Source organism: Halomonas sp. IOP_31, from assembly GCF_021151495.1.
GTDB lineage: Bacteria > Pseudomonadota > Gammaproteobacteria > Pseudomonadales > Halomonadaceae > Modicisalibacter > Modicisalibacter zincidurans.
This window is the reverse complement of sequence record NZ_JAIRBP010000016.1, coordinates 1-55,130: the sequence shown is the minus strand read 5'-3', so window position 1 is coordinate 55,130 and position 55,130 is coordinate 1. Positions and strand designations below refer to the sequence as shown.

Below are 55,130 nucleotides of genomic sequence, written 5' to 3'. Positions count from 1 at the left end.
GCCCGGGCCTGGCGGGGGTCGCCAAGTCGTTGACGCGGGCCGCTCTGGCGCCTCTGCTGGGGTCGACGCCGTTGCGTTCGCGCGAATTGATGCGACAGCTGACGGCGCGTCGGCGACACTGATCGAGCGCACTTTTCCCCGATTCAGCCCAACCAAGGAGACAAGCATGCAGCCCCCGCGGATCCTGCTCGGCGTCAATATCGACCATATCGCCACCCTGCGCCAGGCGCGCGGCACGCGCTATCCCGATCCGGTCCAGGCTGCGCTGCTCGCCGAACAGGCCGGCGCCGACGGGATTACCCTGCATCTGCGCGAGGACCGGCGGCATATCCAGGACGCTGATGTGCTGCGCCTGGCCGAAATGCTCAACACGCGCATGAATCTGGAAATGGCGGTCACCGAGGAGATGCTTGCGCTTGCCGAACGCGTGCGCCCGGCGCATGTTTGCCTGGTACCCGAAAAGCGTGAAGAGTTGACCACCGAGGGCGGGCTGGATGTCGTCGGTTCACGTGCCCCGATCGCCGCGGCCTGCGAACGGCTGGCCGCCGCCGGTTGCGAGGTATCGCTGTTCATCGCCCCCGAGCCGGACCAGATACGCGCCGCTTTCGAGGCTGGCGCGCCGGTCGTCGAGTTGCATACCGGCGCCTATGCCGAAGCGCATGGCGAAACCGCGCGCATCGAGCATACGCGCGTCGCGGCCGCCACCGAGCTGGCCCTCGAACTGGGCCTGACGGTCAACGCCGGGCACGGTCTCAATTATCACAACGTCGAGGCGATTGCCGCGATACCCGGCCTCACCGAGCTCAATATCGGCCATGCGATCATCGCTCGTGCGCTGTTCGTGGGGCTCAAGGAGGCCGTCGCCGAGATGAAACGCCTGGCCATCGCCGGCTACGAGGCCGGTTTCGTGGCGGCGCTGGACGATGACCATGCGCATGAGCACGGACGCTGGAGCTAGACCGGCGTGGGCCGACGACTGGCGCGCCAGTCGCGCAGACGCTGCATCGCCTGCAGCAGGGTGGTGAAGACATCGTCGACCGCCTCGATGCCCTGGGCGCGCAGGCGCGATTCCAGGGCTTCGGCGACCAACGCCAGTTGTGGCACGCCGCAGTAGCGGCAGGCGCCGTTGAGATGATGCACGGCATCGAGAAACGCCGTCGTGTCGTTGGCCGAGTAGCTATCCCTCAGCTCGGCCTCGCTGGCGTCGAGACTCTCGAGCAGTCCTTCCAGCATGCGTTCGGCCAGTTCCTGACGCCCGCCGGCGAGGGTCACGCCCAGTTCTTCATCGACCACCGGCAATTCGTCGTCGGCGCGGGGCATGGGCGCGGCATGCCGCGTCGGTGTCGACAGCACCAGGCCCAGGTAGTTGGCGAGCAAGTCCTCGAGCGCATCGGTATCCAGTGGCTTGGTGAGCACCGCCTGCATGCCGGCATCGATCAACGCCTGCGAATCGTCGGGCATCGCATGGGCGGTCAGCGCGACGAATGGACAATGATTCCAGGCGCCGCCCAGGCGACGTAGCGCCGCCATCGTCTCCAGTCCGCTCATGCCCGGCATGCGGATATCCATCAGTACCAGGTCGAAGCGTTGGCCGCTGGCCAGCGCCAGCGCTTCTTCACCGCTTTCAGCCAGCACGCCGTCAACACCGAGCTGGGCCAGCAGCTCGCCGACCAGCAGACGGTTGGTTTCGATGTCGTCCACCGCCAATACCCGGGGCTGGTGGTGGTGTTGTTCGGCGATGCCCTGCCCCTGGACGTCGTGCCCCTGGCCGGGGAACGCATGGGTCAAGAGGGCGGCAGGCGCATCGCCGAGCAGCGGCTTGAGCGCCTGGACCAGGCGGGCCCGGGTCAGGGGTTTGTAGAACAACCGGGCGCCTTGGGGCAGGGTGAGCGCTTCATCCGTGCTCTGCGGCTCGCCATTGACCAGCAGCAGCAAGCGGCAGGGCCGCTCGCCGAGCTGATGGCGCAGCTGCGCCACTTGAGCGCTCAGGCCGCCCTGGGCGAGGGCCGCGATGAGCAACTGGGTGCCCGTGGCGAGCCCCTCGCCAGTCACTGGCGCGCTGAGCACCTGGACCTCGGCGCCCCAGCCGCGCAGCAGGTGGGCGAGGGCCTGACGTGTCAGCGTATGCGGCTCTTGGATCGCGATGTGCATGGCGTCGAGATTAATGGCCGGTGGCCGTTGCACGGCGCGCGGGGCGATCCGCAAGGGCAGCGAGACGCTGAAGGTCGTACCCTTTGCCGGCTGCGTGTCAGCCTCGATGGTGCCCCCCATCTGTTCGACCAGTTGCTTGCAGATCATCAGCCCCAGGCCGGTACCGCCGACGCGGCTGGTGCTGACCGTTGCGCTCTGGGTGAACGGCTGGAATAGTTGCTGGCGCACGTCATCGGCCAGCCCCGGTCCCGTGTCGCTGATCTTCACGCTGAGCGTGGCCTTGTTGCCCAGCGACTCCTCGAGCTGAACGCGCACGATCACTTCGCCGCGCTCGGTGAATTTCACGGCATTGTGCACCAGATTGGTGAGCACCTGCTTGATGCGCAGCGGATCGCCGAGCAGGGCGCGGGGCACATCGTCGTAGACCAGGCTCAGCAGCTGAAGGTCTTTCTGCTGGGCATCGGGGGCTTGCAGGACGAGCACCTCGTCGACCAGTTCGGCCATGTCCAGTTCGACCGAGGCGAGCCGAAGCTTGCCGGCTTCGATCTTCGAGAAATCGAGGATATCGTTGATCAGCGACAACAAGTTGGTCGAGGCCATTTCGATGTGCTTGAGCCATTCGCGCTGATGGTCGTCGAGTTGGCTGCGCCCCAGCAGCCGGCAAAAGCCGATGATGCCGTTGAGCGGCGTGCGGATCTCGTGGCTCATGTTGGCGAGGAACTGCGACTTGACGCGGTTGGCTTCCAGCGCGCGGCGGCGTGCGCCATCAAGCTCGATGTTCTGGATCTCGATGGTGTCCATCGATTCGCGCAGATCGGCGGTGGCCTGTTCGACTTGTTGTCGCATGTCTTCCTGGGCGGCCTGGAGATATTCGCCGAATGCGTTGATCGCGGTGCTGGTCGTCGCCAGCTCGGGCGGGCCGCCGGGCCGCAGGCGGAACGCATAGTCGCCGGCATAAAGCCGTTGCAGGGCGTTACGTTGATCGTCCAGAGTGGCGAACAACCGCCGGTAAAGCAGGAAGCAGAGCCCGCCAAGCAACAATGCCGTTGCCAGCCAGGCGAGCATGAACTGGGTCAGTTGCCGATAGTAGGGTAGATCGACCACGCTGTCGCGGAGCGTCAAGTCGAGCCACAACGGCGCGCGGGTATTGTCGGGCGACGTCAGCGGCAACTGAAGATGCCAGCGCTCGGCATGTCGGATCAGGCCCGCCCGTGGCGAGCCTGCCGGCACGGGCGCTACCGCGCCGACCTGATTGACCGGCCGGCCGTCGTTAGCCCTCACGGTTACCCCGCGCACTTCATCGAGGCTCAGCAGGCGCAATGCCAGCCTGTCGGCTTCGGCCGGCGCCTTCTCTGCCGCTGGGTCGCGCAGCAGGGCGAGGTTGTCGCTCAGCCGCGCAGTCAACGCGGCGCGGCGTTGCTCGGCGTCCTGGTGTAGTTGCCAGGTGCCGAACAGCAGCAACAGCAGTAGCGGCGCAACCAGCAGGGTGAGACACAGACGAAGACGCAAGGACATGAGGCTTCTCGCTGACGGCATGATGCAGAATATGCCATAGCCGATCAGTCTGCCTGTCCAGTGCCGTATCGCAAGGATATAATACGAGTAATTTTATCGCCGCGGTTCGGGTCGGAGGCGACGCGGCCGCTGGCGACGGCTCAAAGGAAGCGTTGATGGAATTTCCCACCCTCGAAGACACGGTCGGCAATACGCCGCTGGTGCGCCTGCAGCGCATCACCGCCGGTCGCAACAACACCCTGCTGGCCAAGCTGGAAGGCGACAACCCGGCGGGCTCGGTCAAGGATCGTCCCGCCTTGTCGATGATTCGCGAGGCCGAGGCCCGCGGCGAGATCGAGCCCGGCGATACGCTGATCGAGGCGACTTCGGGCAATACCGGCATCGCTCTGGCCATGGCTGCGGCGATCAAGGGCTACCGGATGGTGCTGATCATGCCCGACAGCGCCTCCAGCGAGCGCAAGCAGGCGATGGCCGCCTACGGCGCCGAGCTGATCACGGTGACCAGGCGGCAGGGCATGGAAGGCGCCCGCGATCTGGCCGAGCGGATGGTCGCCGAGGGCAAGGGCAAGCCGCTCAACCAGTTCGCCAATCCCGACAATCCGCTGGCGCACTATCGCGGCACCGGCCCCGAGCTGTGGCGCCAGACCGAGGGTACGCTGACCCACTTCGTCAGCGCGATGGGCACCACCGGCACCATCATGGGCGTGTCGCGTTACTTCAAGGAGGTCGCCCCGCAGGTCCAGATCGTCGGTCTGCAGCCGTCCGACGGCGCGAGCATTGCCGGTATTCGACGCTGGCCCGAGGCCTACCTGCCGAGCATTTTCGACGCCTCGCGGGTCGATACTGTACTCGATATCGGCCAGCACGAAGCCGAGCAGCACATGCGCCGCCTGGCCCGCGAGGAAGGCATCTTCGCCGGCGTCTCGTCGGGCGGCGCGCTGGCCGGAGCGCTGCGTATCGCCGAGCGGGTCGAGAATGCGGTGATCGCGTTCATCGTCTGCGACCGAGGCGATCGCTACCTGTCGACGGGCCTGTTCGCGCCTGACGTCTAGGAGTCTGTCGGGAAAACACTGCCGCGTCCGTGCAGACGACGCATCGCGAGTTGCTGGTATTCGTCGAGCGTGACGCGCGGCGCGCCATGCATCGCTAGCCGACGATTCCGGTTCGGCGACGCTGAGACGCAACAGAACAACGACGGGAGGAACCCGAGGCGATGGTCAAGGTTCGTGAAGACCAGCCGCTGACAGGCCAGGGGCGCGTGGACATCGCGCGTTGGCTGGAGCGACTGCAGGATGACGTGACGCTGCGCGACGTCGCTGGCATGAGGGCGGCCTGCGAGCTGGCCGACCGGCTCGCCGGCGAGGCCGAGAAGCCGCACAAGGCCTGGCTCGAGGATGGTTCGAGCTTCCGCACCGGGCTGGAGATGGCCGATATCCTCGGCGAGCTGCGCCTCGAGCAGGAAGTGCTCGAGGCGGCCGTGCTGTATCGCGCGGTGCGCGAGGGACTGATCGCCCTCGAGGCGGTCGAGAAACGCTTCGGCGCGGACGTCGCCAGGCTGATCGACGGCGTGCTCAACATGGCCGCGATCAGCCAGCAGCAGACGCCCAGCCAGGGGCTCTCGCAGCACAATCAGCAGGAAAACCTGCGCAAGATGCTGGTGACCATGATCGACGACGTGCGCGTCGCGCTGATCAAGATCGCCGAACGTACCTGCGCGCTGCGCCAGGTCAAGGATGCACCGCGCGACAAGCAGCTGCGCGTGGCCCGCGAGGTGTTCGACATCTACGCGCCGCTGGCACACCGGCTGGGCGTTGGCCATCTCAAGTGGGAACTCGAGGACCTGTCGTTCCGCTACCTGCACGAAGTGGACTACAAGGCGATCGCCAAGCTGCTCGCCGAGAAGCGCGTCGATCGCGACCATTACATCCAGGACGTGGTCGGCACGCTCAAGTCGCTGCTCGACCAGCATGGCATCGCCCGCTACGACGTCACCGGCCGGGCCAAGCACATCTATTCGATCTGGCGCAAGATGCAGCGCAAGCACATCGACTTCTCGGAGGTGTACGACGTGCGCGCGGTACGCATCCTGGTGCCCGAGGTCGCTGATTGCTACACCGCGCTGGGCATCGTCCATTCATGCTGGCATCACGTGCCCAACGAGTTCGACGACTACATCGCCAATCCCAAGAAGAACGGCTACCAGTCGCTGCACACCGCGCTGATCGGCCCGCAGAACAAGGTGCTGGAGATCCAGATACGCACCTTCGCCATGCACGAGGAGGCCGAGCTCGGCGTCTGCGCGCACTGGCGCTACAAGGGCCACGACGTCGCCGGCAAGAGCCGCAGCTACGAAGAGAAGATCGCCTGGCTGCGTCAGGTACTCGAATGGCAGGACGAGGTCGGCGATATCGGCGACCTGCGCGAGGGGCTGTCGAGCGACGTGGCGCCGGATCGCATCTACGTGTTCACTCCCGACGGGCATGTCATCGACCTGCCACGAGTGGCCACGCCGATCGACTTCGCCTACCGCGTGCACACCGAGATCGGCCACCGCTGTCGCGGCGCCAAGGTCAACGGGCGGATCGTGCCGCTGACCTATCGGCTCAAGACCGGCCAACAGGTCGAGATCCTCAACGCCACCAAGGGTGGCCCGAGCCGCGACTGGCTCAACCCCAATCTGGGCTTCGTCAAGACCTCGCGGGCGCGCGCCAAGATCCAGTCATGGTTCAAGCACCAGGCGCGCGATCAGAATCTCGACGAGGGCCGCGCACTGTTCGAGAAGGAGTTTCGGCGGCTCGATCTCGAGGGCTTCGACCTGGCGACGCTGGCCAGCGCGGTCAACTATCAGACCCCGGACGACATGTACGCGGCGATCGGCGCCGGCGACCTGCGCATCGGTCAGGTATTGCATCAGGCCCAGCAACTGTTCGGCGACACCGACGACGAGGAGCAGCTCGACCGGCTGCTGGCCAAGCCCAGGCGCTCGGCCAAGGCGCCGGGCGAGGGTATCACCGTGCTCGGCGTCGGCAACCTCAAGACCAGCATGGCCAACTGCTGCCGTCCGGTGCCCGGCGAGCAGATCATCGGTTACATCACCCAGGGGCGCGGGGTGACCATCCACCGCCAGGATTGCCCCAACATCCTGCAGTTGCGCAGCGAGGAGCCGGGGCGCATCGTCGATGTCGAGTGGGGTGACCAGGCGCGTACCCAGTATCCGGTGGTGATGCAGATCGAGGCCTGGGATCGTTCCGGCCTGCTGCGCGACGTGACCCACGTGCTGAGCAACGACAAGGTCAACGTGATGGGCGTCAACACCGCCACCGACAGGGACGACAACATCGCGCGCATGACCATCAACCTGGAGGTCGACGGCCTCGAATCGCTGGGGCGGATCTTCGCGCGCATCCAGCAACTGCCCAACGTCATCGACGTCAAGCGCCTGCGCAGCGGCGTTCAAGGAGCCCAGCGATGAGTTCGACCCATGCCCGGCCGCGCCATTCGCTCGACGACCTGCTCGAGCTGGCGGCACGGGTCGGCTTCGACTGGCCGGATACCCGGGGGGCGATCGCCAAGGTCCGCGAGGAGCTCGCCGAGGTCGAGGCGGCGCTGGCCGCGAACGACGCCGATCAGGCCCGCGAGGAGGTCGGCGACCTGCTGTTCGCCGCGGCCAACCTGGCCCGCCGACTCAAGGCCGACCCCGAGCAGGCCTTGCGCGCCACCAACGACAAGTTCGAGCGGCGTTTCCGGCATGTCGAATGGCGGCTGGCCGAAGACGGCCACGCCCCGGGCAGTGCCTCGCTGGAGGAGATGGACCGGCACTGGGAAGACGCCAAACGCCGCGAAAAGAACCCGACCGAGGAGAGCCTCAATGAGTGACGATCTGCACGAATCGCTGCGCGACAACGTTCGCGTGCTGGGCGACTGCCTGGGGCATACCATTGCCGACGACCTGGGACCCGGCTTCGTCGACAAGATCGAGGCCATCCGCGGCCTGGCCAAGGCCGGCCGCCAGGGCGAAGGCGGCTCGCAGCGCGAGCTGATCGAGTACCTGCGGGCGTTGCCCGAGCACGACCTGCTGCCGGTGACCCGCGCCTTCAACCAGTTTCTCAACCTGGCCAACATCGCCGAGCAGCACTATCGCGCGCGGTTTCGTCGCGTCGAGGATTACAAGCCGGGCTTCCAGCCGGTACTCGACGAGCTGTTCGGCCGCGCCAACCGCGCCGGCTACGGCCCACGCCAGCTGGTCGAGACGCTCGCCGGCATGCGGGTCGAACTGGTGCTGACCGCGCACCCCACCGAGGTCATCCGGCGCACGCTGATCCAGAAATACGACGCCATCGACGACTGCCTGACCGCGATGGAAGGCGCCATCGATTACCCCGAGAAGGCCTCGCGGATACAAAGCCGCCTGCAGGAGTTGATCAGCCAGGCCTGGCATACCGACGAGATCCGTCACGAACGGCCCACGCCGGTGGACGAGGCCAAGTGGGGCTTCGCGGTGATCGAGAACTCGCTGTGGCAGGCGGTGCCCGATTTCCATCGTGATCTCGACAACCTGCTGCTCGAGTCCGCCGGCGAGCGCCTGCCGCTGGACGCCGCGCCGCTGCGCTTCGCTTCCTGGATGGGCGGCGATCGCGACGGCAACCCCAACGTCACCGCCAAGGTCACCCGCGAGGTACTGCTGCTGGGACGCTGGATGGCCGCCGACCTGTACCTGCGCGATCTCGAACAGTTGCGGGCCGAGCTGTCGATGTGGAAGGCCAACAGCGCACTCAAGGCCGAAGTCGGCAACGAGGCCGAACCCTACCGGGCACTGCTCAAGCGGCTCACCGCCCGAGTCGAGGCGACCCGCGACTGGGCTCAGGCGTGCCTCGACGGCGCGCCCTACGACAGCGGGCCGATCATCGAGACCCGCGACCAGCTCTATGCGCCGCTGTTGACCTGCTACCGCTCGCTGTGCGACGTCGGTCTCGACACCATCGCCAACGGCGTGCTGCTGGACACCCTGCGCCGCGTGGCGGTGTTCGGCGTGTCGTTGACCAAGCTCGATATTCGCCAGGAATCGACGCGCCACTCCCAGGTCTTCGACGAGCTGAGCGATTACCTTGGCCTGGGGCGTTATCAGGAGTGGGACGAGGCCCGCCGCCAGACGTTCCTGCTCGAGGAGCTGATGTCGCCGCGCCCGCTGATTCCGCGCCGCTGGGACTGCTCCAGCGAGGCCCGCGAGGTGATCGACACCTTCCGGGTGATCGCCAACGAACACCGTGAAGCGCTGGGCACCTATATCATCTCGATGGCCGGTCACCCCTCCGACGTGCTGAGCGTGGCGCTGCTGATGAAAGAGGTCGGCGGCGACGTGCGTCTGCCGATCGCGCCGTTGTTCGAGACCCTCGACGACTTGAATCGCGCCGGCGAGGTGATCGACCAGCTGCTGTCGCTGCGTGATTACCGCACGCTTGCCGGCGACAGCCAGGAAGTCATGATCGGCTATTCGGATTCGGCCAAGGACGCCGGTCAGCTGGCCGCCGCCTGGGCCCAGTACCGCGCCCAGGAAACGCTAGTCACGGTCTGTCAGCGTCACGGCGTCGACCTGACGCTGTTCCACGGCCGTGGCGGCACCGTGGGGCGTGGCGGCGGTCCGGCCCACGCGGCGATCCTGTCGCAGCCGCCCGGCTCGGTGAACGGCAGCCTGCGCGTCACCGAACAGGGCGAGATGATCCGCTTCAAGTTCGGCCAGCCTGACATCGCGTTGCGTTCGATGGAGATCTACGCCTGCGCGGTGCTCGAGGCGACGCTGTTGCCGCCGCCCGCCCCGCAACCGGAATGGCGCGAGGAGATGGACCGGCTGGCGGGCATCGCCTACGGCGCCTACGTCGGTGTGGTGCGCGAGGACCCCGACTTCGTGCCGTATTTCCGCGCGGTCACCCCCGAAGGTGCGCTGGGCCGTCTGCCGCTGGGCTCACGGCCGGCCAAGCGCCGTCAGGAAGGGGGCGTCGAATCGCTGCGGGCGATCCCGTGGATCTTCGCCTGGACCCAGACCCGGCTGATGCTGCCGGCCTGGCTGGGCAGCGGCGAGGCCTTCGCGACCCGGCTCGAGGAGCCCGACGGCCTGGCGCGGCTGCGTGAAATGCGCGACAACTGGCCGTTCTTCGGTACCTATCTGGACATGCTCGAGATGCTGCTCGCCAAGGCCGACCTGAACATCGCCGAATACTACGAGCATCGGCTGGTCGACGAGCCGGCCCTGCAGGCGCTGGGCTCCTCGCTGCGCGACCGGCTGAGGCGTCTGCATGGCGTGCTGCTGTCGGTGCTCGACCAGGACGAATTGCTCGAGGGCACCCCGTTGATCCGCCAGGCGATCGAAGTGCGCAACCCCTACATCGACCCGCTGCACGGCTTGCAGGCCGAGCTGCTGCAGCGTAATCGCGACGCCGACGGGGCGATCAGTCCGGCGCTGTCGCGGGCGTTGATGGTGACCATGGCGGGGATCGCCGCCGGCCTGCGCAATACCGGTTAAGATGGCTACGAGCTACGAGCTACGAGCTACGAGCTACGAGCCAATCAGCCCGGCGTATGGCGATAGAGTTCCGTGAGCACCGGCACGGCGAGGCCGTGGCGTGTCGCGGCATCCAGCAACGGCGCGAGAATCGCTTCGCGCTCGGTGGGCCGGCCGGCGAGCACGTCCTGCAGCATCGAGGCGCGGTTGCCGGCGGTCGACTCGATCACTCGCCAGACCATCGCCGCCCAGCCCGGCTCGGGTGGGGCGATTTCTTCCGCGGCCATGATCGTCGCCACTTCGGCAATCACCGCGTCGACCCGGGGCCGAAAGGCCGGCTCGCGCAGGCGCCCGTTGGCGATTCGATGCCTCGCCGTCAGCGGGTTGATCGCGGCGTTGACGGCGAGCTTGTGCCACAGCCGGCGGTGAATGTCGCCACACGCTGCGCTGGCCAGCCCGGCTCTAGCGAGCACGCCGGCGATCTGCGCCGCCAGGCCGGGATGTTCGCCATCGAGATGGCCGATAAAGGTATGGCCGTGTCCGGCGTGGACCACGCCATCCCTGCCGTCGGCATACGCGCCCTCGCTGGTGGTGGCGCAAAGCACCGGCCCCGGCCAGCGCCGGGTTAGCGGCTGCTGAATCTGAAACCCGTTCTGCCACAGTACCAGCGGGGTGGCGGGGGCGATGTGCGGCGCCAGTTCGCGCAGCGCCGGCTCGACGGCATGGCTCTTGGTGGTGATGTGCAGCATCGCCGGCGTCGACGGTGCCTGATCGAGGCGCAGCCGGGCGATGGAATGAGCGCTCTGCGCGCCCGCGGGATCGGTCAGCAACAATGGCGCCCGGCTTGCCTGGCGAGCGAGCAGTGCCAGTTCGACGTGATTCGCCAGCCGACAGGCCAGCAGTCGGCCCAGCGAGCCGGCGCCGAGGATCAGCCAGGGGCCGCTGGCAGCGACTGTTTTCATGACTGCTCCGGCGTGCGCCGCTTGCTGCGGGCGCCCGACTTGCGCGTGGCACGGCGCTTGGCGGTTGACTGGCCGCTATCCGCTTTGGAGTGCCGGGTGGCGGTGGCTTGGCGACGCTTCGGCGCGGCGCTGGCGAAGCCCTCGGCGCTGCCCAGTGCCTGACGCATGCGCTGGGCGTCGGCGGCGGTCAGCAACTGACGCACGTCGCCGACCAGCGCGTCGAGAAACGGCGCGGGCTGATCGCTGCCCTCGGCGATCGCCCGCAGCCGCTGCTCCCACAGCGCGGTACGCTCGGGGCGCGTGGCGGCCTCGGGCAGCGCGGCGATCAATGCCTGGCCGGTGCGGGTGACGCGCAGTGCGCCGCCCTGGCGCACCAGATAGCCGCGGGTCAGCAGCGTCTCGATGATTCCGGCGCGGGTCGCCTCGGTACCCAGCCCGTCGGTGTCGCGCAGGGTGCGCTTGACCGCCGGATCGTCGACGTAGCGGGCGATGTGCATCATCGCCTTGATCAGGCTGGCGTCGGTGAACGGTTCGGGCGGGCGGGTCTGCTTGTCGTCGATGCCCGCAGCGTCGACCGTGGCCGGCTCGCCCTCGGTCAGCGGCGGCAGCGGCGGCGCCTCGTCACGGGTGGTGAACAGCGGCTTCCAGCCGGCTACGCGGATCTCGCGGCCCTGGGCGCGAAAGCGCTCTCCGAGCACGCTGAACGTCGCCTTGATCTCGCGGGTCTCGAGCGCTGGATAGAACTGGGCCAGCACGTTGCGGGCGATCAAGCGGAAGACGTTCGCCTCGGCACTCGACAATCGGCTTGGATCGGCCGGCTTGCCGGTAGGCGCCAGTGCGTGGTGAGCGCCGACCTGCTTGTCGTTGAAGGCCTTGGAGCGGCGGCCGAAGTCGGCGCCGGCCAGCCACTCGCGCAGCGTGTCGTCGCTGCGGCAGGCGCCGCTCAGAACCCGTTTGGCCTCGGCCCAGTGTGCCTCGGGCAGGTACCGACAGTCGGAGCGCGGATAGGTGATCAACTGGTGGCGCTCGTAGAGCGCCTGGCAGGTATCCAGCACCTGCTTGGCGGATAGCCGATGGCGGCGGGCGGCGTCGACCTGCAGCGCCGATAGCGAGTAGGGCAGCGGGGCCGCCTGGCGCTTGTCCTGGCGTTCCAGGCTGTCGAGGCGACCCTGCGTCCCCGGCAATTTCGCCAGCAGCGCCTCGGCCGGCGCTCGCTCGAGCAGCCGCCCCTGGTCGTCGAGCGGATGATGCTCGCCGGGCTGCCACCAGCCGCGCACGCTGCCCGCGGCGACCCGGAAGTCCGCCCACAGCACATGGAAGGGGCGCGGCTCGAAGGCGGCGATCTCACGATCGCGGCGCGCCACCAGGCCGAGCACCGGGGTCTGCACCCGACCCACCGAGAGTACGCCGTCATGGCCGGCCTGACGCCCGGTCAGCGTCCAGGCGCGGGTCAGATTGATGCCGTACAGCCAGTCGGCGCGCGAGCGCGCTTCGGCGGCGCGGAAAAGCGCCTGATAGGCCTGGTTGTCCTCGAGACCGGCCAGCGCGCGCTGTACCGCCGGGCGGTTGAGATCGCTGATCAGCAGGCGCTGCACGCGGCCGCGCCAGCCGAGATGCTCGATCACCTCCTGGACCAGCAACTGCCCCTCGCGGTCGGGGTCGCCGGCATGGATGATCTCGCTGGCCTGCTTGAACAGGCCGCGCAGCACCTTGAGCTGGCCGCGCGCCTTGGGCCGCGGCGTCAGGCGCCATTGCTCGGGGACGATCGGCAAGTGATCGAGCCGCCACTGCTTGAAGCGTGCGTCGTAGGCGTCGGGGGCGGCCTGTTCGAGCAGGTGGCCGAAACACCAGCTGACGACGTCGTCGCCGACGCGCAGCGCGCCTTCCATGCGCTGCAAGCTGCCGGGCAGGGCATCGGCGATGGCGCGGGCCAGACTGGGTTTCTCGGCAATGATCAGGCGCATGGCAAGGCTTCCGACGGGGCGTTGTCGATATGTATCTCTATACAGCCAAGCGCATTGTGCCATGAGCCGCGACGACGCATCACGGCTTGCTCGCGCCGAGCGCACGCTTGGCCTGTACCAGCGCGCGGTACCAGTCGCGGCGCGGCGGGCTGACCGCCGGCGGGCGCTGGCTGAGGAAGCTGACATTGCGTGGATCGCTGCGCGAATGGCTGGCCTGGAAGTTGCTCAGCATGTTCAGCGTGGTCTCGCGGGCGCCGTACTGGGCGATCAGAAAGCGTTTGGCGGCGGGATCGAGATCGACCCGGTAATGACGGACCAGGGCGAGCGCCAGCGATTCCGCAGTGCGCGACAGATCGACGTCGATCTCCTTGACCATCGCCGCGCCCAGCGCCGCCTTGGCGGCAGCCGACAGGTTGGGCTCGAGCTGGCCGAAATCGGCGGCGTTGGAGCCGTTGATGGCGCGCTGCACCTCGGGGCGCGACAACTGGATGTGCGGCTCCAGCGCCAGGGCGATCTCGATGGCCAGGCGCTTCGCGGCGTCGATGTCCACGGCGATGCGCGAGTCGCGCTCGAGCTGACTGCGGCGGGCACGCTGCGGTTGCTCGATGCCGGTGGCGCTGAGATGCCTGGCGAGATGCTTGCAGACCTCGGCCTTGGCGGCATCGTCGAGGGCAATGACCTGTTCGCGCAGGCGCAGGCCGCGGCGTCCGGGGCCCAGCCGTAGGCGCGTCTGTTCGTCGCCGAGGCGGGCGCTGATCTGCTCCCAGCGCTCGGCGCGCTTGAGCAGCACGGCGTGGCTGCGGCCGACCGCCTCGTAGGCATTGAAGGCGGCCTTGTAGAGGCGCAGGGCGTTGGTCAGCAGCTCGGCCTTGTGGCGCAGCTGGCTGCGCCGCCCGGGCGGGCCGTCAGCGATCGTCGGGGCCAGGTGCTGGGTCTGCTCGGCCAGCGCATCCATGGCCTGCAGCGAGCGTTCGAGCAACACGTCGGCGCGCAGTCCGGCGGCGGCATCCTCGATTAGCGTGCCCGATTGCTCGGCCAGATAGGCGGTCAACGCCTTGAGCCGCGACAGACCGGTGGCCTGGGCGATGCGATAGCGGGCGCGGGCCTCCTCGAGCGCGTCGAGGGCCTGGGCCAGACGCCAGCGGCCCCGGTACTCGAAAGTCAGCATGGGTATCTTGCGGCCGCTGATCAGCTCGAAGGCGAGAATCAGCATCTCCTCGACATCCTGCAGCGTCATCAGCAATTCGTCGTCGCGCTCGATGGCTGCCAGGACGCGCTCGATGAAATTGGTGTCGCGCGGCACGCCGTCGCGCAGGTCCGGGGCGTGGCCTTCGAAGCGCTGACGCAGCAGCGCCGTGGCATCCGGCGCGAGGTCGGCGATCGCGGCGAACTGCGGCTCGAGCGTCTCGCCGTAGCGCGCGACCAGATCCTGAATGCGCGCATGCAGGCCGACCCGTCGGTAGATGTCGATCTGGGCGATCACCCGCGCGCTGTCGCGATCGTCGAGCAGCTCGATGGCCGCCAGTTCGACGCCCTCCGGCGAGAGATCCTGCTTGCGCAGCAGCATCGCCGCGGCTTCGCGACGCCGGGCGTCACCCTCCAGGCTCTCGACGATCAGGTTGCGGGTGACCAGCAGCAGTTCGGGCAGGCTCTTGATGACCCGTTCGATCTTGTGCGCGGTGCGTTCGGCGCGGCGGCCGCCGGTGAGGTTATGGACAACGTTGGCGATGATCCCCGCGGCGCCGGTGATCACCGTGTAGGAGATGAAGAAGATGTAATTCTCGGCGGTCGGCGCCTTGCCGTAGCCGAGCAGGTATCCGCCCCAGGCGCCGAGCAGTGTGACCGGTCCCGCAGTCCACAGGATCTGCAGCAGATTGACCGTCCAGGGAACCTTTTCCACGGCGGCGGTGATGCGCCGTATCTCGTCGCGACCCTCGCGTTCCAGGCGCACCTGCGGGGTCTCGGCAACGGTTCGGGAGGCTCGGCGAAACGGCAGGCGCAAGGGGGCGCTTCCTCATGGCTGGACGGCAGGCGCCAACCCTAGCACCGCCTACCGGGGCGCGCCATAGACGCCGGCCGGACGATGGGTTGCCGGTGCCGAGCCATGTTAGACTGAGGTCGATTTTCCAAGGAGAAAGCCATGCTGGCGATGTGGGTGGAACAGCTGCTGGGATATGCCGGGGGCGCGCTGGCTGCCATCCGTGATCATGAGCATTACCCGTCGCTGATGGTCTGGGCGCGCGAGGAGGGCGTGAAGTATGTGGGCGACGACTTGGGGATGGCCCAGTCGCTGGCCCCCGAGCTATGGAACCAGACTCCGCTGGAACGTCAGAATTTCGCCTGCGAGCCGCTGGCACGGCCGGGCGCCAATGAGCCCTGCTGGTGCGATTCGGGGCGCAAGACCAAGGAGTGCTGTGGTGCGGTAACGCTGCCCGGGGCCATCCCTTCGTACCTGATGTGGATGCTCTCGCTGCGCGATTGGAAGGGCGAAACGCTCAAGGCGGCGCTCGACAGCGGCCGGGCACCGGCCCAGGCACTGCTCGAGGCCGGCCTGATCGCCGCCGAGGGCGGCCAGCGCGGGCGTGCCCAGCAGGTACTCGAGGCGCTGTTCGACGCGGCCGACTGGGATCAACTGCCGGAGCAGACCGAGCCGGCCTTCGAGTTGCTCATCGATATCTATCAGGAGCGCGGTTTCCATCGCAAGAAGACCGCGTTGCTCGACGAGATTCTCAAGCGCGGCCCGCTGTTCCTGCGCGGCGTGGCGCTGGAGCGGCTGTGTCTGATGCATCTCGACAGCGACGACCTGGCCAGCGCTCGCGAGGCCTTCGTGAGTGCCCAGCAGACGCTGCCCGACTCGCCGACCCTGGCCTACATCGAGGCCATGCTGTTGCTTCACGAGGGGCATCCTGATGAGGCGCGCGAGCGGGCGCGGTTCTGGTTCCGCCGGCTGGCGCGCCAGGGCGATCTGGACCCCGATCAGTTGCAATTTCTCGCCGAGCTGGCCGACAACCCCGGCGCCACCCTGGCCGAGCAGATGCTCAATTCCGAGGAGGGGCTGGCCGAACCGCTGACCAACCTGCAGGCATTGCTCGAGGCATTGCCCACCGCGCCGCTGCTGCACTTCGAGATCAACGCCGACGGCAACCTGGCGTATCACTCGGCGGCTCGCGAAGACACCCTGCATGCCGCCTGGCAGGCCGAGTTCAAGGTGCAGATCGACGAGGACGCGGCGCTGGGCTTTACCGACGAACCGTGGCCGCACGCCGGCGACTGGCTCGGTGCGCTGTGTTCCCACCCTGAATGGCTGGATTCGCCGCGGGTGGTGCAGATGCTGAGCATGGCATTGGCCAGCCGCTTCGGCAGCTTGCCATGGATGGCCGAAAGCTTCTTCGCGCCGCTGGCGGCGCGTTTCGAACGCTGGCTCGATCAGCTCGAGGCGGTGGGTGGACGCTTCGCCTGGGACGATGCCGACAATGCCGTGCTGCTGCGCACCGGACTGGCGCTGGTGGTGGGCATGGAGCGCGGCGCTCGCCAGCGCTCGCGTCATCTCGCCGAGCGGTTGCTGGTGCTCGACGATCACGACAGCCTGGGCCTGCGTGAACTGGTACTCGATCAATTGCTGCGCGAAGGGCGTGACGAGGAAGCGGTGAGGCTCAGCGATCAGTCGCCGGCCGAGGGAGAATCGCCGCTGCTTGGCGTGTTGATGGGGCGCGTACTGGCGCTGTATCGCCTCGAGCGTTTCGACGAGGCCCGCGATTCGCTGAGCGCCGTGCAGGATACCAACAGCCACGTCATCGCCCTGATGTGCGCCGAAAGACCCAGGCCGGTGTCGCTGGCCGTCGAGATACCCGAGCCCGGCACCCGCGCGGAGGCGTGGCAGTATCGAGCGCTGATGCGCGATCAGTGGCTGGCCACCCGCGGTGCGCTCAATTGGCTGGACGAGCAACGCCGCTGTGTCACGGGCTCCCGCTCGCGCTGATCAGTCGGCCGTCGGCTGAGACATTCGGCCGCTGTCGAGCGCGCCGGGCTGGCGGCCGAGCCGCCAGGCCAGCCAGATCGCCGGCAGGCCGAGCAAGGCTGCCCACAGGAAGAAGACGCTGTACCCCTGGTCGGCGACGATCACCCCCGAGAAGCCGCCGATGAACTTGCCCGGCAAGGTCATCAACGACGAGAACAGCGCATATTGCGTCGCCGTGTAGGCCCGTGACGTCAGGCTCGACAGGAAGGCGATGAACACCGTGCTGGCCAGGCCGTTGGCCAGATTGTCGCCGATGATCGTCACCACCAGCATGGGCAGTTGAGCGCCGGACAGCGCCAGGGCGACGAACAGCAGATTGGTCGCCGCGGCGAGCGCCGCGCCGATCACCAGCATGGTGGCGACGCCGTAGCGCACCACCAGCACCCCGCCGAGCACGCCGCCGGCGATGCTCATGGCGATGCCGAAGACCTTGGTGACATTGGCGATCTGCGACAGCGAAAACCCCAGATCGATGTACAGCGGATTGGCCATCGCCGCCATCGACAGGTCGCTGATTCGGTAGATCCCCACCAGCAGCAGCAACCACAGTGCCTGACGGCCGTAGCGGCTGAAGAAGTCGGTGAACGGGCAGACGATGGCGCCGATCAGCCAGGCGCCGAGGCGACGCTGCCAGCGCGGTCGATGCTCGGCCCTGCGCAGGAAGGCCCGCACGCGCGGCTCGTGAACGAGCTGCACGGCAAGCGCGGTGCGCGGTGGCTCGGGGCGCAGCAGTACGGTCAGCATGCCGACGCCGACCAGCGCGGCCATGCTTAGATAGGCGGCATGCCAGGACGCCATGTCGGCGATGTACAGCGCGCCGGCGCCGGCGGCGAGCAGCCCGCCGCGATAGCCGATGATGTAGGTCGAGGCCATCGCCGCCTGGACCGTCTCGCTGGCCGATTCGATGCGAAAGGCATCGATCACGATGTCCTGGGTGGCCGAGCCGAAGGCGACCAGCAGGGCAAGCAGGGCGACGACCGTCAGGCTGTTGCGCGGATCGACGCTGGCCAGCCCCACCAGACCGGTAGCGATGACCGCCTGAGCGAGCAGCATCCAGCCGCGCCGCTGGCCCAGCCAGCGCGTCATCAGCGGCAGCGGCAGACGATCGACCACCGGCGCCCAGAACAGCTTGATCGAATAGAGCATGCCGATCCACGAGAAGAAGCCGATCGCCGCGACCTCCACCTCGACGTCGCGCAGCCAGGCGGTCAGCGTCGAGAACACCAGCAGGAACGGCAGGCCGGCGGAAAAGCCCAGAAACAGCATGGCGACGACCGGGGGCTGGCGATAGACGGTCAGCGCGTCGCGCCAGCTGCGGCGTTGGGTGGTACGGGGCATGCAAGGGCTCTCCTGCCGGTAACGGGGCGATCGGGCATCGCAAGGGCATCAAAGCCTGCCAGCATCGATGCTAGACTGGCTGAATCGGTCAAACGTCCTAGGCCAGCGGATAACTTACGGGGTTTCCGCAGCTTGGATCAATCGCCGATCGCTGTACGGCGGCGGCTCAGGAATAGCGGCTCTGCGCGAGGATGCCTGATGAGTGAATCGAACGACAACCCGGCCATGGCCAATCCCGATGCCGTGCCCCGCTGGTATCTGATCCAGTGCAAGGGCGGCGAGTCCTTTCGTGCCGCCGAGCATCTGGACAATCAGGGCTATGAAATATTTCACCCGGTGCTCCAGGTCCAGAAGAAGCGCCGTGGCAAGTTGTGCTGGCTCGACGAACCGCTGTTTCCCTATTATCTGTTCATCCGCCTCGATCGGCTGGACAGCAACTGGCGGCCGATCCGCTCGACCCGCGGCGTGCTCAAGCTGGTGGGCTTCGGTGACGAGCCGTTACCGGTCGAGGACGAGCTGGTCTCGACCTTGCAGGACAGCGCCGGCCAGCAGCCCGAAGCGCATACCGCCAACGTCTATTTTCGTGCCGGCGAAACGGTCGAGATCAGCGACGGCCCGTTCCGTGCCCTGCAGGCGGTATTCGAGAGTCAAAAGGGCGAGGAGCGGGCGATCGTGCTGCTCAACCTGCTGCATGGCCAGCAGCGTCTGGAGATGCCGATCGGTCATCTGCGGCGTCAATAAATCGCAGAACTTGCGGAGGCTGTCGAAATAATTGGTTCATCGCATTTTGCCGGGAAATGCGGCACAGATCATCGCGAACAAGCTCCCTCCCACAGCCCCCTGCCGGTTAGCTTGTCCTTGTGGGAGCGAATTCATTCGCGATGGCGGCGGGCACTGTACCTTCCCGGCCATGCCGGGCGCCTGCGGCGCCAATCGGGAACAAGTTCCCTCCCACAAAAATCCCCGGCCCCATGCTCCAAATGGCCATCCAGGCCGGGTCGCGTGGGAGGCAATTTATTCCCAATAGCGAGGCCTTGACGTTTCACGCTGATCTGCGAAGAACCAAATAATTCAAGTCTCATCAGGAACCTGCGACGTTGTACCGCGCTGAAGGCGAATACGTGTCGAGCCAGCCGAGCACGGCGTCGGCGTCCAGGGCCGTCGAGATCAGAAAGCCCTGGGCCTGGTCGCAGCCGGCTGCGGCCAGCAGGTCCAGGTGCCGGCGGCTTTCCACCCCTTCGGCGATGACCAGCAGGCCGAAGCGGTGAGCCAGGGCAATGGTCGCATCGACGATCAGCGCATCATCGGGCTGGTTGGGCAAGTCGAGCACGAAGGACTTGTCGATCTTGAGCACGTCCAATGGCAAGCGGCGTAGTTGCGTCAGCGAGGAATAGCCGGTACCGAAATCGTCGATGGCGACCTGGATGCCCGATTCGCGCAACTCGCCCAGCAAGCGTGCCGCCAGGGCCGGCTCGCGCATCATCGATTGCTCGGTGACCTCGAGCATCAGCAGCCGTGGATCGACCCCCCGCTCGGCCAGCCAGCCGGCAATTCGTCGGCTCAACTGGGCATCCTCCAGGTCGACCGCCGAGAGGTTGGCGGCGACATGCTGCGGGCGCCCCTTAGCCGCCCATCCGGCCATCTGGCCGATCACCTGCTCGAGCATCCAGTCGCCGAGTAGCGCCATATGGCCGGAGGCGACCGCCAGCGGCAGGAATGTATCGGCCTGCAGCAGCCCGAGCTGCGGATGCTGCCATTGCAGCAGGGCCTCGAAGCCGGCAATGCGGCCGTCGGCGATATGAATCTTGGGCTGATAGACGACGCGCAGCTGGTCGTCGCGCACGGCCAGCACCATGTCGCGTAGCAGTTGCCGTTCACGGTCGTCGCGCAGATCGAGTTCCTCCTGATAGACGCGGTAGCCGTCATGGCCCTGGCGAGCCAGCGACAGGGCGATGCCCGAGCGGCGCAGCAGGCGGCGAGCTTCCTGGCCATGCTCGGGGTAACTGAGCGCCGACAGCGAGAGCGAGGGGATCAGCGACGTGCCTTCCAGTTCGAGCGGCTGGCAAAGTGCCTGGCGCAGGTGTTCGTGCAGCTCCGTCGGGTTGGCGGGACAAGCCGCCAGCATCAAGAATTCATCGCCGCCGAGCCGGTAGACCTGGCCTCGATGGAACTGCAATTGCAGCAGCCGCTGCGCCAGCGCGACCAGCAGCTGATCGCCGACGCCGTTGCCGAGATGCTGGTTGATGGTCTTGAGATTGTTGATGCTCATGCGCAGCAGCACGAAGTTCTCGCTGTGCTCGATGAGTCGGCCGATTTCTCCGAGCGCGGCCTGGCGGGTGCCGATTCCGGTCAGTGGATCGACATCCATGGCCTGCAGACCCGCCTTGCGAGCCTGCAACCAGGCTTGCAGCGTGCGCAGATGCGTGGGGTGGCGACCGCTGGGCAACGCGGTTGATTGCGGATTATCGCCGCCGGACAACAGTCGATCCGCCATCCTGGCGATGGTCAGCGCCAGCTTGAGCAGCCCCAGGCCCAGGCGACGACGCAGGCCGATGCCGAACGCATTTGCCACCCCGCGAACGAGACGATGGGAGGAGCGGCGATCTGTGCGGTTCATGGGGTGTCTCGTCTGACCGGATGGGGCAAGGCAGTCTCTCTAAGGTACCCGATGGCGGAAAAAGTTTCTCGGCTCGGTGTCGAGGCACGCCGACGAGCTTATGATCAGCCGGAGGCGCGGGTTAGCTGGCCAGCAGCTCGAGCATCTCGCGCATCGTCGAAACAGCCTGGGCGAACAGTATCTCCAGAAAGCGCCCTAAATCCTGCATCAGTACCGCGATCAGCACCAGTCCCACGGTCAGCGTCATGGGAAAGCCAATCGAAAAGATCGTCAGCTGCGGTGCGGCGCGGTTGAGAATCCCCAGTGACAGATTGATGATCAGCAGCGCCGCGACCACTGGCAGGGCGAGCAGTAGCCCTGCGGTAAAGATGGTGCTGGTGTAGCGAGCGATGAACTCGAAAGCGTCGGGATTGAGTGCCTGTATGCCGATCGGCAGCGTGCGAAAGGATTCGGCGAGAATCTCGATGACCACCAGATGGGCATTGAATGCCAGCAGCATGAGCAGCGTGATCATGTACAGAAATCGCGACAGAACCATGGTATTGGTACCGGTATCCGGCGAGAAGAAGGTGGCGAAGGCCAGACCCATTTGCAGGCCGATATACTCGCCGGCGGCCATCACCACGGCCAGTGCGATGCGCATGATCAGACCGATCGCCACGCCGATCAGGGTCTGCTCGATCATGATGCCGAGCCCTTCCCAGGAGATGATCGGTACGTCGGGGAGAGGCGGCAGCGTCGGCGCGATGACATAGGCGAGTACAGCGGCCAGGGCGATCTTGGACTGCCGGGGTATGCTGCTATGCCCCCACAGCGGTGCCGCCATGAGGAAGGCGGATAGGCGCATGAAGGGCCAGAGGAAGGCGACGATCCAGCCTTGCAGCTGGTCGAAAGTGACCTCGATCATCCGCTGTCGACCTACCCGAGCATGTACGGGATGTTCTTGAACAGTTCAGTGGTGAACTGAACGATCAGTTGGATCAGCCAGGGGCCGGCCAGTACCAGGGCGGCAAAGACCCCGAGAATCTTGGGAATGAAAGACAGGGTCGTCTCGTTGATCTGCGTGGCGGCCTGGAACAGGCTGACCAGCAGACCGACGGCCAGCGCCGTCAGCAGCAGTGGCGCGGCCAGGTAAAGGGTCACTTTCATGCCCTGGTAAGCCATGCTCATCACCATTTCCGGTGTCATATCAAGGCCTCCTGAAGGCTTGCGGCGGCGGCTCGTGTCGAGAGGGAGAGCCGGGAAAACAGGATAGGGCGGTTCAAAAGTAGAAGCTTTCGGCCAACGAGCCGATCAGCAGTTGCCAGCCGTCGACCAGCACGAACAGCATCAGCTTGAACGGCAGCGAGATGGTTGCCGGCGGTACCATTATCATCCCCAGCGACATCAGCACGCTGGCAACCACCAGGTCGATGATCAAAAACGGGATGAAGATCGTAAAGCCGATCTGAAAGGCGGTCTTGAGTTCGCTGGTCACGAACGAGGGCAGCAGCACGCTCATCGGCACGTCCTCGGGGCCCTGGAACGTGCCGGCATCGGCCAGCCGCGCGAACAGGGCGATGTCCGGCTCGCGGGTCTGGGCCAGCATGAACTCGCGAAACGGCTGGCTGGCCTGCTCGAGGAACACGTCGAAGTTGATCTGCTGGTCGGAGAATGGCTGCCAGGCCTGGTCGTAGACCTGCTGAAGCACCGGCGACATGATGAAAAACGTCAGGAACAGCGCGATACCCAGCAGTACCTGATTGGGCGGCGCCGACGCGGTGCCCATGGCGGTGCGCAACAGGCCGAGCACGATGATGATCCGGGTGAAGCTGGTCATCATCAGCAGAAGGGCCGGCAAAAAGGCCATCGAGCTGAGCAGCAGGAAGGTCTGCAGGCTCAGCGACCACTGCTGGCCGCCGCCTGCGAGAGTCTGGCTGGTCAGCCCGGGCACCGACTGGGCCAGCGCCTGCGGCGAGACGAGGGCCAGCGTGGCCAATAGCAGCAGGACGACGAGCCGCCAGCTGGCGAGGGCATCTCGCGCTCGAGCGGGCTCCTGGATTGGACGCAGAAAATTCATCATTCGTCCTCTCCACGCCCGGAGCGGCTGTCGCGCCGTCCCAGCGTGCCACGCGCATTGGCGCGCAGCGCCGTGGCGAAGCGTGCGGCGAAGCTCCGTGCTTCGGCAGAGGCGCTTTCAGCGCGTTCGGGTTCGCTGGGTGCCGGCAGTTCGTGCAGCGTCGTGACCTGACCGCCGCCCACACCCAGCACCAGCCACGTGCCCTCGACCTCGACGATGACCACCCGCTCGCGTTGGCCGATGGCGGTGCTGGTCACGACCTTGAGATGACGATCGCCTCGCCCGCGTGCGGCGTTGATGCGCCGCAACAGATAGCTGCAGGCGAAGATCACGGCGATCACCAGCCCCAGCGCGAGCGCCGTCTTGCCGAGCACGGCGAGGCCCATCAGGTCGCCTTGTGCGCTGCCGATGGACTCGGCCGCATCCTGGGTTGCGGAAGTCTGATTCATCGGTTGAGCTTTTGAACCCGCTCGGAGGGGGTGATGATTTCGGTAATGCGGATGCCATACTTGTCGTCGACCACCACGACTTCGCCCTGGGCGATCAGGTAACCGTTGATCAGGATGTCCATCGGCTCGCCGGCGAGGCCGTCGAGCTCGATGACCGAGCCCTGGGCGAGTTCCAGCAGCTGCTTGATGGTCAGGCGGGTGCGACCCAGTTCCACGGTCAGCTTGACCGGGATGTCCATGATCATCTCGAGATCGCGCATCGAGCCGTTGGCACCGCTCGCACCGTCGAGCGGCTTGAACACCGCGTCGCCGGCGGCCTGGGCATTGCCGGGTAGCGGCTGGGGCTGTTCCTCGACCTGATGTTCGGCTTCTTCCTGCTCGGCGAACGCCGCCGCCCAGGGGTCGTCGGCGGCAGCGTCGCCTTCGGCAGTCTGTTCGGCCATGGCGCTTGCCCAATCGTCGTCGGAGTGCGGCTGGTCGGGGTTCTTCGGGTCAGTCATTGTCGGATTCCTTGGCGCCGGCGGCGGTCAGGCCGGGAGCAAAAAACTTGGCATTGGATGCCGCATGATCGATCAGACGGCGCACGCGTAGCGCGCGCTGGCCATGCTGGCTGCCGTATTCACACTGCATGACCGGTACGCCGTCGACCCGGGTGGCGACGATGTCCGGCAACTCGATGGGCAGCACGTCGCCTTCCTTGAGCGACATCACGCGGCCCAGAGTGGTCGTGACGTCGGCGAAGTCGGCGGTCAGTTCCACCTGGGATTCCTTGATCTCGCCGGCCATGCGCTGGCCCCAATGGCGGTCCTCCTCGGCGTTGCTGTCGGTCAACGGTCCCGACAGCAGGTCGCGGATTGGCTCGATCATCGAATAGGGCATGCAGATCTGAAAATCGCTGGACAGGTTGCCGACTTCCAGATGGAAGCTGCTGTTGACCACGATTTCATTGGGCGAGCTGGTGATGTTGGCGAAGCGCACCTGCATTTCGGAGCGGATGTAATCGATCTCCAGCGGATAGACCGACTTCCAGGCGTCGTGATAGGCATCGATCGCCAGCCGCAACAGGCGCTGGATGATGCGTTGCTCGGTATGCGTGAACTCGCGACCCTCCGACTTGGTCAGAAAGCGCCCGTCGCCGCCGAACAGATTATCGACCACCATGAACACCAGGTTGGGCGGAAAGACCACCATGGCGGTGCCGCGCAACGGCTTCATGCCGATCAGATTGATGTTGGTGGGGACTGGAATATGGCGCGCGAAATCGCTGTAGCTCTGGTAGCGCACGCTATCGACGGTGATGTCGGCACTGCGCCGCAGCAGATTGAACAGACTCATGCGGAACTGGCGGGCGAAGCGCTCGTTGATGATGTCCAGCGCATGCAGACGCTCGCGAATGACCCGATGCTGGGTGGCCGGGTCATAGGGCCGCACGCGCGAGCCAGCCGTCGAATCCTGGGCCGGGGTCTCTTCCTCGCCGCTGACGCCCTTGAGCAGGGCGTCGATCTCATCCTGCGAGAGCAGATCGTCTTGAGCCATGATGTCCTATTGCACAATGAAGTCAGTGTAGAGTACGTCATCGACGACCAGCGTCGGCTGCGGCTCGCTGAAGGGCTGGTCGAACAGCGCCAGGATCTGCCGTGACAGCTTCTCCTTGCCCTGCGGCGTGATCAGATCGTCGGCGTTCTGGCTGGACAACAGCATCAGCAGCCGGCTTCTCACCTGCGGCATATGCATCTTTACCAGCTCACTGCTCTGCTCGTCACCGACCTTGAGGGAAAGGCCGATATACAGCAAGCGCTGCGAATAGTCGTCGCTCTGGATATTGACCGTGAACGGCTGTACCGGCACGAAGATCGGCGGTTTTGCCTCGGCGGGCGGTGCGGCTTGGGTTACCTCATCCTCGCTGGCGACTGAGCGGGAATCGAGCAGCAAGTAGACCCCCACCGAGCCAGCCACGGATAACAGGATGATCAGCAGTCCCGCCAGCCACCAGGGCTTGCTCTTCTTGCCTTCGGTCTTCGTCTTGGCCATTGCTTACGCCGTCGTTGATCGTGATGGGGAAAGTATGCCGGCAGCGGGGCTTTCGGAGTGGCCGAAAAAGGCTGCCGATTTACGGCTATCTCGGGGTTTTGCGAAACGTGCCGTGACCCGGGGCGACGGCTGATGCATTCAGGCCTACTGGCCGCCGACGAGGTTAGTGAAGGCCTGGGATTGCCGGGTTCGCCCGGCCCGCCCTTCAGGCGTAGAGATCCACGCCGCTGATGGCAAGGCCGCCGGCAAGGCCGAGCGCTGCGTCATCGAGGGCATCATTCGTGACGCTATGGGTGCCGGAGCCCATGGACCCGGCGACGCGATGCGCATCGGTGCCGTCCTGGCCCTGTTGCTGGCCTGGCTGCTGGTCGCCGACCATCGCTTCGCCGAGTTGGATGCCGGCTTCGCCGAGCGCTTCACGCAATTGCGGGATGGCCTGTTCCACGGCGGCCCGAACCTGCGGATTGGCCGACATGAACTGGGCCTGGGCCAGCTGATCATCGACCTTGAGGCTGATCGACAGCGGGCCTAACTCGGCTGGATTCAGGTGCAGCTGCACGCGCTGGCCGCCGCGCTGCTGTAGATTGACGAGCTGCTGGCCGAGGCTCTGCTGCCATTCGGCCGAAGCCAACGGGGCGCTCAGGGTGGGCGTCTGGACGACACTGGCGCTGAGCGTGGCGGTGGAGGGTGTCGCACCCGACCCCGCGCCGGCATGCAGGGGCATGGCGGAGGTTTCCGCGTTGCCGGTGCGAGCGGCGCTCAGGCTCTCGCTGATGCTCGACAGCCAGGCGCCGCCTCCGCCCTGGCCCTGGGCGCCTGCACCGCCAGGCGACGCGGCGACCTGGGTCTGCAATTGCTGCGTCCAGTTCAGCGTGGCACCGCCGTTGCTGAGCGCTCCCATGCTGGCCGAGTTGGCAGCGCCGGCAGTAGCGGAAGCCCCCGCGGCGGCTTTATCGTCGGTCACTGTCCCGCCGGTACCGAGCGACACCGGCTGGCCGTTTTTCAGGTCGGTAGCGTCAAGCGCCGCCTTCAGCGCGTTGCCGCCGGCCTGACTCAACAGGTTACGCTCGAGCCCGCCTTGCTGGCTCACCTGCTGGACCTGGGCAATGGCCTGGCCCAGCGGGTTGAGCGGGGTGTTGTCGCGGAAGCGGGCGAGGGTGTCGAGGCGTTCCTGAATCCCCGCCAGCTCGTCGCTGGCGAACCCCGAGATCAGCCCGTTGCCGGTACCGCCGGGGTTGGCATCCGCGGTCGCCGCGGCGAGCACTGTCGCTTGGCTGCCTGCCAGCGCACCCTTGCTCGTGGCCAGTACGGCGCCAGCCTGGGCAGGCAGGCTCAGCAAGGCTTGTGCCCCATCGCTGGCCAGCGTCATGGCATCATCGGAGTCGTTCTGCTCGCCAGCGGCGTCGGCAAGGGATCCGGCCGAGCGATTCGTTGCGCTGTTCGTTGCACCGCGTGCACTGCCGCCCTCGACGCCGCCAGCCGGCTTGCCGGGTTGACTGGCCTGCGCGAACAGCTGGGCGAAACCGCCGGCAGACCGATCGTCCTGAGCGGGCTTGCCGCCCTGGGGCGAGGCTGGCTGACCGGAAGTGACGGCAGGCAGAGATGACATGGCCATGTGACGGGCTCCTGGCTTTTCAAGGGGAGCCTAGTGGCTCGACCCGTGTCGGGATTCGTTCTGCTGACGGCGCAGCAGCAGGCCGTTGGCCATTTCATCGTTGTGGCGCTGTTCGAGCCGCGAGACGCGCTGTTGTTCGCGCTGCTGGCGCCGATCCACCAGGGTGTCGTAGGCGGAAAGCTTGCGCTGCGCGTCCTGCCAGTGCTGCTGGCCCCGGTTGAGCTGATGCTCGCGCTCGCTCAATGCCTGGCGGGCGCGCTCGATGGCATTGTCCAGCGAGGCCAGGAACTGCTGATAATTCTGCCAGCTATCGGGGCCGATGCCCTGAGCCATGGCCCCCTGCAGGCGCTCGCGATATTCCTGGCGATAACGGAACAGCGTATCCAGCTGGGCCTGGGCATCGCGGCGCGCGCGGCGCAGTTCGGCCAGCTTGAGGCTGGCGTTGTCGCGGGAATCGCGGGTCAGCGAAATCAAAGTGTCCAGCGGTGACGCTTGAGTCATGGTGGTTTACCCGATTCTGGTCGGTCTGACTGTGGCCAGAGTACGCGCTCAGGCACTAATCAATCCGTCCAATACCTGCCGTGTTTCGTCGATATTCGCGCGTTCGTCGATGCGCTGTTGCAAGAAACGTTCGAGCGCGGGGAACATCGACACCGCCTGGTCGAGCTGCGGATCGTGCCCCGGGGTGTAGGCGCCGACGCTGATCAGGTCGCGGTTGCGCTGATAGCGCGAGACCCACTGCTTGAACTGCTGGGCGCGGCGGTGATGTTCGTCGCTGACGATGGCGGTCATCGCTCGGCTGACCGATGCCTCGATATCGATGGCCGGGTAATGGCCGCCCTCGGCGAGCTGGCGCGAGAGCACGATATGGCCATCGAGAATCGCCCGCGCCGAGTCGGCGATCGGGTCCTGCTGGTCGTCGCCCTCGGTCAGCACGGTATAGAAAGCGGTGATCGAGCCGCCGCCCCTGGGGCCGTTGCCGGCGCGCTCGACCAGGCCGGGCAGCTTGGCGAACACCGAGGGCGGATAACCCTTGGTCGCCGGCGGCTCGCCGATCGCCAGGGCGATCTCGCGCTGAGCCATGGCATAGCGGGTCAGCGAGTCCATGATCAGCAGCACGTTGCGCCCGGCATCGCGGAAATCCTCGGCGAGCCGCGTGGCATAGGAGGCGCCCTGCAAACGCTGCAGCGGTGAGGTGTCGGCGGGCGCGGCGACCACCACCGCCCGGCGGCGACCCTCTTCGCCGAGGATGTTCTCGATGAAATCCTGAACTTCGCGGCCGCGCTCGCCGATCAGCCCGACCACGATCACATCCGCCTGGGTGTAGCGGGCCATCATGCCGAGCAGCACCGACTTGCCCACCCCGGAACCGGCGAACAGCCCCATGCGCTGGCCACGTCCGACGCTGAGCAGGCCATTGATGGCGCGAATGCCGACGTCGATCTGGGCATCGATCGGCGCCCGCGCCATGGGGTTGAAGGGGGGCGTGGCCAATGGCGCGTGGCGCACGTCGTGCAATGCCCCCTTGCCATCCAGCGGCCGGCCGTTGCCGTCGACCACGCGGCCCAGCAGCAGATCGCCGAGCGGAAAGCGCCGTGCGCTGCTGTTGGCTTCGTGGCCCTCGCCCAGCGGCAGGACCCGTGAACCGGGCAGCAGCCCGCTGATCTCTTCGAGGGGCATCAGAAACAGCTTCTCGCCGGAGAAGCCGACCACTTCGGCCTCGGCGTAGCGTGCAGAGGAGCTACCCGGACCGCTCGTCTGCGACGAGAGCTCGATGCGGCAGGCACTGCCCAGCGGGATGCGCAGGCCGACCGCCTCGAGCACCAGGCCGGTGGCACGCACGATGCGCCCGCTGGTGCGATAGTTGGGTAGCGCGCTGACGCGTTGGTGAACGCCGCCGAGCGCATTGCGCCAATGGCCCTGATGGCGGTTGATTTCGCCGAGGCTGGTCATGACGGTTTCTCGCCGGCGTCGATGGCGGTGTTGCGTCGTCGCACCTGATTGGCGATGGTCTCCCAGCGCGATTCCAGGGTGGCGTCGAGATCGCCGCTGGCGCTGGTCGCGCGGCAGCCGCCGCGGCTCACCAGGTCATCGGGCTGCAACTGCCAGCCGGCGGCCTCGAATTCGTGACCGAGCTGAGCCTTGACCAGGGTCAGGTCGGCGGGATGCAGCCACAGACGCGGCCGCCCGGAGAGCGCCGGCTCGACGTGCAGGAGCTCGCGAACGACATCCAGAATCGCCTCGGGGCGTGCCTCGAGGGCTTCGCCGGCGAGTTGCCGACCGGTGGCCAGCGCCAGGTCGACCAGGTGCTCGGCCATCTCCTCGTCGAGGGCGGCCAGCGCCTCGCCAAACTGCGTGGCGAGGGGTAGCAACGGTTGTAGCGTGTCGCGGGTCTGACGCTGCATCTCGGCTTCGCCGGCTTTGCGGCCTTCGTCAAGACCGGCTTCGTAGCCGGCCTGCTGGCCCTGCTCGAAACCTTCCTGATAACCGGCCTGACAGGCCTCCTTGCGGGCCTGCTCGCGCATCGCGTCGAGCTCGGCCTGGCGCTGGGCGGCCTGCTGGCGCACTCGCTCGCGGCGTTCGCGCTGGCTGCGCAACTGGTGGTCGGGGCTGCCCAGCTCATCCATCCGCCAACGCTGCCAGGCGCCGTCGTCGCGTTCGGGGCTGACCAGATGATCAGACATAACTGTCGTCGCCTCCGCCCAGCGCTATCTCGCCGCTGTCGGCGAGTCGGCGCACGATCTGCAGAATCGCCTTCTGTTCGGCCTCGACCTGGGACACGCGGATCGGGCCGCGAGCCTCGAGATCTTCCTGCAACATCTGCGCGGCGCGCTGCGACATGTTGGCCATGAACTTCTCGAGCAGCGCGTCCGGCGCACCCTTGAGCGCGATAACCAGCGAGTTGGTGTCGATTTCCTTGAGAATCAACTGGATACCTCGATCGTCGATGTCCATGAGGTTCTCGAACAGGAACATCTCGTCGATGATCTTCTGCGCCAGGTCCTCGCTGTGGGCGCGCACCGTCTCGATGACGATCTCTTCCTGGGCGGAGTTCATCAGGTTGAGGATCTCGGCCGCGGTCCTCACGCCGCCCATCTTGCTGCGCTTGAGGTTCTGGCCGTCGAGCATGCCGCCGAGCACTTCGGTGAGCTCCTGCAAGGCGGCCGGCTGAACGCCGCTGAAGGTGGCGATTCGCAGCACCACATCGTTGCGCAGCTTATCGTCGAACAGCTCGAGAATGCTCGCGGCCTGGTGACGCTCGAGATGCACGAGGATCGTGGCGATGATCTGCGGATGCTCGTCGCGGATCATCTCGGCGACCATCGACGGCTCCATCAGGTTCAGCGAGTCGATGCCCGAGGCGTTGCTGGTGCTCTCGAGGATGTCCTCGATCAGGCCCGAGGCGCGGTCGCTGCCCAGCGCCTTGGTCAGTACCGAGCGGATGTGCTCGCTGGAGTGCAGGTTGACGGCGGTAAACTGCTCGGCCTCGTCATGGAATTCGGCGAGCACCTGGCTCATCTCCTCGTGGGAGACCTGATCGAGCCTGGCCATCTCCATGCTGATTTCCTGGACCTCCTTGGCACCCAGAAACTTGAAGATTTCCGCCGCGCTGTCCTCATCAAGGGAAAGCAGCAGGATTGCACCGCGGCGGGCGCCGGTCATTTCGATCATTTGTCGTTCATCCAGCTTCTGACGATCATGGCTACCAGCCGCGGATCTTCCAGGGCGATCTCGCGGGCATCCTTGAGATTCTGCTCGTAGGCATTGGCGCGGCGACGGCGGCGCGGCGGTGGCTCGGCGGCTTCGCTCGGCGCATCGCCGCCATCATCGTCCTCGCTATCGCCGGCGCTCGCCGCGTTCGGGCTGCGCAGGGCGGTCGGCCGGTTCGCGGGCAGGGCGGCGCTCTGGCGCTTGATCAGCGGACGCAAGACCATGAACCACAGGAACAGCGCGGCCAGGGCGACCAGCAGATAACGGCCCAGGGTCATGGCCAGCTGCAGCATTGCCGGCGTCTGCCACCAAGGTACTTCGACAAACGTCTCGTCGCTTTCGGTGAACGGGCTGTTGACCACTTCTATGGCGTCGCCGCGCGCTTGGGAGAAGCCCATGGCTTGGCGTACCAGGCGCTCGATCTGCGCCAGCTGCTCGTCGCTGAGCGGCTGCTTGACGGTTTCGCCGGCCTCGTTGAGTCCCTCGCGGTAATCGACGACGACCGCGACCGAAAGGCGCTCGACGCCGCCACGCTCGAACTGGACGTAATCGACCTGACGATCGAGTTCGTAATTGATGGTGTCGTTGCGGTCCAGGCGGCTCAGTGGCGTATTGCTGTCGGCCTGAGCGTTGTCGGCGGTATTCTGGGCGTTGGCACCGTTGACCTGATCCTGGGCATTAGTGGTCTGGCCGTTGTCGATCGGCGATGCCGCGACGCCCGGCGGGGTATTGGAAAGTGCGCCGGGAATGCCGCTGGGCAGGCCATCGCCACCGGTGTACAACTCGCTCAACTGGCGACTGCGAACGGCGGCTTCGTTGGGCGGCTGATTGGGGGAATAGCGCTCGGCGGTCTGCTCGCGCTTGGAAAAATCGACCTGCGCCGCGACCTGCGCACGGACGTTATCGGCGCCCAGGATCGGCGCCAGGATACGCTCGATATTCTCCTGGTAGGTCTTCTCGATCTTCTGGACATAGCTTAGTTGAGTGCCGTCGAGGCCGCCCAGCTGGCTGCCGTTGCGCGACAGCAGCCGCCCGTCCTGGTCGACCACGGTGACCGCGTCGGTGGCCAGTTGCGGCACGCTGCTGGACACCATGTGCACGATGGCATTGACCTGGCCTTCGCTCAGCACCCGGCCGGGCTCCAGGGTCAGTACCACCGAGGCCTTGGCGGGTTCGCTTTCGCGTACGAACACCGACGGCTTGGCCATCGACAGCTGCACGCGGGCCTGGGCGACCGGGCCGAGCGCCTCCACCGACTGGGCCAGCTCGCCCTGCAGCGAACGTTGAAAATTGACCTGCTCGGCGAACTGGCTGATGCCGAAGGCTTGATTGTCCATCACCTCGAAGCCGACATCGCCACCCTTGGGCAAGCCCTGTTCGGCAAGCTGAAGACGCAGCAGATACACCTGGTCGGCGGGCACCAGCAGTGCGCCGCCGCCCTCGCTGAACTGATAGGGAATGCCGCGGGCGTCGAGTTCGTTGATGATGCTTCCGCCATCGGCATCGCTCAGGTTGCTGTACAGCACCCGGTACTCGGGGCTGCGCGCCCACAGCAGCAGCACGGCGATCAACGCGATCGCTGCGGCGGCGGCAATGATCAAGGGAATGCGCGGATTCTCGCGCAACTGCTTGAGCAGTCCTTGCGCGGAGGCGCCCTGGGCCGAGGCATTGGCTGCCCGGGCCTGGTTCCCACCAGGATTGCGCTGCTGCGAAGAGGCGACGTCGCTCATGAGTGCCCTCCGCCAGGCAGCGGGCGCGTCAGGGTGGCGGTGTTAGCGTCGGCCCGCGCGTATCGGGTCGGTGCAGATAGCATTTTAATATCCGGCTCCAGCATCCATCGATTCCAAGTCCCGGGTTGCGCTTGACGTGGCGGTCGGTTGCGATAGGCCAGCCGGACTGGGCGCGTTGTCAAGGGGGACGGTCGTGTGATGGAGGCCATTATCCGCAGGTGTTGTCGCCCTAAAGGCAAGAAAAGCCCCATTTTTGAAGCTCATTTGCAGCCATGATCCGCCGCCGCTGATGCTAGGCTTGCCTTCGTCCACCCATCGGTCCTTATCCAACAGGGGCAGGAGAACCGCCATGAGCGTACCCGCCATTCAAGCGGCCTTGCAGCAGATGCAGAGTCTGGCCAATCAGGCCAGCGCCACTCAATCGATCGCCAACCAGGCCGGTCGCGGCCAGCAGTTGTCGACGTCAGTGGGGCAGGGCGGCTTCGCCGACGCGCTGCAGTCGTCGATTCGCAAGATCAATCAGCTGAAGCAGGACTCCGATGCCAGCGTGAAGGCATTCCAGGCCGGCGATCCCGGGGTCGCGCTGAACGACGTGATGGTCGACATGCAAAAGGCCAGCATCGGCTTTCAGATGGGCGTTCAGGTACGTAACCGCTTGGTGACGGCCTACAAGGACGTCATGAACATGCAGGTCTGAACCGGGCCTGCGAGGCCGTTATTGATTCCTTTCTCCCGGCGGGTAGCCTGAGCGGCGCCTGTTCGGGAGCGCTTGCGTTTCCCGCCGTCACTTTTCGTCATGCGTCAGCAGGTCGCGATCGGGACGAGCCAGCAGGTAGCCCTGGGCGCGATTGCAGCCCAGCCGGCGCAGGTAGTCGAGCTGAGCCGGCGTTTCGATGCCTTCGGCGCAGACATTCCGGCCGAATCCGCGACACAATGTCAGCAGCGATTCGACGATCGCCCGGTCTTCGGAGGAATCGGGCAGCCCGGCGATGAACGATTTGTCGATCTTGACGGTGTCGAACGGGAACTGCTTGAGATGCGACAGCGACGAGAAGCCGGTGCCGAAATCGTCCAGCGCGATGGCGATCGATTGACGATGCAGCGCCTCGAGCTGCTGGCCGACCCAGTACGGCGACTGGATCAGTGCCGTTTCGGTGATCTCCAGCTCCAGCGCCGAGGTGGGCAAGCGTCGGCGTTTCAATGCCTCGACCAGGTAGTCGGCCAGTTGGGCGTCGTCCATCAGTTGGATGGCGCTGATGTTGATGCTGACGAAGAAGTTCGTGGGTAGCCGTTGCCGGTTCGATGCCAACGTGTCGAGCGCCTGATCGATGATCCAGCGACCCACCTCCACCATCAGCCCGCTCTGTTCGAGAATCGGTACGAAGACGTCGGGGCCGACGGTCTGCTGATCGGGAGCCCGCCAGCGCAGCAGCGCCTCGGCGCCGCACGGTCGGTCGAGCGCCTTGAGCGACCACTGCGGCTGAAAGTCGAGATGAAATTCGCCCCGCTCGAAAGCGCCGACGAGTCGTCTCTCGATGGCCTCGTGACGGCTGGCCTCGTCGAGCATGCCGCTCAGGTATTGGCGCACGCGGTTGCGTCCATGCTGCTTGGCGCGCACCAGGGCCGCATTGGCGCGTCTCAACAGCTCCTCGGGAGCCGTCTGGTAGAGGCTATGCGCCGTCAGGCCGACACTGACGGTCAGTTGCAGCCCCTCGATGGCATGAAAGCGATAGCTTTCGACCGCTTCGCGCAAGCGCTCGACAAGCTGCGGCGCCTCGCAGGGCTGGGCGAGCGGTACGCTGACGGCGAACTCATCGCCGCCCAGCCGGCCCAGGTGGGCGTCGACGTGGGGTGCGAGAAGACTGCTCAAGTGCTGGGCCAGCTCGCAGAGAATGGCGTCGGCCTGGGCGGTGCCGTGGGCATCGTTGATACGCTTGAAGCGGTCGATGCCGAACACGGCGACCAATTGGCTCTTCTTCTTGCACTGATCGGATGCATGGTCGCTGCGGGCCAGCGCGCGCAGGAAACCGGTGCGGTTGAGCTGATGGGTGAGGCCGTCGTGATGGGTGATCCACTCGATTTCGCGCTGTGCTTTCAGCGTTTCGCGAAGGTCGCGGGCGACGATGATCAACTGGGTCCGTTCGAGGTTGCTCGAGGGCGTGCGCTGAATCTGCGCCTGGACCGGCAACGTTTCGCCGTTGCGACAATGCAGATTGGCATTCAGGCGCACCGCACGCTGGCCATCGAGCGCCGCCAAGCGCTTGCTCAGCGCGCTGACTGCCAACGACTTGTCGAGCGTTTCGGGGGAGAGCGTCAGCAACTTATCGCGCGAATAGCCCAGTCGTTCGATGGCGCCCTGATTGCAATACGTAAAGCGCCGGGTCTGCTCATCGACGATCAGGATCAGGTCGAGGGTGGCGTCCAGTGTGGCGCGAAACTTATCGAGCTGAGCCTGCAGGGCGGCACCGTTGTGAGCCGTATTTCTGGCAGCGTAGGGCGTCTGCCAGCGATCCTCGACACTGATCGGCGTTGGTGGCAACCCAGTACCCCGTTCGCGCGGGTAGGCGCCGCTCGGAGGGTTCTGGCGCTCCCCGCGGTGAGCGCTACGCCGCTCGATCTCGATCGTGGTCAGGTGTGCCAGACCCTTTAGCATCTCGCGCTCCCGGGCATCGAAGGTGCGCGGTGTGTCGCTGACGATGCAGAAGGTGCCCAACGGCATCCGGTCGGGGCCGTAGATGAGGGTGCCGGCATAGAAGCGAATGTAGGGCTCGCCGCGGGCATAGGGATTGTCGGCGAAGCGCGGGTCAGCCTGTGCATCCTCGATGACCGTGAGCGTGCCCGATTCCAGGGTGTGGACGCAGAAGGCATATTCGATGGGCATTTCGCGAAAGCCCAGCCCGCAAGCCGACTTGAACCATTGGCGATCCGCGTCGAGCAGGCTGATATAAGCGATCGGCGCATCGAATAGGCGGCAGGCAAGATGCGTCAGACTGTCGAAGCGTACCTCGTCGGGCGTGTCGAGCAACTGCGTTGCGCGTAGCGCGGCAAGCCGGCGAGGCTTCATGAGCATGGCCTTGCGTATTCCATGATTGAAGGCTGTGCGCTGAAGTGTCATCGGTGACCTGTCTCCTTGTCTTTCCTGCTGGCTGTGTCTCCGGCACGGATCAGGCGGGTTGCCATTCCATTGGCCTTGTCCCGTCGTTGAGTGAATCAGACCTGCAGCTCGATCAGGCGGCCCTGCATCCGGGCGAGGCTCTCGGCGATGCGCAGGACTTCTTCGCTGGGGATCTGGCGAATCACATCGCCGCTTTCGCGATCCACGACGCGGGTTACCACGCGGCTGTCGTAGGACTGCAGATCGAATTCCAGGCCGTAGCTGCGCATGACCGCGTTGATCCGATGAAGCGGCTCGACCAGCTCGCTCTGGGTGGCGCTCGATTCGTCCGCCGGCGACGCCTGCGCGTTTTTCGCCACGCCAGGCGGCGCCGCGAGATGGGCAAGGACCCGCTCGAGCCTTTGTTGCGGGGTTGTCGCACCGTTGCCCGATGCGCTGATCACGCCAGCGGCAGCGCCGGTGATGGGGTCGATGTAAGGGGAGCTCATGGCCAGCCTCGCGGTGCATGCCGAAGGGGTGTGGTTGGTTATCAGCAGGCGCGATGGGCGAGCCTGTCAAATGACCTATCGGCCTGGCGGGGCGAGACTTGAACGTACCGGCACGGGCTCGATCGATGCACGGCAAGTCACTACCAGCGGTTGGGCAGCATCGCACGGGTATTACGATCCAGCGGGATCTGCACGCTCGAGGCGCCGAGCACCACGTTGTCGCGGGTACGCACCAGGCGCACATTGACGTAAGCCATGCTCTGACCCTGGCCATAGGTACCCAATAGGATCGCCTGGGCGTTATGCGAGGCGGAAAGCCGGCGGATGTCCCGCGACAGGATCAGCTCGCCGGTCTGCTCCTCGATGAACAGGCTGTTGCGCATCTTGACCTCGATTAGCATCAGCCCGGCACGGCTGAGCGACGAGGCGAACATCTCGGAAAGCGTGCGACCGAAAGTCGACGATTCGCTCAGGTCGTCGATGCTGACGAAGCTCGCCGCGACGATCGGCTTGGTTGGGTCCAGCTCGCGGGTGTCAGCGAGCAGATCGGCGGCGGTTTCGCGCACCAGCGCAAGTATGTCGACCGTGGCGTTGCTGGTGACGCTATAGCTGTCGCTGCCGTTGGAGGCGCAACCGGCGCCGAGCGCCATGACACTGGCCAGGGCGACGCGCAGCAATAGGCATTGGATCGATTTCATTGTAGGCGCTCTCTCACCAGGCATCGGTCACGGGTAACGGCTTGGGCGATTCGTACTGGCCTGCATCGTCACCGTTGATGTAATAGATATTCGACGACGAATACAGGATGCGGTCGTTCTCGCTGACCTGGGTGGTAACGATCACCTCCTGGTTGCTCACGCTCTCCCAACTGCCGCTGAAGGCGTCGACCAGAGCCGCACCGGGGATTAGCGCCAGCGCCGGCTCGCTCCAGTTATTGAGGGATAGGTCGTCGCCATCGGCACCTGCGAGGTATTGGCGACGCAGCCGCCCAGCAGCAACGCGCTGCCCAGCCCGGTGAAAAGGAGTTTGCGTACCATGAAGGGTCCCTGGCTTTAGTTTTTTATCGAGCCGGATTTTCGACTCCGGCTTGAGACGTGGCCGACGCCGTTGGCGACGTCATGAGCGCGACGCAGCACTATAAGCCTTATCGGCTGATTGAAAGCGAACTTTACAAATGCGATTCGTATGTTTTGCAACGCCTCTATGCGGCACGGGTCGGCTGTTGGCCGCTCTCATGGCTGCTTTGACCATTGACACGTGTCAGATTACAATGGAAATTGAGATTTATAGCCAATAATAGCGTCAGCGGAGCGGTGGGAGTGATCAAAAAGATCAAGCACAAAGGGTTGAAGCGTCTTTATGAGAAAGGGCAACGGCAAGGCGTCCAACCCAGCCATGTCGAGGATCTCGAAGACATCCTCGCTCTGTTGGATGCGGCGAGTGGCCCCGTGCAAATGGATTTACCCGGTATGGATTTTCATCCTTTGAAGGGGGCGCGGAATGGCTATTACTCCGTCCATGTAAACGGGAATTGGGCGGTGACTTTCACATTTGACGGTGAAGATGCCGACCAGGTTGATTACGAAGACTATCATTAACCGCTAGAAAGAGGATTTGCTATGGCCATGAAGACGCCTCCTCACCCGGGCCGGATATTGCGTCGGCGTATTCTGCCGAGCTTGGGCTTGAGCGTCACCGAATTCGCTCGACGCGTCGGCATGTCGCGCAATGCCGTCTCGCGTGTACTCAATGAACGCACGGGAATTTCTCCTGATTTTGCCGTTCGGCTGGAGTGGGGTGGGATTGGTGACGCGCGGCACTGGCTAATCATGCAGACCAACTATGAGCTGGCCAAGGCCGAGGGCAGGGACCAGAATCACATTTCGCGCTTTGCTATTGCCTGAGCCCTCTGCGATGAGAGAGATAAGTTACGGGCAGCAGTCTGGCTCGAAGGAGGTAACTAACATGAGTATCCCCAATGATGCCGGTATGCAGCGTAAGCCGACTCATCCTGGCGAAATGCTGAGAGAAGACTTTATTCCGGACTATGGCCTGAGCGTCACGCGGCTGGCTGAGTCCTTGGGTGTTTCTCGCCAGTCGGTAAATGAGCTGTTGCGTGAACGTCGCGCTGTCAGCCCCGAGATGGCTCTTCGGCTTGGTCGTCTGTTCGATAATTCCCCTGAGTTTTGGCTGAATGCGCAGCGCGCTCTTGATTTGTGGAACGCAGCCCAATCGGTTAGCGACGAGGTCGCCCGAATCAAGCCACTGTATGCTGAGTGACCAAGCCAAGCATTGTGGAATGATCCAATGTAGCTACCTCTGGATGCATGTCTTCGATGGCCTGCAAATCGGCCGGTCCTGTACTCTAATGGATGAAATCGTCGGTCTAGGTAAACACAGTGAACGATGCACAGCAGGATAGCGTTATAGCCGTCGGTCAGCGGGTAAAACAGGCATTGGCCGGCTTCCGCGAGATCGAACAGATCGTGTTGTTCGGCTCCGTGTCCCGGGGCACCGCGCGGGCGGCTAGCGATATCGACGTGGCGCTGGATGCGGGAAAGCCGCTGACGCAGGGGCAGAGAGTGGCCATGATCGAGGCCTTGGCGCTCGAGTTGGGGCGCCCTGTCGATCTGGTCGACCTGAAGGCTGCCGGGCAACCCTTGCTGAGCCAGATCGTGACTACGGGCAAACGTTTATCGGGTAGCGATACCGCGTGGGCCAAGATCATCTATCGCAACATCATCGACAACGAAGACTTCGTACCGCTGCAGCGGCGAGTCTTGCAGGCCAGGCAGCAGGCATGGATCAATCGCTGATCAATCAGAAGCTGGAATCGTTGCGGCGCTGCGTCATGCGGCTTGAGGATCGCTGCCCCAGCAATGTCGAGGCCTTGCAGAAGGATCTCGATGCGCAGGATATCCTCGCGCTGAACCTGACAAGAGCCATTCAGCTATGTGTCGATATAGCCTCGCACTGGATTGCCGAACATCACGAGCTGACTTCACCGATTACCATGGGGCAAAGTTTCGATGTGCTGGCAGAGCGTGAGGTTATCAACCATGAGCTGGCCGCCAACCTGAAGAAGTCGGTCGGTTTTCGCAATATCGTGGTGCATAACTATGAAGCCGTCGATTGGCAGATCGTATTTTCGATCTGTCGCCAGCATCTCGATCAATTTCGCCAGTTCGCTGCGGCTTTCATGGACTCTCGATAGGCTGCCAATGGCCCCAAGCGGGGCTTCGTGGGAGGGAACTTGTTCCCGATTGGCGCCGTCAGGCGCCGGCTATAGTCCCGGTATACGCTTTGCACCGCTATTGCGAATGAATCCACGTAGAGTGCGAAGAAGGCCATGACAAAGGATTTGCTATGCGCTTAGACCCTCAAGCCCTTGAGCCCTGTTTGCAATTCCTGCGCGACCAGCTTGCCGATCTGCAGGCCATTTATCTGTTCGGCAGCGAAGCGGCAGGCCAGGCGGGGCCTGACAGCGATGTCGACCTAGCCGTGCTACTGCCTGCCTCCTTGCCCGCCGTACGACGTTGGTCACTCATGGAGCACTTGGCGGAGCGGTTGGGGCGCGATGTCGATCTGGTGGACCTGCGTGCGGCGAGCACCGTCATGCGCCATCAGGTCCTGGCGCAAGGGCAGCGTTTATGGAGCGCTGGAACCGAGGCCGACCTCTTCGAGTTATCGACGTTCAGCGAATACTGGGATCTGGCAATACAGCGGCGTGAACTGCTTGCTGACATCGAGCGAAGAGGTAGTATCCATGCCCGATGATGTACTTCTCAACAAAGCGGCCACTATAGAGCGCCAGAGAAGTATTCGATATTTTACGCGGGTCGACGAACAGCGGCTGCGAGCACTGGATCAAGACCTCGGGCTCGGCTACTGATGAGCTCACATTACACGGTCGTATACGACGCCTGTGTGCTCTATCCCGCCCCGTTGCGGAGCTTGCTGATTCATCTGGCCTTGACCGACCTTTATCGGGCTCGCTGGTCACGGATGATCCACCACGAGTGGATGCGTAACCTGCTGGACCAGCGTAGCGATCTGACATGGGAGAAACTCGAGCGGGTGCGTCAGTTGATGGATCAGCATGCGCGGGGAGCCGTCGTGGAGGGTTTTGAACCCTTGATCGATAGCCTTGAACTGCCCGACCCCGATGATCGCCATGTGCTCGCTTGTGCGCTGCATTGCGGGGCTGAGGCCATCGTTACTTTCAACCTAAAGGACTTTCCCGAGGCTGCCCCCGCTGCTACCACCATGTTCACCAGCGTATCGAGACCAAACAGGTGGATTTTGCCACGCATCAGATCGGACACCCTGGGTTGAGTGACGCCCAGCCGCTTAGCGGCTTCGCCCTGGGTCCAGCCCTGACGGTTAATGTGCTGCTCAAGGGCCATCATCAGACCGGAGCGAAGCTTCATATTTTCCGCTTCGGCAGCAGTGTCCTCGATGGCGTCCCACACGCTGTCGAACGTCTCATTACTCATCGTTTCACCTCGCTTAGGCGACGGCCTGGATGCCGTTCCTCTCGATCAGCGTCAGCAAGCGTAACGCCGGACCGCCAGGACGCTTCACGCCACGCTCCCAGTCGGAGACCAGGTTCTTGCTGACGTTGAGGTAGCGGGCAAACACAGGCTGAGACAAGTGCTCACGCTCACGCAGGGCGCGGATCTCCTCAGGAGACAATGTTTTCACCGGCGTAAGGCAGGTCTTATCGAAGTCACGCATGGTCTGCTTGTCGATGGCGCCGACCTCATGTAGCGCCTCCATGGTTTCATGGATCGCGGCGAGGGCGTCACTACGGTACTGCTTAGCCATTGCCATCACCTCCGAAAATTGGCCCTTATCGATCATCGCATTCAGGTGCTCATCAGACAGCGACAGAATGTGCTGTGCTGCTTGCTTGAAGGCGGCCTTCTCTTCGTCGCTGATGTTGCTTTGTTGGCTTTTCGCGAAGCCGAAGACGAACAAGGCGCGGCTCTCCTGACGGTACAGGATGATTGTACGATATCCGCCGGACTTGCCTTGGCCAGGGCGAGCGACGCGCTGTTTGATGACTCCGCTACCAAGGTCGGCATCTATCAGGCCTTGCTCGGCCCGCTGGATGGCTTCGCATAGCGCATCATCGTCGATTCGTTGCTTACGGGCGAAGCGCTCGAACCAGGCGTTCTTGAAGATCCTCACATGCATCCTGCCATGACCAATCATAACACTGAGTGTGACTCTTTTGGGAGAGCCTAGGCAAGGCCACCGAAGAGACCGTGAATTCATGGTCTGGCATGCTGCAAATATATAAAACTTTGTATGATTTGCAATGTAGAGAGGCTACTCCCTTCCGTAGAAATGCCTGGGTGCGGCCCTGGCATCGGCTACAAGGTGCGGCCATTATGTCATATGACGCGAGGCGTCAGGCGCGCACAAGAATCGCCTCGATGGAGGGTTGATGGGCTAGAGCAAAGTGGGAGGGAACTTGTTCCCGATTGGCGCCGCCAGCGCCCGATAGGGTCTCGGCGGAATAAAGTACCGCTATCGCGTTCAACGACTCTGTAAAGGCGTATGGCTTCTGCTTGCGTACGTTTTTTTTGTACTTGTACAATTATCCGTACGTAAAACGAATCGAGGTTATCGTCAATGGATACACTGAGTTATTCAGCCTTTCGTAGCCATCTGGCCAAGACGCTGGACAAGGTCAACGACGATCACACGCCGGTCTTCATTACCCGCCAGAACGGCAAGCCAGCCATCGTCATGTCGGTGGAAGACTTCAAGTCCTACGAAGAAACCGCCTATTTGATGGCTAGCCCCAAGAATGCCGAGCGGCTGAGCCAGGCCATCGCTGAAGCCGAGGCCGGGCAGGTTCAGGAGTACGGATTGATTGAAGAATGATGCTCACATGGGCAGAAAAAGCATGGGAAGACTATCTGTACTGGCAGGCTGTACTGGTAAGTCAGGATAAGAAGACGCTGAAACGAATCAATACACTAATTAGAGATATTCAGCGGTAGCCCTTTTGCGGCCTGGGTGACCCCGAGCCACTGCGACACGGCTGGTCCGGCTACTGGTCACGGCGTATCGATCGGGAGCATCGCCTGGTCTACAAGCCCACCGAGCATGCAATCATTATCGTGCAATGCCGGTATCACTACTGAAACGGCGATTTTTCGGAATGTAGGTTTAGGCTAATTGTCTGTCTGTAACATCGCCTGGGTATAAGCCCACTGATCCTTGACGGCCTTGGAATAGATACCATGAAGCCGCTTATTGTGGGAGGGAATTTATTCCCGATAGACACCGTTAGGTGCCCGATATAGCTCCGGAAGTAATGCTTGGTACTGCTACTCGCCCGCCTGTAACATCTCTTGTGTATAAGCCCACTGATCTTTGACGGCCTTGGTATAAACATCATGAAGCTGCTGATAGTCACTCGGCATCGCTTCATCCATGCCCGTCGCCTCGAAGCGCTTCATCAGTTTGCGGGTATCGTCGATGACGATATCGAGTTCGTCGATCACCTGTTGGCATTCGCTCTGATTCATAAAGCCCCCGCATGCTGAATTGGCTGTACAGGTAGCAATCGATCAGGCGGTCTGAATCGTCTGTACCCGATCGTATAGCTGTCTGGCACTTTCAATGGCAAAGCGCTCGTGCTGATCCAGCTGCAAGAGGGCGCCAGGGCGGTCGTCAGCCGCGTCGATCATCTCTTGGATCTCCCTAGCGTAGCGTTTCATCAGGTGGTCGAGGTTCATACGAATCATGGTGACTTCGAGTTCGAACTCCTGCTGTTGCAATATTCGCCGGCTGCGCTCCTCTTCGTCGCTCGCCGTCTCGATCATATCGAGAAGGGTATCGCTGATCAGTTTTTCCGTAGCTCTCAGCTTGGGTATTACGTCGTGGACGAGTTCTCGAGCGGATATTCTGTCTTTAGTTTTCCGCATGACAGTGCCTTTGTTAGCGTCTTAATAAACACGCTTCAAAAAAGACAGGCCCTCGTAATGAGGGCCTGTTTTAAATAGGGCGGGGCCGAAGCCCCACCCTTTACTGCATGTACTGCTATGCTCGGATTAACCCAGCAGAGACAGTACGGACTGCGGAACCTGATTGGCCTGCGCGAGGACGGAGGTACCGGCCTGCTGCAGGATCTGGGCACGAGTCATGTTGGCGACTTCTGAAGCGTAGTCGGCATCTTCGATGCGTGAACGCGCGGCAGACAGGTTAGTTTCAGTGGTACTCAAGTTGGTAATCGCTGAATCGAAACGGTTCTGAATGGCACCCAGATCGGAACGCAGCGCGTCGACCTTGCTCAGTGCACCATCCAGTGATTTCAGCGGGTCAACAGTGAGTGCCTCACCCTTAGTAGCTGTACCGTCAGTAGCAATGGTCGCCATATTGTAAGTACCGTCACCGTTATCCATTACATACTCGCCGGTACCGTTACCTTCGGCGTCATTAATTTCGGTAAGATCAGCACTGGAGAGGTTAGTGGCTGTATCCAGTGTCACATCTGCCAAGACACTGTCGACAGGGTTTGAGGTGTCAAGTGTAGAGGCATCAACGGCAGTGCCAGTACTATCAAATGTCAGGCCAGATGCATCTGATGTATCAACAGTATAGTAGTTGCCATTATCAGCAAGCACGGCGTAGCCACCACCCTCTTTAGCGAAGATATTTCCTTCTGCAGAAACAGCAGCCGAGGTGCCAGCACCAGATTCAGTAAGATCAGCGAGGTCGGCTGTATCAAACTTGGCCGTTACACCAGTATCAGTATCGGAAACGGTTGCACCGAAGTTCTCAGAAAATTCAGTGCGCTGAGTTACGTCCAAGCTATCCATCTTCAACGTAGCTGAAGTGATTTGTTCAAGAGAAACATTGATGGCTTGTCCATCTTCTGACCCAACCTGAATCGATATATCTTGGTTTGCTGCCAGCACCTTGACGCCGTTGAAGCTGGTTTCCTCGGAGATACGATTGATTTCGTTGAGGCGCTGACCGATTTCATTCTGAATGGACTGCTTGTCTTCAGCAGAGTTAGTACCGTTTTGCGCCTGAACGGTCAGCTCGCGAATACGCTGCAAGTTGTCGTTGACTTGATTCAGCGCGCCTTCCGCAGTCTGCGCGACAGAGATACCGTCGTTGGCGTTACGCTGCGCCTGTGCTAGACCGGTGATCTGGCTGGTCATACGGTTGGCGATGGCCTGACCGGCGGCATCATCCTTGGCGCTGTTGATGCGCAGGCCTGAAGACAGACGCTCCATGGCGGTGGTCAGGTCGCCTTTGGAAGAGCTCAGGTTCTGCTGAGCGATCATCGACGTGATGTTGGTATTGATTACGGACATTGGTGTTTCCTTTTTCTTTAGGGGCTCGAGCGGTGTGCCGGAGTCCCGGCGACCGGATCTCCGGTCTTTCCACCGCAACGGCACCGTGGCCGTTATTCTGTTTATCGACGCTACCGGCATTTGCTTTAGGACTATCTGCAAATTTTTCCAGGGTAGCGGCATCAGTGGGCGGTAGAGCATCTGTCCGACGGCTGAGCCAGCAGGCCCAGCGACTACCGCTGCCGTGGAATATATCGGCGGGCCTGGCTGGTGCTTGAGTCAGGGAAGAAGGCGATGCTGCTCCAGCGTGGGGTGTTTTGCGCATTGACGAGGTAATGCAATTGCATTACCTTTTATGTGTCGTCATCACCCGCCGATCTTGGGAGGTTGCCCATGAATGCGACGCACGAAGTGGATTCCACCCTGACTGAACGCTACCAGACCACCGTTCCGGCGCAGGTCCGCCGAGCGCTGGGCCTCGGCAAGCGCGACAAGATCCACTACAGCATCCGTGACAACGGCGAGGTGGTGCTCACGCGGGCAGCGGACGCGCAGGCTGAAGACCCGGTCATGGTGGGTTTCCTGCGCTTCCTGGAGCGTGACCTGCAGCACCATCCCGAGCGTATTCAGCCCTTGACCGCAGCGTCGGTTGCCAAGGCGCGTGAGCTGACCGCGGGTATCGATGTGGATCTCGATGAGCCGCTGTCCGAAGACAACGAATGAGTGCCGCGAGTAACGAGCCCCTGTGTAGCAATGGGTGGACGATCTATGCCCACCCAGTATTTCTTTCCCAACTGGATTCGCTGGCCCGGCGAGTCGAGCGGCACAGGCGGAAGGATGCCGAGGGGTATACCCGCAAGAACGACACCAAGCGACTCGCGGCGATCCTCAAGCTTGCACTTGAGGACATTCCCAGCGACCCGACCCATGAGCAATATCGGCAGGGGGCTACGCTGGGCGATGAGCACAAGCATTGGGTTCGGGCCAAGTTCTATCAGCAATGCCGGCTATTCTTTCGCTACCACGAGCCCAGCCGGATCATTGTCTACGCCTGGGTCAATGACGAGCAGACCAGGCGGGCCTACGACAGCAAGACGGATGCCTATCGGACCTTTCGCAAGATGCTGGACAACGGCAATCCACCTGATAGCTGGGACCAGTTGATAAAGCAGGCGGTCAAGCCTGGTGCCCGTCTTTCACGATTCACTTGAAAACCATTCTGCTAGCCCAGCATCAGGCAATAACAGCCTCAAACCGACATAAAGAACCCATGCCCAGTATCAATGTGGTGATCGATCTTTCCGCCGAGCAGTGCCTGGCGCACTATCGAGCGACAACTACTTTGGCCGGCGACGCTCAGCACGTTTACGCTCGCAGCCGGGACGGGCGAGGGGTGGTATTCCCGGCCCAGGCGCTGCGGCGCATCGTCGGGCACGACGGCGTGCATGGCCTCTACCGGCTGACGTTTACGGACGAGGGCAAGTTCGAGTCACTGGTGGTGGTGTGAGCTTTATATATAAATTATTGATTTATATGGCTCTTCGACGTTTCATGTGGATTTGGCCTGATCCAGCAGGCTGTAGTGGTCAAGTGTTTTAGGCCACCGTCTTTTGAGTTTTCCAGTAAGCTTGCTCTGCGACATTGGGCGGTAGTCCGCCGTTGTGTTTGTGCGGTCGCAGAACGCTGTACAAACCGAGGCATGGCAGCCGTCACCCATCCGTGTCAAAATTGACGGGTAAACGAACGAGAGGTTTCGCCCATGGATCTCCAGAGAATTGAAGACGAGGCGCTCCACCTCCCAAAAGAGGAGCGAGCTCAACTGGTCCAGCGACTGGTCCTGAGTCTGGAATCGCCATCAAGGGAAGAGCTCAGATCTGACTGGTTGCTTGAAGCCCGCCGTAGAGGCGAAGAGCTCGATAATGGTTCACTACAGGCCGTGTCCGGTGAAGATGTCATGAGGAAGGCTAGAGAACTGATCAAATGATCTATTCGTTTCACCCGGCAGCGGAAGCCGAATTCCTGGAATCAGTTGGTTATTACGAATCAAAAGTTCCGGGACTGGGTGGTGCCTTCATAGAGGAATTTGAGGCCCTGGCCAATTTAGTTGGCGAGTCGCCAAAAGCCTGGCAAGTTGAGTTGCAGCCAGATATTCGTAGAGCGCCCCTTCACAGGTTTCCGCTGTCCATCGTTTACCGAGAGAAACTTGATGGTTTTCAAGTTTTGGCGGTTGCCCATGACCGGCGACGTCCGCAGTACTGGCTTGGAAGGCTTTAACAATCGGCTGCACAGCGACCGTTTTTCCGCCGCTTTGCAGCTCCAAACCGGTGCGTGAGACGGGCGTTATGTGTGAGGAGTATGGATGAGTCCTACAATATTCCGAGAAAAAGGATATCGCTTCTTTTTCTTCTCACGAGAGGAGTCTCGCATCCATGTTCATGTAGTATCCATGTTCATGTAGTATCAGGAGATGGCGAGGCTAAATTCCGGTTTGAAGCAGATCTTGAGTTGGCCAAAAATTATGGATACAACCGGCAGCAGTTGAAAGAAATCGAATCACTGGTGGAGGATCACCGCAATGAGCTTGTCAGCGCGTGGAAACAGCATTTCGGCAGTTGAGGTGACGAATATCTCTGCACATGGCGTGTGACTTCTGGCACATAACCGTGAGTTTTTCATGCCGTACAACAGTTTCCCCTGGTTTAAGGAGCAGCCGATCAGCGCGATTGTGAATGTTGAGAAACAATCCCCTGGCCACTTTTATTGGCCTGATCTTGACGTAGACCTGACGGAGGAAATTATCGAGCATCCCGAAAGGTTCCCAAACGTCGCTCACAGCACATAACCATCGCAGGCACGGCGACGTCTTTTCCATTGCGGCTTCGCCTCCATTCCGTAGGCGCGCATGCTGGCTGGCGTTAATCCATCATCTAAGGCACTTTGCCGTAATACTTAAATTGCCCCCGAGTCGTTCACTGACTCGGGGGTTTTCGTTTCCACCACGTACTTACTTAGCTGCCAACGCCACACCCACCTTCGACCGATTCGGCCGCCCGATAGCTTGGGTGATCCAGGTGCCGGTATCAGCGAGCTTGTTCAGGTCAATACCCGTCTCGATACCCAGCCCATCAAGCAGATAAACCACATCTTCACTGGCCACGTTACCGGAGGCGCCCTTGGCGTAGGGGCAGCCGCCGAGACCGGCAACGGAGCTGTCGATCACGGCAATGCCTTCTTCCAGAACGGCGTAAAGATTGGCGAGGGCCTGGCCGTAGGTGTCGTGGAAGTGGGCGGCGAGCTTGTCCATGGGGATGTCGCGACTCACCGCCTCGATCAGGCGCTTGGCCTTGAAGGGGGTGCCGGTGCCGATGGTGTCGCCGAGCGAGACCTCAAAACAGCCCATCTCATACAGCGCCTTTGAGACATCAGCGACCTTGGCCGGGGCGATTTCGCCTTCGTAGGGGCAGCCGAGCACGCAGGAGACGTAGCCGCGCACGCGCACGTTGACGGCCTTGGCGCGCTCCAGCACCGGTTCGAAGCGATTTAGCGACTCGGCAATCGAGCAGTTGATGTTCTTCTGCGAGAAGGCCTCTGAAGCGGCGCCGAACACGGCGACTTCCTCGACGCCGCATTCCAGCGCGGCTTCCAGCCCCTTGAGGTTGGGCGTCAGCGCCGAGTAGGTCGCGCCCGGGTGGCGGGTGAGGCCGGTCATCACTTCGCGGTGGTCGGCCATCTGCGGCACCCACTTGGGCGAGACGAAGCTGGCCGCCTCGATATGCCGAATACCTGCCGCGCCAAGGCGCTCGATCAGTTCCAGCTTGGTGGCGGTGTCGATCGGTTCGGACTCGTTCTGCAGGCCATCGCGGGGGCCGACCTCGACCAGGCGGGCGGCTTTGGGGAAGGGCATGGGTACCTCCTGATAGGCTTGTTGCGCTGGCGACTCGATTTTGGCGCTGCATTCATTATCTTGGCAACGTGGGGCGTTGCATCGCGAATAAATTCGCTCTCACGCACCCGGCATTGCTCGGCGCTATTCGTCCGCGGCGAACTCCAGCAGCACATCCCCCTGGCCGACAGTATCACCGGCGGCGAAGTGGAACGCTTCGACCGCGCCGTCGGCGGGGGCGGTCAGGGTGTGTTCCATCTTCATCGCCTCCATGACCATCAGCGGCGTGCCTTTCTCGACGGACTGGCCGGGCTCGACGAGCAGCGCGACTACGGTGCCGTGCATTGGCGCGGTCAGCGTCGCGTCGACTTCATGCTGGCCGTGGTCGACGGCGTCGAGCCGGCGCCAGGCTAGGCGCTTCTCGCCGTGGGCATCGGCGAGTACCAGCGTCTCGCCGTGGCTGTCATTATCGCGACGCGCCAGCAGGCGACGCCGATGGCCATCGAGGGTCAGCGCGACGCTGTCGCCGGCCAGGCGTTGCAGATTCCCGTTGAAGCGCCGCTCGCGTACCGTCAGCTGCCAGTCGCCCCGGCTCGCTTCGCGTTCGGCGAGCACGGTGACGATCGCCTCGCTGTCGGCGGCGTCGCGGCCGTGCGCCGGCGCGGCGAGGGCGACGCGCAGGCAGGCGGGGGCGTTGAGCCGCCAGCCGTCGCGGCGTTGCCAGGGCGAGTCGTCGTCGGCCTCGCTGTGCAGGCAATCCAGCGCGACCAGCGCGGCCCGTGCGTAATCGGCTTCGTCGAGGGCGGTCGGGGCGAACAGCGCTTGTTCGTGGTGCTCGATGAAGCGGGTGTTGAGTTCGGCTCCGGCGAACGCCGGGTGGCTCGCCAGGCGTAGCAGGAAGGCACGATTGGTGACGACGCCGCTGACGTCCAGCGCGGCCAGCGCGCGGTTGAGCGTGGCCAGCGCCTGGTCGCGGTCGTCGCCATGCACGATCAGCTTGGCGAGCATCGGGTCGTAGTGCATCGAGACCGCGTCATTGGCTTCGACGCCGCTGTCCAGACGAACCTGGCTCGGGTCGAGCCCCGCGCCGGTAAAGTCGAGGGCGAAGCGCGACAGCGTGCCGGTGGCGGGCAGGAAGTCCTGCTCGGGGTCTTCGGCGTAGAGCCGTGCCTCGAAGGCGTGCCCGCTGATGGTCAGTTCGTTCTGGGACTTGGGCAGCGCCAGGCCGGCGGCGACGCGCAACTGCCATTCGACCAGGTCCTCGCCGGTGATCATCTCGGTGACCGGGTGCTCGACCTGCAGGCGGGTGTTCATCTCCATGAAGTAGAACGAGCCATCGGCGTTTAGAAGAAACTCGACGGTGCCGGCGCCGACGTAGCCGATCTCCTGGGCGGCGCGCACCGCGGCCTCGCCCATCTCGCGGCGCAGGGGCTCGTTCATGCCCGGCGCCGGGGCCTCCTCCAACACCTTCTGATGGCGGCGCTGCACGCTGCAGTCGCGCTCGAACAGGTAAACGCCGTTGCCGTGGCTGTCGCAGAACACCTGCACCTCGACGTGGCGCGGCTGGGTCAGGTACTTCTCGATCAGCATGCGGTCGTCGTTGAAGGCGGCGCGGGATTCCCGCCGGCAACCGTCCAGCGCGACCTGGAAATCGGCGCCGCGCTCGACCACGCGCATGCCCTTGCCGCCACCGCCGGCGCTGGCCTTGAGCAGCACCGGGTAGCCGATGCGCTCGGCCTCGGCCTGCAAATGCTCGTCTGCCTGCTCGTCGCCGTGATAACCCGGCACCAGCGGCACGCCGGCGGTGTCCATGCGCGCCTTGGCGGCGGACTTGTCGCCCATCGCGGCGATGGCGCTGGCCGGCGGACCGACGAAGATGACGCCGGCCGCCTCGCAGGCGGCGACGAAATCGGCGTTCTCGGAAAGAAAGCCGTAGCCCGGGTGGATGGCGTCGGCGCCGGTGCGCCGGGCAGCCTCGATCACCGCGTCGACGTTCAGGTAACTCTCCCGGGCGGCGGCGGGGCCGATGCGTATTGCTTCGTCGGCTTCGCGCACGTGACGGGCGTTGGCGTCGGCATCGGAATACACCGCCACGCTCTTCAGGCCCAGGCGGCGCGCGGTGCGGATCACCCGGCAGGCGATCTCGCCGCGGTTGGCAATCAGCAGCGTGTTGAGCGCTCGCGGCGCGTTGGTCAGGCTCATGAGCGCGGCTCCTTGTCATGGCTATCGTCTGCAGAAGCGTGACCGCGTCGCCAGGCGGGGGCGCGCTTGTCGAAGAAGGCGGCCAGGCCTTCCTGGCCTTCGTCGCTGACGCGCAGTTCGCTGATGGTTCGACAGCAGCGCTCGCGGGTGGCGTCGGAATCGGGCTCGCGGGCCACCTCGGCGAGCAGTGCCTTGGTGGCGCGGCTGGCCTGGGGCGAGGCAGCGAGCAGGGTGTCGACATAGACCGCCACCCGCTCGTCGAGCTCGTGCTTGTCGGTCACTTCATGCACCAGGCCGAGCACCTGGGCGGTGGTCACGTCCATGACCTCGGCGGTCAGCGCGAAGCGGCGCATCTGGCGTTCGCCGATGGCGCGCTGTACGTAGGGGCTGATCACCGCCGGCGACAGGCCGATCTTGACCTCGGAGAGGCAGAAGCGCGCCGCCTCCGAGGCAATCACCAGGTCGCAGCATGCCGCCAGACCCACCGCGCCGCCGTAGGCCGCGCCCTGCACGCGGCAGAGCGTGGGGCAGGGCAGGCTGTCGAGCCGCTGCATCAGCCGCGACAACTGGCGCGAATCCGCGAGATTGGCGTCGACGCTGTAGTCGACCATGCGCTTCATCCAGTTGAGATCGGCGCCGGCCGAGAAGTGCTTGCCTTGCGAGCCCAGCACGACGATGCGCACCTCGTCGCGCTCGGCGGCGTCATGCAGTTGGTCGAGGTGGACGTTGAGCTCGTCGATCAGCGCGTCGTCGAAGGCGTTGTGGACGTCGGGCTTGTCGAGCGTCAGCCAGGCGACGCCGCGGGGATCGATCCGAAGCTTTGCAAGGCTTGTTGTGTCTGTCATATACAGCGGCCTCATCGGTAAAGCTGTAAGCCGTAAGCTCTAAGCTGTAAGAACCCCAGTTAGGCCTTCGAAGCGTGCGGCGGAACCTTCCAGCTTACAGCTTCAAGCTTATAGCTCCTCTTGCGGAGCAAGGGGCTCACATCCGGAATACGCCGAATTTGGTTTCTTCGATTTCGGCATTCATCGCCGCGCTCAGCGCCAGCCCCAGCACGTCGCGGGTCTGCAGCGGGTCGATCACGCCGTCGTCCCACAGCCGCGCACTGGCATAAAACGGGTGGCCCTGGTGCTCGTACTGGTCGCGAATCGGGGCCTTGAACGCGGCTTCGTCGTCTTCGCTCCACTCGTCGCCGTCGCGTTCGAACTGGTCACGCTTGAACTTTTCCCTTTGAACTTGGGCCAGCACGTTGGCGGCCTGGTCGCCGCCCATCACCGAGATGCGCGCGTTGGGCCACATGAACAGCAGGTTGGGGTCATAGGCGCGCCCGCACATGCCGTAGTTGCCGGCGCCGAAGCTGCCGCCGATCAGCACGGTGAACTTGGGTACCCGAGCGCAGGCCACCGCGGTGACCAGCTTGGCGCCGTGCTTGGCGATGCCTTGCTGCTCGTACTTCGAGCCGACCATGAACCCGGTAATGTTTTGTAGAAAAATCAAAGGGATTTTTCTTTGGGCGCACAGTTCGATGAAGTGCGCGCCTTTCTGCGCCGACTCCGAGAACAGCACGCCGTTGTTGGCGACGATGCCCACCGGATGGCCGTGCAGGTGGGCGAAGCCGGTGACCAGAGTGTCGCCGTAGTAGCGCTTGAATTCGTCGAAGTCGGAATCGTCGACCAGCCGTGCGATGACCTCGCGCACCTCAAACGGCTTCTTCAGGTCGGTACCGACGATGCCGTAGATCTCCTGGGGGTCGAGGCGCGGCGGCCGCGATTCCCGCATCGCCAACTGGCCGCGCTTCTGCCAGTTCAGCCGCGACACCGCGCGGCGCGCCAGTTGCAGGGCATGGGCGTCATTGTCGGCGTAGTGGTCGACCACACCGCTGATCTTGGCGTGAACGTCGGCACCGCCCAGATCCTCGGCGCTGATCGTCTCGCCGGTAGCAGCCTTCACCAGCGGCGGGCCGCCGAGAAAGATGGTGCCCTGGCCGCGCACGATGATCGATTCGTCGGCCATCGCCGGCACGTAGGCGCCGCCGGCGGTGCACGAGCCCATCACCACGGCGATCTGCGGGATGCCCTCGGCGGACAGCGTCGCCTGGTTGTAGAAGATGCGCCCGAAGTGGTCGCGGTCGGGGAACACTTCGTCCTGGTGGGGCAGGTGGGCGCCGCCGGAATCGACCAGATAGATACACGGCAGGCGGTGCTTGCGGGCGATCTCCTGGGCGCGCAGGTGCTTCTTCACGGTCAGCGGGAAATAGGTGCCGCCCTTGACCGTGGCATCGTTGGCGACGATCACGCATTCCACGCCACTTACCCGACCGATGCCGGCGACCACGCCGGCGGCCGGCACCTCGGTGCCGTAGACGTCGTGGGCAGCCAGCGCGCCGATCTCGAGAAACGCCGAGCCCTCGTCGAGCAGGTGGTCGATACGATCGCGCACGAACAGCTTGCCGCGGGATTCGTGGCGTTCGCGGGCCTTGTCGCCGCCGCCCCGGGCGATGCGCGCGGTCAGTTCGCGCAGCGTGTCGACCTCGCCGCGCAATGCTGCGGCGTTGGCCTGGAAGGCCTCGCTGCGCGGGTTGATCTGGGTACTCAATATGGCCATGAAAGATCCTCTGGCGAGCTACGAGCTACGAGCTACGAGCTACGAGCTACGAGCTACGAGCGGTTCGTGGCCCGGAGCCCGTGGCTCGGGGCTGGGTTTACGCCGATTCGTTAAAAATCTCGCGCCCGATCAGCATCCGCCGAATCTCGCTGGTGCCGGCGCCGATCTCGTAGAGCTTGGCGTCGCGCAGCAAGCGCCCGGTGGGGTATTCATTGATATAGCCGTTGCCGCCGAGCAGCTGGATGGCGTCGAGCGCCACCTGGGTGGCCTTCTCGGCGCAGTAGAGGATCACCCCGGCGGCATCCTTGCGCGACGTTCGGCCTCGATCGCAGGCGCCGGCCACGGCGTACAGGTAGGCGCGGCAGGCGTTCAGCGTGGTGACCATATCGGCGACCTTGCCCTGCACCAGCTGGAACTCGCCGATCGACTGGTCGAACTGCTTGCGCTCGTGGATATAGGGCACCACCACGTCCATCGCCGCCTGCATGATGCCGATGGGACCGGCGGCGAGCACGGTACGCTCGAAATCCAGCCCGCTCATCAGTACCTTGGCGCCGCGATTTTCCTCGCCGAGCACGTTTTCGGCCGGTACCTCACAATCCTCGAACACCAGCTCGCAGGTGTTGGAGCCGCGCATGCCCAGTTTGTCGAGCTTCTGCGCAGTGGAAAAACCCGGGAAGTCGCGCTCGACGATGAACGCGGTGATGCCCTTGGAACCGGCGTCCGGGTCGGTCTTGGCGTAGACCACCAGCACCTGGGCGTCGGGACCGTTGGTGATCCACATCTTGTTGCCGTTGAGCACGTAGGTGTCGCCGCGCTTGTCGGCGCGCAGCTTCATCGACACCACGTCGGAGCCGGCGCCGGGCTCGGACATCGCCAGCGCGCCGACGTGCTCGCCGCTGATCAGCCCGGGCAGGTACCTGGCCTTCTGCTCGGCATTGCCGTTGAGCTTCAACTGGTTGACGCACAGGTTGGAGTGCGCGCCATAGGACAGGCCCACCGAGGCGCTGGCCCGCGAGATCTCTTCCATGGCGATGCAATGGGCGAGATAACCCATGCCGCTGCCGCCATCCTCGTCGGGTACGGTGATGCCGAGCAGGCCCATGTCGCCGAACTTGCGCCACAGGTCCTCGGGGAAGACGTTGTCGTGGTCGATCTGCGCGGCGCGGGGGGCGATCTCGTCGCGGGCGAAGGCGTTGACCTGATCGCGCAGCATGTTCAGCTCATCGGGGAGGCCGAAATCGAGCGGCGAATAGGGGGCGTGCATGGTCGACTCCTGGGTGTATGTAGCGGCCGGTCGCGTTGGCCGGCGGTCCGTTGCTGTTTCCAGCCAGCTTAGTTTTGGTTGACGTTAACGTAAAGTAGAGCTTTGGTCGCAGAGGCGAGCCAGCCCAACTCGCTAAAATAGTCGTAACTATTCAGGTCACGCTGCCTGATCCAGGCCGTCCCGACGCATGAATTCGGGCACTTCACCGGCAAACAACTGTTCCAGTGCGGTGTGCGCTGCCAGGCCCTGCTTGACCGCCGTCGAGAGGAAGCTGCGCATCCGGCAGAAGATCTCGGCACCTTCCCAGGAGCGGAAACAGCCTGAAATCTTCTGCTGGACCTTGGTCATCCGCAGGTCACGCTCCCCTTGGTTATTGGTGAAGGGCGCGGCGGGGTCGTCGAGGAAACGCAGCACGTCGTCCTCGTACGCCTGGAGACGTTCGAGCAGGTTACGTGCCTTGGTACGTTTGGCATGACCGCGCTTTCCCGGTGGTGGTGGGATCGGTGGCGGACACTCGGTCTCACCCTCTGTCAGGCACTGCCGATAGCGGACTCGCCAGCGTTGCGCCTCTTCGGGCGAGAGCGTGCCACCGGC

At 64.0% G+C, this 55,130-nt stretch carries 58 protein-coding genes and 2 pseudogenes (1 of these 60 running past the window's edge); 25 read left to right on the top strand and 35 right to left on the bottom strand.

From position 1 onward, the window contains the following. A protein-coding gene (gene recO, locus K7I12_RS10175; protein WP_231664075.1) for a DNA repair protein RecO crosses the window boundary here: on the top strand, positions 1-122 show its end. The gene continues 577 nt to the left of window position 1, outside the view; only the last 122 of its 699 coding nucleotides appear in the window; its start codon lies off the left edge, out of view; it ends in the stop codon at positions 120-122. Between the two features lie 44 nt (positions 123-166). After that, entirely contained in the window at positions 167-958 is a 792-nt protein-coding gene (gene pdxJ / locus K7I12_RS10170; RefSeq protein WP_231664074.1) for a pyridoxine 5'-phosphate synthase, read from the top strand. On the opposite strand, the gene K7I12_RS10165 is transcribed toward pdxJ, so the two are convergent. After that, the gene (locus K7I12_RS10165; RefSeq protein WP_231664073.1) at positions 955-3,666 is read right to left on the bottom strand and encodes an ATP-binding protein; all 2,712 of its coding nucleotides are present in this window, start codon (positions 3,664-3,666) and stop codon (positions 955-957) included. The two genes, pdxJ and K7I12_RS10165, sit on opposite strands and share 4 nt — an antisense overlap. A gap of 155 nt (positions 3,667-3,821) precedes the next feature. Here K7I12_RS10165 and cysM point away from each other — a divergent pair, with 155 nt between their 5' ends. From cysM to ppc, 4 genes are all read left to right on the top strand, one after another. After that, positions 3,822-4,718, top strand: a complete 897-nt coding sequence (gene cysM / locus K7I12_RS10160) for a cysteine synthase CysM (RefSeq protein WP_231664072.1) — start codon at positions 3,822-3,824, stop codon at positions 4,716-4,718. Positions 4,719-4,879: 161 nt separating this feature from the next. Continuing rightward, the gene (relA, locus tag K7I12_RS10155) at positions 4,880-7,138 is read left to right on the top strand and encodes a GTP diphosphokinase (protein WP_231664071.1); all 2,259 of its coding nucleotides are present in this window, start codon (positions 4,880-4,882) and stop codon (positions 7,136-7,138) included. Continuing rightward, complete coding sequence (locus K7I12_RS10150) at positions 7,135-7,542, top strand: MazG nucleotide pyrophosphohydrolase domain-containing protein (RefSeq protein WP_331460585.1); 408 nt, start codon at positions 7,135-7,137, stop codon at positions 7,540-7,542. Before relA ends, K7I12_RS10150 begins: the two co-directional genes overlap by 4 nt. Then, on the top strand, positions 7,535-10,183 hold the full coding sequence (ppc, locus tag K7I12_RS10145; RefSeq protein WP_231664070.1) for a phosphoenolpyruvate carboxylase: 2,649 nt from the start codon (positions 7,535-7,537) through the stop codon (positions 10,181-10,183). The genes K7I12_RS10150 and ppc overlap by 8 nt, the downstream gene beginning before the upstream one ends. A 44-nt stretch (positions 10,184-10,227) precedes the next feature. Here the strand turns inward: ppc and K7I12_RS10140 are convergent, their stop codons facing one another. From K7I12_RS10140 to K7I12_RS10130, 3 genes are all read right to left on the bottom strand, one after another. Then, positions 10,228-11,124, bottom strand: coding sequence for a ketopantoate reductase family protein (locus K7I12_RS10140; protein ID WP_231664069.1), 897 nt, complete (start codon positions 11,122-11,124; stop codon positions 10,228-10,230). Then, complete coding sequence (locus K7I12_RS10135) at positions 11,121-13,088, bottom strand: DNA topoisomerase III (protein WP_031383673.1); 1,968 nt, start codon at positions 13,086-13,088, stop codon at positions 11,121-11,123. Before K7I12_RS10135 ends, K7I12_RS10140 begins: the two co-directional genes overlap by 4 nt. Before the next feature lie 79 nt (positions 13,089-13,167). Further along, a complete protein-coding gene (locus K7I12_RS10130) occupies positions 13,168-15,090 on the bottom strand; it encodes a hypothetical protein (RefSeq protein ID WP_031383672.1) in 1,923 nt (640 codons plus the stop codon). Positions 15,091-15,228: 138 nt separating this feature from the next. Between K7I12_RS10130 and K7I12_RS10125 the strand changes: the two genes are divergently transcribed. Next, positions 15,229-17,067, top strand: a complete 1,839-nt coding sequence (locus K7I12_RS10125) for an SEC-C domain-containing protein (RefSeq protein WP_231664068.1) — start codon at positions 15,229-15,231, stop codon at positions 17,065-17,067. Here the strand turns inward: K7I12_RS10125 and K7I12_RS10120 are convergent, their stop codons facing one another. Then, entirely contained in the window at positions 17,068-18,444 is a 1,377-nt protein-coding gene (locus tag K7I12_RS10120) for an AmpG family muropeptide MFS transporter (protein WP_035575241.1), read from the bottom strand. Positions 18,445-18,642: 198 nt separating this feature from the next. Here K7I12_RS10120 and rfaH point away from each other — a divergent pair, with 198 nt between their 5' ends. Next, on the top strand, positions 18,643-19,185 hold the full coding sequence (gene rfaH, locus K7I12_RS10115; protein ID WP_231664067.1) for a transcription/translation regulatory transformer protein RfaH: 543 nt from the start codon (positions 18,643-18,645) through the stop codon (positions 19,183-19,185). Between the two features lie 340 nt (positions 19,186-19,525). Here the strand turns inward: rfaH and K7I12_RS10110 are convergent, their stop codons facing one another. The 14 genes from K7I12_RS10110 to fliF form a co-directional block, all read right to left on the bottom strand. Continuing rightward, positions 19,526-21,061 carry a putative bifunctional diguanylate cyclase/phosphodiesterase gene (locus K7I12_RS10110; protein ID WP_231664066.1) on the bottom strand — a complete coding sequence of 512 codons (1,536 nt, stop codon included), beginning with the start codon at positions 21,059-21,061 and terminating at the stop codon, positions 19,526-19,528. Between the two features lie 121 nt (positions 21,062-21,182). After that, positions 21,183-21,968: a flagellar biosynthetic protein FliR gene (gene fliR, locus K7I12_RS10105; RefSeq protein WP_031383667.1), complete on the bottom strand. Its 786-nt coding sequence runs from the start codon at positions 21,966-21,968 to the stop codon at positions 21,183-21,185. Positions 21,969-21,979: 11 nt separating this feature from the next. Then, entirely contained in the window at positions 21,980-22,249 is a 270-nt protein-coding gene (gene fliQ / locus K7I12_RS10100; RefSeq protein ID WP_031383666.1) for a flagellar biosynthesis protein FliQ, read from the bottom strand. Between the two features lie 73 nt (positions 22,250-22,322). Continuing rightward, complete coding sequence (gene fliP / locus K7I12_RS10095; RefSeq protein ID WP_035575553.1) at positions 22,323-23,120, bottom strand: flagellar type III secretion system pore protein FliP; 798 nt, start codon at positions 23,118-23,120, stop codon at positions 22,323-22,325. Continuing rightward, positions 23,120-23,569, bottom strand: coding sequence for a flagellar biosynthetic protein FliO (fliO, locus tag K7I12_RS10090; RefSeq protein ID WP_031383664.1), 450 nt, complete (start codon positions 23,567-23,569; stop codon positions 23,120-23,122). The genes fliP and fliO overlap by 1 nt, the downstream gene beginning before the upstream one ends. Beyond that, positions 23,566-24,069 (bottom strand): flagellar motor switch protein FliN, encoded by a 504-nt coding sequence (gene fliN, locus K7I12_RS10085; protein WP_031383663.1) that lies wholly within the window; start codon positions 24,067-24,069, stop codon positions 23,566-23,568. Before fliN ends, fliO begins: the two co-directional genes overlap by 4 nt. Next, the gene (fliM, locus tag K7I12_RS10080) at positions 24,062-25,105 is read right to left on the bottom strand and encodes a flagellar motor switch protein FliM (protein WP_231664065.1); all 1,044 of its coding nucleotides are present in this window, start codon (positions 25,103-25,105) and stop codon (positions 24,062-24,064) included. The genes fliN and fliM overlap by 8 nt, the downstream gene beginning before the upstream one ends. A gap of 6 nt (positions 25,106-25,111) precedes the next feature. After that, positions 25,112-25,600: a flagellar basal body-associated protein FliL gene (gene fliL / locus K7I12_RS10075; RefSeq protein ID WP_231664064.1), complete on the bottom strand. Its 489-nt coding sequence runs from the start codon at positions 25,598-25,600 to the stop codon at positions 25,112-25,114. A 205-nt stretch (positions 25,601-25,805) separates the two neighbouring features. Further along, positions 25,806-27,215, bottom strand: coding sequence for a flagellar hook-length control protein FliK (locus tag K7I12_RS10070; protein ID WP_231664063.1), 1,410 nt, complete (start codon positions 27,213-27,215; stop codon positions 25,806-25,808). A 30-nt stretch (positions 27,216-27,245) separates the two neighbouring features. After that, a complete protein-coding gene (gene fliJ / locus K7I12_RS10065; protein WP_231664062.1) occupies positions 27,246-27,716 on the bottom strand; it encodes a flagellar export protein FliJ in 471 nt (156 codons plus the stop codon). A gap of 48 nt (positions 27,717-27,764) precedes the next feature. After that, positions 27,765-29,168 carry a flagellar protein export ATPase FliI gene (gene fliI, locus K7I12_RS10060; RefSeq protein ID WP_231664061.1) on the bottom strand — a complete coding sequence of 468 codons (1,404 nt, stop codon included), beginning with the start codon at positions 29,166-29,168 and terminating at the stop codon, positions 27,765-27,767. Next, a complete protein-coding gene (fliH, locus tag K7I12_RS10055; RefSeq protein ID WP_231664059.1) occupies positions 29,165-29,899 on the bottom strand; it encodes a flagellar assembly protein FliH in 735 nt (244 codons plus the stop codon). Before fliH ends, fliI begins: the two co-directional genes overlap by 4 nt. After that, positions 29,892-30,878: a flagellar motor switch protein FliG gene (gene fliG / locus K7I12_RS10050; protein ID WP_422723643.1), complete on the bottom strand. Its 987-nt coding sequence runs from the start codon at positions 30,876-30,878 to the stop codon at positions 29,892-29,894. The genes fliH and fliG overlap by 8 nt, the downstream gene beginning before the upstream one ends. A gap of 5 nt (positions 30,879-30,883) precedes the next feature. Continuing rightward, positions 30,884-32,656: a flagellar basal-body MS-ring/collar protein FliF gene (gene fliF, locus K7I12_RS10045; RefSeq protein ID WP_031383655.1), complete on the bottom strand. Its 1,773-nt coding sequence runs from the start codon at positions 32,654-32,656 to the stop codon at positions 30,884-30,886. A gap of 349 nt (positions 32,657-33,005) precedes the next feature. Between fliF and fliE the strand changes: the two genes are divergently transcribed. Next, positions 33,006-33,353 carry a flagellar hook-basal body complex protein FliE gene (gene fliE / locus K7I12_RS10040; protein ID WP_031383654.1) on the top strand — a complete coding sequence of 116 codons (348 nt, stop codon included), beginning with the start codon at positions 33,006-33,008 and terminating at the stop codon, positions 33,351-33,353. Positions 33,354-33,440: 87 nt separating this feature from the next. Here the strand turns inward: fliE and K7I12_RS10035 are convergent, their stop codons facing one another. The 5 genes from K7I12_RS10035 to K7I12_RS17515 all read right to left on the bottom strand — a co-directional run bounded on the left by K7I12_RS10035 (position 33,441) and on the right by K7I12_RS17515 (position 37,296). Then, on the bottom strand, positions 33,441-35,726 hold the full coding sequence (locus tag K7I12_RS10035; protein WP_231664058.1) for a sensor domain-containing phosphodiesterase: 2,286 nt from the start codon (positions 35,724-35,726) through the stop codon (positions 33,441-33,443). Between the two features lie 140 nt (positions 35,727-35,866). After that, positions 35,867-36,259, bottom strand: a complete 393-nt coding sequence (locus K7I12_RS10030; protein ID WP_031383652.1) for a flagellar protein FlaG — start codon at positions 36,257-36,259, stop codon at positions 35,867-35,869. A gap of 140 nt (positions 36,260-36,399) precedes the next feature. Beyond that, positions 36,400-36,957 (bottom strand): FlgO family outer membrane protein, encoded by a 558-nt coding sequence (locus K7I12_RS10025; protein WP_031383651.1) that lies wholly within the window; start codon positions 36,955-36,957, stop codon positions 36,400-36,402. Between the two features lie 13 nt (positions 36,958-36,970). After that, positions 36,971-37,117, bottom strand: a complete 147-nt coding sequence (locus K7I12_RS10020; RefSeq protein WP_231664057.1) for a hypothetical protein — start codon at positions 37,115-37,117, stop codon at positions 36,971-36,973. Between the two features lie 47 nt (positions 37,118-37,164). After that, positions 37,165-37,296: a hypothetical protein gene (locus K7I12_RS17515; RefSeq protein ID WP_269438637.1), complete on the bottom strand. Its 132-nt coding sequence runs from the start codon at positions 37,294-37,296 to the stop codon at positions 37,165-37,167. Between the two features lie 282 nt (positions 37,297-37,578). Here K7I12_RS17515 and K7I12_RS10015 point away from each other — a divergent pair, with 282 nt between their 5' ends. The 7 genes and pseudogenes from K7I12_RS10015 to K7I12_RS09985 all read left to right on the top strand — a co-directional run. Then, positions 37,579-37,857, top strand: coding sequence for a type II toxin-antitoxin system RelE/ParE family toxin (locus K7I12_RS10015; RefSeq protein ID WP_231664056.1), 279 nt, complete (start codon positions 37,579-37,581; stop codon positions 37,855-37,857). A gap of 21 nt (positions 37,858-37,878) precedes the next feature. Further along, positions 37,879-38,163, top strand: coding sequence for a HigA family addiction module antitoxin (locus K7I12_RS10010; protein ID WP_201448184.1), 285 nt, complete (start codon positions 37,879-37,881; stop codon positions 38,161-38,163). 61 nt (positions 38,164-38,224) lie between these two features. Further along, on the top strand, positions 38,225-38,539 hold the full coding sequence (locus K7I12_RS10005) for a HigA family addiction module antitoxin (protein ID WP_231664055.1): 315 nt from the start codon (positions 38,225-38,227) through the stop codon (positions 38,537-38,539). Between the two features lie 119 nt (positions 38,540-38,658). Beyond that, positions 38,659-39,075 carry a type VII toxin-antitoxin system MntA family adenylyltransferase antitoxin gene (mntA, locus tag K7I12_RS10000; protein WP_035575238.1) on the top strand — a complete coding sequence of 139 codons (417 nt, stop codon included), beginning with the start codon at positions 38,659-38,661 and terminating at the stop codon, positions 39,073-39,075. After that, positions 39,060-39,473: a type VII toxin-antitoxin system HepT family RNase toxin gene (gene hepT, locus K7I12_RS09995; protein WP_031383647.1), complete on the top strand. Its 414-nt coding sequence runs from the start codon at positions 39,060-39,062 to the stop codon at positions 39,471-39,473. The genes mntA (K7I12_RS10000) and hepT overlap by 16 nt, the downstream gene beginning before the upstream one ends. Before the next feature lie 152 nt (positions 39,474-39,625). After that, positions 39,626-40,036 (top strand): type VII toxin-antitoxin system MntA family adenylyltransferase antitoxin, encoded by a 411-nt coding sequence (gene mntA, locus K7I12_RS09990; RefSeq protein ID WP_031383646.1) that lies wholly within the window; start codon positions 39,626-39,628, stop codon positions 40,034-40,036. Between the two features lie 114 nt (positions 40,037-40,150). Beyond that, positions 40,151-40,429 (top strand): annotated as a pseudogene (locus K7I12_RS09985) (PIN domain-containing protein); the annotation flags it as partial. Here the strand turns inward: K7I12_RS09985 and K7I12_RS09980 are convergent. Beyond that, positions 40,354-40,665, bottom strand: a complete 312-nt coding sequence (locus K7I12_RS09980; protein WP_231664084.1) for a helix-turn-helix domain-containing protein — start codon at positions 40,663-40,665, stop codon at positions 40,354-40,356. The pseudogene K7I12_RS09985 and the gene K7I12_RS09980 overlap by 76 nt on opposite strands. A gap of 103 nt (positions 40,666-40,768) precedes the next feature. After that, positions 40,769-41,452 carry a type II toxin-antitoxin system RelE/ParE family toxin gene (locus tag K7I12_RS09975; protein ID WP_231664054.1) on the bottom strand — a complete coding sequence of 228 codons (684 nt, stop codon included), beginning with the start codon at positions 41,450-41,452 and terminating at the stop codon, positions 40,769-40,771. Between the two features lie 447 nt (positions 41,453-41,899). Here K7I12_RS09975 and K7I12_RS09970 point away from each other — a divergent pair, with 447 nt between their 5' ends. Both K7I12_RS09970 and K7I12_RS09965 read left to right on the top strand, forming a co-directional pair. Next, positions 41,900-42,154, top strand: a complete 255-nt coding sequence (locus K7I12_RS09970) for a type II toxin-antitoxin system Phd/YefM family antitoxin (RefSeq protein WP_231664053.1) — start codon at positions 41,900-41,902, stop codon at positions 42,152-42,154. After that, positions 42,151-42,417 (top strand): annotated as a pseudogene (locus K7I12_RS09965) (Txe/YoeB family addiction module toxin). Before K7I12_RS09970 ends, K7I12_RS09965 begins: the two are co-directional and overlap by 4 nt. A gap of 186 nt (positions 42,418-42,603) precedes the next feature. Here K7I12_RS09965 and K7I12_RS09960 read toward each other — a convergent pair. The 3 genes from K7I12_RS09960 to K7I12_RS09950 all read right to left on the bottom strand — a co-directional run bounded on the left by K7I12_RS09960 (position 42,604) and on the right by K7I12_RS09950 (position 44,601). Continuing rightward, positions 42,604-42,804 (bottom strand): hypothetical protein, encoded by a 201-nt coding sequence (locus K7I12_RS09960; RefSeq protein ID WP_231664051.1) that lies wholly within the window; start codon positions 42,802-42,804, stop codon positions 42,604-42,606. Between the two features lie 42 nt (positions 42,805-42,846). Continuing rightward, positions 42,847-43,203, bottom strand: coding sequence for a hypothetical protein (locus K7I12_RS09955; RefSeq protein WP_031383641.1), 357 nt, complete (start codon positions 43,201-43,203; stop codon positions 42,847-42,849). 126 nt (positions 43,204-43,329) lie between these two features. Continuing rightward, complete coding sequence (locus K7I12_RS09950) at positions 43,330-44,601, bottom strand: FliC/FljB family flagellin (RefSeq protein ID WP_231664050.1); 1,272 nt, start codon at positions 44,599-44,601, stop codon at positions 43,330-43,332. A 372-nt stretch (positions 44,602-44,973) separates the two neighbouring features. Here K7I12_RS09950 and K7I12_RS09945 point away from each other — a divergent pair, with 372 nt between their 5' ends. The 7 genes from K7I12_RS09945 (at position 44,974) to K7I12_RS17685 (ending at position 47,422) form a co-directional block, all read left to right on the top strand. Then, positions 44,974-45,303: a type II toxin-antitoxin system PrlF family antitoxin gene (locus K7I12_RS09945; protein ID WP_231664049.1), complete on the top strand. Its 330-nt coding sequence runs from the start codon at positions 44,974-44,976 to the stop codon at positions 45,301-45,303. Beyond that, positions 45,300-45,791, top strand: a complete 492-nt coding sequence (locus K7I12_RS09940) for a type II toxin-antitoxin system YhaV family toxin (protein ID WP_231664048.1) — start codon at positions 45,300-45,302, stop codon at positions 45,789-45,791. Before K7I12_RS09945 ends, K7I12_RS09940 begins: the two co-directional genes overlap by 4 nt. Positions 45,792-45,850: 59 nt before the next feature. Then, entirely contained in the window at positions 45,851-46,087 is a 237-nt protein-coding gene (locus K7I12_RS09935) for a DUF2835 family protein (protein WP_031383636.1), read from the top strand. Positions 46,088-46,339: 252 nt separating this feature from the next. Continuing rightward, positions 46,340-46,564, top strand: coding sequence for an addiction module protein (locus K7I12_RS09930; protein WP_031383635.1), 225 nt, complete (start codon positions 46,340-46,342; stop codon positions 46,562-46,564). Further along, complete coding sequence (locus K7I12_RS09925) at positions 46,561-46,854, top strand: type II toxin-antitoxin system RelE/ParE family toxin (RefSeq protein ID WP_150113095.1); 294 nt, start codon at positions 46,561-46,563, stop codon at positions 46,852-46,854. The genes K7I12_RS09930 and K7I12_RS09925 overlap by 4 nt, the downstream gene beginning before the upstream one ends. A gap of 81 nt (positions 46,855-46,935) precedes the next feature. Next, positions 46,936-47,196, top strand: coding sequence for a DUF4160 domain-containing protein (locus K7I12_RS09920; RefSeq protein ID WP_201448183.1), 261 nt, complete (start codon positions 46,936-46,938; stop codon positions 47,194-47,196). 34 nt (positions 47,197-47,230) lie between these two features. Further along, positions 47,231-47,422, top strand: coding sequence for a DUF2442 domain-containing protein (locus tag K7I12_RS17685; RefSeq protein WP_422723642.1), 192 nt, complete (start codon positions 47,231-47,233; stop codon positions 47,420-47,422). Positions 47,423-47,584: 162 nt separating this feature from the next. On the opposite strand, the gene K7I12_RS09915 is transcribed toward K7I12_RS17685, so the two are convergent. From K7I12_RS09915 to K7I12_RS09890, 6 genes are all read right to left on the bottom strand, one after another. Continuing rightward, positions 47,585-48,484 carry a hydroxymethylglutaryl-CoA lyase gene (locus K7I12_RS09915; protein ID WP_231664047.1) on the bottom strand — a complete coding sequence of 300 codons (900 nt, stop codon included), beginning with the start codon at positions 48,482-48,484 and terminating at the stop codon, positions 47,585-47,587. Positions 48,485-48,607: 123 nt separating this feature from the next. Further along, a complete protein-coding gene (locus K7I12_RS09910) occupies positions 48,608-50,665 on the bottom strand; it encodes an acetyl/propionyl/methylcrotonyl-CoA carboxylase subunit alpha (RefSeq protein ID WP_231664046.1) in 2,058 nt (685 codons plus the stop codon). Next, positions 50,662-51,510, bottom strand: coding sequence for an enoyl-CoA hydratase-related protein (locus K7I12_RS09905; protein WP_231664045.1), 849 nt, complete (start codon positions 51,508-51,510; stop codon positions 50,662-50,664). Before K7I12_RS09905 ends, K7I12_RS09910 begins: the two co-directional genes overlap by 4 nt. Before the next feature lie 136 nt (positions 51,511-51,646). Then, complete coding sequence (locus K7I12_RS09900) at positions 51,647-53,269, bottom strand: carboxyl transferase domain-containing protein (protein ID WP_231664043.1); 1,623 nt, start codon at positions 53,267-53,269, stop codon at positions 51,647-51,649. Between the two features lie 97 nt (positions 53,270-53,366). Continuing rightward, entirely contained in the window at positions 53,367-54,536 is a 1,170-nt protein-coding gene (locus K7I12_RS09895; protein WP_031383630.1) for an isovaleryl-CoA dehydrogenase, read from the bottom strand. Positions 54,537-54,692: 156 nt separating this feature from the next. Next, the coding region (locus K7I12_RS09890) for an IS66 family transposase (protein ID WP_231664041.1) at positions 54,693-55,130 on the bottom strand (438 nt) is incomplete at its 5' end.

Bases quoted from the DNA above. Each gene is read 5' to 3' on its own strand.
- hepT (WP_031383647.1), top strand. From the start codon at position 39,060: ATGGATCAATCGCTGATCAATCAGAAGCTGGAATCGTTGCGGCGCTGC.
- fliJ (WP_231664062.1), bottom strand. From the start codon at position 27,716: ATGACTCAAGCGTCACCGCTGGACACTTTGATTTCGCTGACCCGCGAT.
- cysM (WP_231664072.1), top strand. From the start codon at position 3,822: ATGGAATTTCCCACCCTCGAAGACACGGTCGGCAATACGCCGCTGGTG.
- K7I12_RS09970 (WP_231664053.1), top strand. From the start codon at position 41,900: ATGGATACACTGAGTTATTCAGCCTTTCGTAGCCATCTGGCCAAGACG.
- fliP (WP_035575553.1), bottom strand. From the start codon at position 23,120: ATGAATTTTCTGCGTCCAATCCAGGAGCCCGCTCGAGCGCGAGATGCC.
- K7I12_RS09925 (WP_150113095.1), top strand. From the start codon at position 46,561: ATGATCTATTCGTTTCACCCGGCAGCGGAAGCCGAATTCCTGGAATCA.
- mntA (WP_031383646.1), top strand. From the start codon at position 39,626: ATGCGCTTAGACCCTCAAGCCCTTGAGCCCTGTTTGCAATTCCTGCGC.
- K7I12_RS10010 (WP_201448184.1), top strand. From the start codon at position 37,879: ATGGCCATGAAGACGCCTCCTCACCCGGGCCGGATATTGCGTCGGCGT.
- fliE (WP_031383654.1), top strand. From the start codon at position 33,006: ATGAGCGTACCCGCCATTCAAGCGGCCTTGCAGCAGATGCAGAGTCTG.
- fliO (WP_031383664.1), bottom strand. From the start codon at position 23,569: ATGAATCAGACTTCCGCAACCCAGGATGCGGCCGAGTCCATCGGCAGC.
- K7I12_RS09935 (WP_031383636.1), top strand. From the start codon at position 45,851: ATGCCCAGTATCAATGTGGTGATCGATCTTTCCGCCGAGCAGTGCCTG.
- fliI (WP_231664061.1), bottom strand. From the start codon at position 29,168: ATGACCAGCCTCGGCGAAATCAACCGCCATCAGGGCCATTGGCGCAAT.
- fliG (WP_422723643.1), bottom strand. From the start codon at position 30,878: ATGACCGGCGCCCGCCGCGGTGCAATCCTGCTGCTTTCCCTTGATGAG.
- K7I12_RS09915 (WP_231664047.1), bottom strand. From the start codon at position 48,484: ATGCCCTTCCCCAAAGCCGCCCGCCTGGTCGAGGTCGGCCCCCGCGAT.
- K7I12_RS10140 (WP_231664069.1), bottom strand. From the start codon at position 11,124: ATGAAAACAGTCGCTGCCAGCGGCCCCTGGCTGATCCTCGGCGCCGGC.
- fliM (WP_231664065.1), bottom strand. From the start codon at position 25,105: ATGGCTCAAGACGATCTGCTCTCGCAGGATGAGATCGACGCCCTGCTC.
- K7I12_RS10035 (WP_231664058.1), bottom strand. From the start codon at position 35,726: ATGCTCATGAAGCCTCGCCGGCTTGCCGCGCTACGCGCAACGCAGTTG.
- fliN (WP_031383663.1), bottom strand. From the start codon at position 24,069: ATGACTGACCCGAAGAACCCCGACCAGCCGCACTCCGACGACGATTGG.
- K7I12_RS09910 (WP_231664046.1), bottom strand. From the start codon at position 50,665: ATGAGCCTGACCAACGCGCCGCGAGCGCTCAACACGCTGCTGATTGCC.
- relA (WP_231664071.1), top strand. From the start codon at position 4,880: ATGGTCAAGGTTCGTGAAGACCAGCCGCTGACAGGCCAGGGGCGCGTG.
- K7I12_RS10125 (WP_231664068.1), top strand. From the start codon at position 15,229: ATGCTGGCGATGTGGGTGGAACAGCTGCTGGGATATGCCGGGGGCGCG.
- K7I12_RS10005 (WP_231664055.1), top strand. From the start codon at position 38,225: ATGAGTATCCCCAATGATGCCGGTATGCAGCGTAAGCCGACTCATCCT.
- fliR (WP_031383667.1), bottom strand. From the start codon at position 21,968: ATGATCGAGGTCACTTTCGACCAGCTGCAAGGCTGGATCGTCGCCTTC.
- K7I12_RS09905 (WP_231664045.1), bottom strand. From the start codon at position 51,510: ATGACAGACACAACAAGCCTTGCAAAGCTTCGGATCGATCCCCGCGGC.
- pdxJ (WP_231664074.1), top strand. From the start codon at position 167: ATGCAGCCCCCGCGGATCCTGCTCGGCGTCAATATCGACCATATCGCC.
- K7I12_RS09980 (WP_231664084.1), bottom strand. From the start codon at position 40,665: ATGGCCCTTGAGCAGCACATTAACCGTCAGGGCTGGACCCAGGGCGAA.
- ppc (WP_231664070.1), top strand. From the start codon at position 7,535: ATGAGTGACGATCTGCACGAATCGCTGCGCGACAACGTTCGCGTGCTG.
- K7I12_RS09940 (WP_231664048.1), top strand. From the start codon at position 45,300: ATGAGTGCCGCGAGTAACGAGCCCCTGTGTAGCAATGGGTGGACGATC.
- K7I12_RS10025 (WP_031383651.1), bottom strand. From the start codon at position 36,957: ATGAAATCGATCCAATGCCTATTGCTGCGCGTCGCCCTGGCCAGTGTC.
- rfaH (WP_231664067.1), top strand. From the start codon at position 18,643: ATGAGTGAATCGAACGACAACCCGGCCATGGCCAATCCCGATGCCGTG.
- fliQ (WP_031383666.1), bottom strand. From the start codon at position 22,249: ATGACACCGGAAATGGTGATGAGCATGGCTTACCAGGGCATGAAAGTG.
- K7I12_RS09955 (WP_031383641.1), bottom strand. From the start codon at position 43,203: ATGCGGAAAACTAAAGACAGAATATCCGCTCGAGAACTCGTCCACGAC.
- K7I12_RS09895 (WP_031383630.1), bottom strand. From the start codon at position 54,536: ATGCACGCCCCCTATTCGCCGCTCGATTTCGGCCTCCCCGATGAGCTG.
- K7I12_RS09950 (WP_231664050.1), bottom strand. From the start codon at position 44,601: ATGTCCGTAATCAATACCAACATCACGTCGATGATCGCTCAGCAGAAC.
- K7I12_RS09945 (WP_231664049.1), top strand. From the start codon at position 44,974: ATGAATGCGACGCACGAAGTGGATTCCACCCTGACTGAACGCTACCAG.
- K7I12_RS09930 (WP_031383635.1), top strand. From the start codon at position 46,340: ATGGATCTCCAGAGAATTGAAGACGAGGCGCTCCACCTCCCAAAAGAG.
- K7I12_RS10030 (WP_031383652.1), bottom strand. From the start codon at position 36,259: ATGAGCTCCCCTTACATCGACCCCATCACCGGCGCTGCCGCTGGCGTG.
- K7I12_RS17515 (WP_269438637.1), bottom strand. From the start codon at position 37,296: ATGGTACGCAAACTCCTTTTCACCGGGCTGGGCAGCGCGTTGCTGCTG.
- fliF (WP_031383655.1), bottom strand. From the start codon at position 32,656: ATGAGCGACGTCGCCTCTTCGCAGCAGCGCAATCCTGGTGGGAACCAG.
- K7I12_RS10135 (WP_031383673.1), bottom strand. From the start codon at position 13,088: ATGCGCCTGATCATTGCCGAGAAACCCAGTCTGGCCCGCGCCATCGCC.
- K7I12_RS09920 (WP_201448183.1), top strand. From the start codon at position 46,936: ATGGATGAGTCCTACAATATTCCGAGAAAAAGGATATCGCTTCTTTTT.
- K7I12_RS09900 (WP_231664043.1), bottom strand. From the start codon at position 53,269: ATGGCCATATTGAGTACCCAGATCAACCCGCGCAGCGAGGCCTTCCAG.
- K7I12_RS09960 (WP_231664051.1), bottom strand. From the start codon at position 42,804: ATGAATCAGAGCGAATGCCAACAGGTGATCGACGAACTCGATATCGTC.
- K7I12_RS10165 (WP_231664073.1), bottom strand. From the start codon at position 3,666: ATGTCCTTGCGTCTTCGTCTGTGTCTCACCCTGCTGGTTGCGCCGCTA.
- K7I12_RS10110 (WP_231664066.1), bottom strand. From the start codon at position 21,061: ATGAACCGCACAGATCGCCGCTCCTCCCATCGTCTCGTTCGCGGGGTG.
- fliH (WP_231664059.1), bottom strand. From the start codon at position 29,899: ATGTCTGATCATCTGGTCAGCCCCGAACGCGACGACGGCGCCTGGCAG.
- K7I12_RS10150 (WP_331460585.1), top strand. From the start codon at position 7,135: ATGAGTTCGACCCATGCCCGGCCGCGCCATTCGCTCGACGACCTGCTC.
- K7I12_RS10120 (WP_035575241.1), bottom strand. From the start codon at position 18,444: ATGCCCCGTACCACCCAACGCCGCAGCTGGCGCGACGCGCTGACCGTC.
- K7I12_RS10070 (WP_231664063.1), bottom strand. From the start codon at position 27,215: ATGGCCATGTCATCTCTGCCTGCCGTCACTTCCGGTCAGCCAGCCTCG.
- fliL (WP_231664064.1), bottom strand. From the start codon at position 25,600: ATGGCCAAGACGAAGACCGAAGGCAAGAAGAGCAAGCCCTGGTGGCTG.